We start from the raw sequence: 56,096 nt of genomic DNA on the forward strand, positions 1-56,096 counted from the left end.
GCGGCCGACCACCCCTCCCCCGGACCGTTCGACGATCTGGCTCCAGGCGACCGGGAAGCCGGCCTCGGCCAGGGCGGTCACGATGCGCTCGCCACGGCCGAGCCGCTCGGTGCGCAGCCGCGCCCGCTCCGCAGCCAGCCCCGGGTGCTGCGGGTCGAACAGGTAGGCCAGCAGGTGGACGCTGATCGGCGGGGACCCGGCCGGGAACCAGCGACAGGACAGCTCCATGCCCGGGACGACGGTCAGCCCGGTGGGACGGGTGGTCTCCGCCTCGGCCCAGCCGCCGGTCGTGTCGTGGTCGGTGAGCGCGACGACGTCCAGGCCCGCGGCGGACGCGGTGGCGAGGAGCTCGGCGGGGCTCTCGGTGCCGTCGGAGACCGACGAGTGGGTGTGGAGGTCGATCCGCATCACCGGTCAGCCTGCCGCACCCGCCGCCCGGCCACCCGGCGGCGCGGCGGGCGCACCCGCGGGATGGGCTCGGTGTCGCGCCGTCCGTCGTCCGCGGTCCCGCGGGGGCGGCGCGGCGGGGGCGGGGAGGACGGCGGCTCGGGATCTCCCTCGTCGTCGCCGGAGGACGCCGCGCCGCCACCGCCGAAGAGCAGGCCGCTGACCTTGCGGTACAGCTGGTCGGCGTGCGGCAGGTAGGTGATCTCCGCGAGCGCCTGCTGCTGGCCGGCCGACTCGAAGCGGAACGTGCCATAGCCCAGCACCTGGCCGAACAGCGTCTCCTTGTACGTGAGGTCGGTGATCCGCCGCAGCGGCAGCAGGGCGACCGTGCGGACGATGATCCCGCTGGTCAGCAGCACTCGTCGGTTGGTGACGATGAAGTGCCGCATCCACCACTCCCCGACGCGCAGGCCGAGGTAGACGAGCACGCCGACGAGGACGAGGAAGCCGGCGGTCGTGGCGAACCGGTTGTCGCGGTCGCGGAAGGCGGTGCCGATGTTCCCGGAGCCGAACAGCAGCAGCCAGCCGCCGACGACCAGCACGGGCAGCGCCTTGAGGACCGGCACGATCAGCACCGCCCAGTGCCGCCGGGTGGCGACCACCGGCGGCTGCTCGTGCGGCAGCAGGTACTTGTCGGCGTCCTTGCTCCACCGCGGCCGGCGGCCGTTGGCGGGCCGCGGCGCCGGGCCGGTCATCCGGCGGCTAGACCAGCGACCCGACGAAGTCCGCGAGGGAGGACGCCGCGTTGCCGAGGGCGGTGCCGGCGCTCCGCACGATCTCCGCGGAGCTCTCGGGGGCCTGGATGACGTAGAAGACGACGAAGGCGACGACCAGCCAGGTGAGGACCTTCTTGAGGTTCACCGTCACCTCCGCGGGTGCTGTGTGGGGCGCGGGGACGGGGGTGTCCCGGCGGCGAGCACCATGCGTAACACACGCCCCACGACCCCCTCCGGGGACACGCCGCCGGGGTTGTGGACCGATCCGGTCCGGTCCGTCACGGCCCCGGCAGCAGGTGCTCGCTCGGCGGGCCCAGGGGCAGGTCGGGGTAGAGCCGCTCGCGCAGGTCCAGCAGTTCCAGCTGCTCGGCCAGCAGCCAGGCCGCCGACATCGGCCACATGACCAGCCACAACCAAACGCCGAAGGCCTCCCCGACGAAGGCCGCGCGGTCGTCGGAGGTGGGCACGGCCCACAGCGGGGCGTGCTGGCCGGCGGCCTTGACGTCGGCCGAGGAGGGTCCGGAGATCACGTCACCGGGGTCGGGCCCGGGCAGCCCCGCGTAGCCGCAGCCCACCCCGGTGCCCGGTTCCTCGGCGATGAGCACCAGCTCGGCCGAGCCGCCCAGCGGAGCCGGGCCGGCGCAGTCGACGACGATCGCCCGCGCTCCCGGCTCCCCGCCCCACGCCAGACCCGTCACCGTCCAGCCCGGCGGCATCGGGTCGGGCACCCACGCCGGAACCCGGGCGTCGGCCGTCACCGCGGCGATCGCGTCGTGCGCGACCAGCAGCGTGTGGTGCAGCGGCGTCACCGCGCCGTGCACGTGGCACCAGGCCTGAGCCGAGTTCCCCGGGCGGACGACGAGTCGTTCGCCGCAGCGGGGACAGACCGTCGTGGCAGTCATCGGGCATCACCGTCCTGTGACCGGAGGGGTTCGTCAAGCGCTGGCACCGGCGGCGCTGCGTACCGTGCGGAGCGTGTCCCGCCCCCCCGCCCCCGCACCGCGCGTGGTCGCCTGTGTCGGGGCCGTGGTGCACGACGCCCGCGGCCGGCTGCTGCTGATCCGCCGGGGGCACGAGCCCAGCCGGGGGCTGTGGTCGGTGCCCGGCGGCCGGGTCGAGCCCGGGGAGACACCGGAGGCGGCCGTGGAGCGCGAGGTGCTCGAGGAGACCGGCCTGGCCGTGCGGGCCGGCGCGCCGGTGGGCCGGCTGCAGATCCCGGGCGCGGACGTCGTCTACGACGTCGTCGACTACACCTGCGTCCTGGTCGACCCCGACGCCGTCCCCGTGGCCGGGGACGACGCGGACGCGGTCACCTTCGCCGACGCCGCCGACCTCGAGCGGCTGCGCTGCACGCCGCGGCTGGTCGAGACGCTGCGCGGCTGGGGCGTGCTCCCCTCCTGACCGCTGGCCGCTCAGTCGCGGGCGGCGGGCTCCGGGCGGCCGGGCTGCTCGCCACCCCGGGCCTCCCCGTAGGAGCGCTTGGGCACCATGACCTTGCGCCGGAAGGTGCAGACGACGGTCCCGTCCTGCTTGTAGCCGATCGTCTCGACGTGCACGACGCCCCGGTCGTCCTTGGACCTCGACTCGGCCTTGTCCAGGACGCGCGTCTCGCCGTAGATCGTGTCGCCGTGGAAGGTCGGCGCCACGTGCCGCAGCGACTCGACCTCCAGGTTCGCGATGGCCTTGCCCGAGACGTCGGGGACGCTCATGCCGAGCAGCAGCGAGTAGACGTAGTTGCCCACCACGACGTTCCTGCCGAAGTCGGTGGTCTCCGCCGCGTAGTGGCTGTCCAGGTGCAGCGGGTGGTGGTTCATCGTGATCAGGCAGAACAGGTGGTCGTCGTACTCGGTGACGGTCTTGCCGGGCCAGTGCTTGTAGACGGCCCCGACCTCGAACTCCTCGTAGTACCGACCGAACTGCATGGACCGCGCTCCCGGGTGTCGACGCTGACGGCGGGGCACGGACGACGGGAGGGGCTCCCGCGACCGGGGGGCCAGTTGCCCACCACGCTGCGTCGGTGACCCATCTGGACGGGCGCCGATCCTACGATGCCCCGGTGCCTCCGGCTCCTCCCGTCCACGACTCCCGGGAGGCAGGCGTCCTGACGCTCTCCCCCACCGGCCGGCGGGCCCGGCTGGCGATCACCGTCGTCGTCCTGGCGCTCACACTGGCCGGCTCCCTGTGGGGCACCGACGCCTCGTTCCCCTTCGGGCCGTTCAAGATGTACTCGACCCGCGCCGACCCCGACCGGCCGGTCATCTCCACCCGCGTGGTCGGGATGACCGCGGACGGCGAGGAGGTTCGCCTCTCCGGTGGCGAGGTCGGGCTGCGCCGGGCGGAGTTCGAGGGGCAACTGCCCCGCCTCGTGGAGGAGCCGGAGCTGCTGGCCCTGCTGGCCGACACCTACGCGGCCCACCACCCCGGTGCCGAGCCGCTGGTGGAGGTCCGGGTCGTGCAGCGCCACTACCTGCTCGAGGGCGGTCGGCAGACCGGCGAGGTCACCGACAGCGTCCTCGTCGCCCAGGACCTGGGAGGCACCCCGTGAGCGCCACCCCCTCGGCCGGCCGCGGTCCGGCCGTGGCCACCGGCGAGGCAGGCGTGCGCCGGCACGGCTGGTGGTTCCGGCCCGTGCCGCTGGCCCGGATCGCGGTCTTCCGGACCATCGCCTACCTCTTCGTCCCCGTCGACGTCTTCCTCACCACGGCATGGGTGCGCGCCCACGCCGACGTCCCGACCGAGTACTACCAGCCGCTCACGATCGGGCAGCTCCTCCCGCTGCCGGTCCCCACCTCCACGGTCGTGCACGTCGTCCAGTGGGCCCTGGTGGTCGCGGCGTTGGCGGCTGCCACCGGGCGGGCGCCCCGCCTGCTGGGCACCGCGGTGTTCCTCCTCTACTTCGAGTGGATGGTCATCGCGATGAGCTACGGGAAGGTGGACCACGACCGGATCGCCTACCTCGTCGCCCTCGCCGTGCTGCCCACCATCGGGCGGGCCCGCTGGCGCGACCGCCGCTCCTCGGAGGCGGCCGGCTTCGCGATGGCCGCGGTCTTCGTCACCGTCATGCTCACCTACTTCCTGGCCGCCTGGGCGAAGATGCGCTTCGGCGGCTGGGACTGGGCCACCGGCTCGACGCTGGCCCGGGCGATCGTGCGCCGCGGCACGGTCCTGTCGGACTGGACCCTCGAGATCCCCGGCCTGCTGGTGGCCGCGCAGTGGGCGATGCTCGTCCTCGAGTTCCTCGCCCCGCTGATGCTGCTGGTCTGGTCCAACCGCGCGCGGGTGGCGCTGGTCGTCTTCCTGCTCGGCTTCCACGTCGCGGTCTTCGCCAGCGTGAGGATCATCTTCCTGCCGCACTGCGTGGCGATCCTCTCGATCCTCCCGTGGGAGCGGGTGCCCGACGCGGCTCGACAGCTGCGCAGCCGGATGCCCGGGAGGCGGCCGTCCCCGGCACCCGCGGGCGCCGCTCCCGCCGGCTGAGGACGGCGCCCCGGACCCTGGTCACAGCAGCGCACTGATCCGGGCGGCCACCTCCGCCTCGTGCTGCTGGTAGGAGACGGCCACGCTGTCGAGCAGGCCGCCCATGCCGGTCAGGGCGTCGCTGACGCCCTGCGCGCTGAGCCGCCACTGCTCGTAGAGCTCGCCGAAGCGCAGGGCGGCCTGGCTGTCGGTCCAGCCGTCGAGGACCGACGCGTTGACGCTGCTGGACAAGGTCGCGTGGCGCGCGGCGCTCTCCGCGGCCTCGGACCGGCACTGCCCGGCCATCGACTGCAGGGTGGCGATGTCGACCTTCACTGTTCCTCCTCGGCCCGGGCCGTTCCCGGTCGCAGCGGACGTTAGGGCCGCGGTCGCCTCGACCGGCTCCGCTCGTCCACAGGCCCGGCGCCCGTCCACAGACCCACCCGCTCGCCGGACGTCCGCGGAGCCGAGGGCGAGGGTCGACGCGTGCACTCCCGCCCTGAGCCCGGCCCGCCGGCCTCCCGTCATTGGTCCCTGGTCACGGCCGAGGACACCGTGGACGTCGAGGTCACCGCGGCCGACGAAGACCGCCTGGGCGCCGTGCTGCCCGCCCTCGCGGCCGCCGTGCGGCTGCCGGCCGCGGAGCTGTGGTCGGGGTCGGCACGGCTGGGAGACGACGTCCCGCTGACCTCTCCCGCGCTGGCGCACGGCGCGCTGCTCGGGCTCGGTCGACCCGGCCCGCGTTCACGCGACGCGGATCGGTCCAGCGCCCTGGAGCTGCACGTGGTGGGCGGTCCCGATGCGGGCACGACCCTGCCGCTGGCACGCGGTCGGCACGTCGTCGGCCGCGGCGGCGAGGCCACGATCGAACTGGCGGACCCCGACGTCTCCCGGCGGCACGTCCTCGTGGAGGTCGGCGCCGGCGACCTGGCGGTCACCGACCTGGGGTCCACCAACGGCAGCCGGCTCGGCGACGAGGCGCTGTGCGCCACGCCGCGGTCCTGGCCGGCCGGCACGGTGCTGCGCATCGGCGCCACCACGCTGGCGACCGTCACCCCCGCGAGCGCTCCCGCCGCCGTGCAGCCGGCTCCCGGCGGACGGCTCCGGCTGCGTCCGCAGCCCCGCCTGGACCCGCCTCGGCGACCGGTCGAGGTCCGCCTCCCCGCTCCGCCCGTGGGCTCGCCACGGCGGCCGCTCGCCTGGGTGGCCGTCCTCCTGCCGGTGGTCGCCGGGCTCGCCCTCGCCTGGGCCCTCTCCACCCCGCACTTCCTGCTGTTCACGCTGCTCGGTCCCGTCGCCGCGGTCGGCACCTGGCTCTCCGACCGGTGGACGGGGCGGCGCAGTGGGCGGCGGGCTGCGGCCGCGCACGCCGCGGACCTGCGGGACGCGGAGGAGCGGGTCGCCGAGGCGGTGCGTGCGGACGTGCTCGGGGCCTGCGCGGCCGCCCCGGACCTCGCCTCCTTGGCCACCGCGGCCCGCCGGCGCACCACAGGGCTCTGGCAACGGCCCGGCGGCGACGCCGATGCGCTCGTCGTCCGCGTCGGCACCGGACGGGGCGAGACCGCCGTGACCCGGGTGCTCGCCGACGGCACCCGGCAGCCGGTCACCGCTGACCACCTCCCCGTCGTCGTGGCACTGCCGGCGAGTGGAGGACTGGGCGTCACCGGGCCGAGGTCCCGCACCCTCGGCGTGCTCGCCGGCATCGTCGCGCAGGTGGCCACGCTGCACTCCCCCGGTGACGTGGGCCTGGCGGTGCTCACCTCCGGGGAACGCCTCCCCACCTGGGCGTGGATGCGCTGGCTCCCGCACCTCGGGGACGAGGACGTGCACGTCGGCACGCCGGGCCCCGGAGACGACGAGGCACCGTTCCGGTGGTTGGCCGCGGTGGTCGCGCGGGGACGTCCGCCGTCCCGCGCCACGACGGAGACGCGCGCCTCCACCGATGTGACCGGGTCCCGGTGGACGGTGGTCGTGGTCGACCGGCCCGTCGGTCCCCGTCTCGCGGCGGCACTCCGTGAGGCACGTGCGGCCGGGGTCGTCGTCCTGGCCGCCGGGCCGTCGCGGCAGCGGCTGCCCGTCGCGGTCGACGCCGTCCTCGAGCTCACCGGGGAGACCGGTACGAGCGCGGTCCTGCACAGGGCCGGGAGCGCCGGCCAGGCCGGGGTGACCGTCGACCACCTGCCGCAGCGGGTCGCCAGCACCCTCGCCCGCGACCTCGCCGCCCTCGCCCCCGTGGCTCCGGACGCCGCCCTCCCACGCCGCGTGTCCCTGATCGACCTGCCACGCGCGGGCCTGCAGGTCGAGCGGGACGGGCTCCTCGGCGGCGAGTGGTCCCGGGTTCGGGACCGCCTGGTGGCCACGCTGGGGCGCACGGCCGCCGGCGTCGCCGCGGTGGACCTGTGCCGGTCCGGCCCGCACGCCCTCGTGGCCGGGACGACGGGTGCGGGGAAGTCCGAGCTGCTGCAGACCCTCATCGGGAGCCTGGCTCTGGCCCATCCACCGGACCGCTGCTCGTTCCTGCTGATCGACTACAAGGGCGGTGCGGCGTTCGCCGACGCGGCGTCGCTGCCCCACACGGTCGGTCTGCTCACCGACCTCGACGGTGCGTCGACCGCCCGGGCCCTGCGGTCGCTGAGCGCCGAGCTGACCCGCCGCGAAGCCCTCCTGGCCGCGCACGGCGCGGTGGACCTCGCCGGCCTGCCGGACTCCGTCGCGCTGGCGCGCCTGGTCATCGTCGTCGACGAGTTCGCCGGGCTCACCGAGGAACTGCCCTCCTTCATGTCCGGGCTCGTCGGCATCGCGCAGCGCGGGCGCTCGCTCGGCGTCCACCTGGTGCTGGCGACCCAGCGGCCCGCCGGTGTCGTGTCCCCGGAGATCCGCGCCAACTGCTCACTGCGCATCTGCTTGCGGACGACCGACGAGTCCGACTCCCGGGACGTGCTGGGCAGCTCTGCCGCGGCCGGCCTGCCGGCCGACGTCCCGGGGCGGGGCCTGCTGCGCGCCGGGGGTGGCTCTCCGGTGCTGTTCCAGGCCGCGCGCGTCTGCGGACCGGCCGCGGGCACCCGGAGCCACGCGCCCCGGGTGCGGACCTCGCGGTGGCCGTCCTCGGATGCCGCACCGGACGAGGGGCCATCCGACGGCCTCTCCGGGTTGGCCCGGCTCGCCACGGCGCTCGCCCGGCACGCCCGGCAGGCAGGGATCCCACGTCCGCCGCGGCCGTGGTGTCCCACGCTGCCCGACGTCGTCCGCGCCGAGGACCTGCCGTCAGGCTCCTCCGGGGGGACCGACGAGGCGACCGGCCGGTCCAGCCTGCGGATCGGCCTCCTCGACCGTCCCGACCGCCAGCTGCAGGAACCACTCGAGCTGGACCTGTCCCGCGGCGGTGGCTGGTTGGCGATGGGCGGACCGCGCAGCGGCCGGACGACGTTCCTCCGGACGGTGCTCGTGGAGGCAGTCGCCGCGCACCCTCCCGACGAGCTGCACGTCCACGTCCTCGACCACGGCGGCGGGGCCCTGGCGGCCACGGCCACGGGCCTGCCGCACACGGGGACGGCGGTTGGCGGCGAGGACCCGCTGCGCACCGTCCGCCTCCTCGACCGGCTCGGCCAGGAGGTGACCGCCCGGCGCGCGCGGACCTCACCCGCGGCGCCGCCGCTCCTGCTGCTGCTCGTCGACGGCGCCGAGGCACTCAGCGCACAACTGGACGAGGCGGACCCCGGACACGGCGCCACCGCGCTGCTGCGGCTGGTCCGCGACGGCGCGGCGGTCGGGCTGACCTGCCTGCTCACCGCCGACCGCGCCGTCCCGGGGGGCCGGCTGGCGAGCGCGGTGGGCACCCGGCTGGTCCTGCCCCTGCCCGACCGCGCCGACTACGCCGTCGCCGGGATCCCCGCGCGCGCCGTCCCCGCGCACCGGCCGCCCGGTCGAGCGCTGCTCAACGAGGACGGCGTCGAGTGCCAGCTCGCGCTGCCTCGTCCCCTGCCTGCAGCGACGACGCAGCGGGGCACCCCGGGCGCCCGCCGCGCGCTGTCCGTTCCAGAGCTACCGGCCGACCCGGTGCTGCCGCCGCAGGCGGGACGAGGTCTGCTGCTGCCGCTGGGGCCCGGCGGGGACGAGGGTGCCGTGCTGGAGGTCGACCTGGCCGCCGCCGGTGGGCTGCTCGTCGCGGGCCCACCCGGCAGTGGCCGCAGCAGCGCGCTGGACGCGTTCGGCCGACGCCTCGCGACTGCCGGGGTCCCCGTGCTCCGTGTCGTCCGCGGCGGAGCGGCGCCCCCGCGGGACGAGGAGGCCGTGGGCACCTCGGTCGTCGCCTCGGACGTCGCGGGGTGGCGGTCCTGGCTGGCCTCGCTGGACGGTGCGCCGGGCGCGGTGGTGGTCGACGACCACGGCACCGTCGCCGAGTCCCCGGTCCTGACCGCGATCGGGCCCGACGCCGGAGTCGACGGGGTCGTGCTCCTCGCCGGCGGGACGGCGGTCGAGCTCGCTGCGGTGTACCGGGGCCCGATCCCGGCGCTGCGCCGCCGCCGCAGTGGCCTGCTGCTCTGCCCCGCTCCGGGGGACGGCGACCTGCTGGGGATCCGGCTCCCCCGGACGCCGGTCCCGCAACGACCGGGCTCGGGCTGGCTCGTCACGGCCGGCGCGCCGCAGCGGGTGCAGGTGGCCCGGTGCCGCCCACCCTCCCGGACGGTGCCGCCGGGCCTCGCGCCGGTCGGAGCGCCTCCGTGACCCGGGTCCTCCGAGCCCCGTCAGAGCAGCTCGAGGACGGCGCCGATCTCCTGGCTCGCGTACCAGGCCAGCTCGTGCCCCTCCGCCTGGTCCACGACGAACTGCGCGTCCTCGCTGCCCAGGTCGGCCTCGAGGACGACGTTGACCGCCGCACGCACGTCGTCCTCGGCGTCGGCCCCGTCGATGTGCGCGCTCGCGACGTCGCGGAGGGCGATGTCGCCGGTCACCCGGACCGCCCCGCGGTCGGCGTCGGGGTCCTCGATCTCGGACACCGCGTCGTCGGGCACGTCGACGGCGACCACGACACGACGCCGCGCCGCGGTGGGGTCGATGTCGATCAGCCGCAGGCTCGCCCGGGCGGCGCCGAGGAGGGCGGCGTACTCCAGCTCCTCCATGTCGGCCTCGGCTTCGCTGACCGCGTAGAACTCGCGCAGCCGCGGCGTGACCGCGAACGCGGTGTGCGGACCGGCCAGGCGGCCGTCCTCGACGAGGGTCGCGAGGACGGTCGTCGTCGCAGGCAGGTACACGCGCACCGGGATGGCTCCTCCTCGCTGGTGGACAGCGCGACGGTATCCCGCCGCGGCGGAGGGCCCTCCGCCCGAGGGTCAGCCCGCGGTCTCGACCAGCACGCCGATCTCCTGCTCGAGGAGGTCGGCGAGCACGTCGACGTCGCCGACGCTGTCCCGGTCGGCGTTCAAGCCGAAGAACAGGTGGCCGTCGTAGCTGGTGATGCCCACCGACAGCCCCTGGCCGGGGGCGAGCGGGATGACGGGGAAGACCTCGAGCATCCGGCCGCCGGCCGCGTAGAGCGGCACCTGCGGACCGGGCACGTTGGTGATCACCAGGTTGGACATCCGCCGGGTGAGGCCGCGGGCGGCGCGGGCGCCCAGGGCGTGCAGGGTCGGCGGGGCGAAGCCGGTGAGGGCGACCAGCGTCCCCGCGCCCACCGAGCGGCCGTGCTGGCTGACCCCGCGCATGGCGTAGCTGATCCGCGCGAGCCGGACCCGCGGGTTGGGCTCCCCGACGGGGAGGTCGACCAGGTAGCTGGAGACCCGGCTGCCCGGTGCCTCCTCCCCCTCGCTCTGCACCGAGACGGGGACCAGCGCGCGCACCGAGGTGGAGCCCACGACCGCCTGGCCGCGCGAGAGCAACCAGTCCCGCAGCGCTCCGGCGACGACCGCCAGCAGCACGTCGTTGACGGTGCCGCCATGGGCTTTGCGGACCTGCTTCACGTCGTCGAGCGCCGCCCGCGCCACCGCGACCCGGCGCTGACGGCCGCCGCCGGCGTTCAGCGGGCTGTGCGGCGCCGGGAAGATGGCCGATCGCGCCGTCCGCACCACGCCGCGGGCCGCACCGGTCAGGCGCATGCCGGTGGCCCGCACGTCGCCGACCGCCTGCCGGGCGGTGTCGACCACCGCCGTCGGCCGCTGCACGTACTCCGCGACGGCATCGCGGACCAGGTGCGCGACGCTCGGCAACCGCCGCGGCCGCCACGGCTCGGGCTCGGGCAGTTGAGCGTCCGGGGAGTCGTCCAGCAGCACCTGGCCGATGTCGACCGCGCCGAGCCCGTCGACCAGCGCCGGGTGGGTCTTGGTGATGACCGCGATCCGGCCGTCGGCCAGCCCCTCCACGAGGTAGACCTCCCACAGCGGGCGGGCACGGTCCAGCGGCCGCGCGGTCACGCGGGACACCAGGTCGAGCAGCTGCGCCTCGGTACCGGGGCGCGGCACGGCCGAGCGGCGCACGTGGTACTCGACGTCGAAGTCGGGGTCGTCGGCCCAGACGGGGTTGGCCAGGTGTCCGGGGACCTCCAGGACTCGCTGCCGGTATCGCGGCACCAGTGGGAGGCGCGCCTCGACGAGGGAGGCGATGGCCTCCACCCCGCCGTCCGGCGGCTCCAGCACGAGCACCCCGGCGACGTGCATGGGGCTGTCGGGCCTCTCCAGGTAGAGGAACGACGCGTCCAGGGTGGTCAGGCGCTCCACGATCGGTCTCCTCCTGGTCGGGAGCTCACGCTACGACGCGCTGCTGCGCGTCGGCCACCGGCGGAGCAGGTCCACCGTCCCTGCGCGACACCTCCCGGACCACCCCTCACGGCTGGCCCCCGGACACGTCAGCCCGCTCGCCGGCGGAGCCGGGACCGCCGCGCGTCCAGCGGCTGCCGCACACCGGTGACCGCCGCGGCGAGGGCACGCAGCTCTCCCCGCAGGGGCGACCCGGGAGCGACCTCGGCCAGCGTCCGACCGGTTGCCAGCGCCGCGTCGGTGGCCTTCCGGTCGGCCGGCAGGAAGTACGCCACCTCGTGCCCGGCGAAGCGCTCGAGGGAGTCCGCGATCTCCCGGCGCGGGTCCCCCGGCACCGGTCCCCGCCGGACCTGGTTGACCACGACCACGGGGGCGACGTCGGGCAGGACGTCGCGCAGCTCGCTGAGCGCCCGGATGCTGCGCTGCAGGGCGACGGGGTCGGCCCCGCTGACGCACAGGACGGTGTCCGCTGCCTCGAGCACGGTCAGTGTCACGCCGTTGCGGCGGGGCGCCGCGGTGTCGAAGGAGAGCTCCTCGTCCTCCTCCAGGCTGAACGCGCAGTCCACGACGGTGAGGTCGGCCGTCCGGCGGGCCTCCTCGAGCACCATCGCGACGCCGTGGGGGCGTAGTTCCGGCCAGCGGTCGGCGCGGGCCAGACCCGTGAGGACGCTGAGCCGCGGGCGCACCGCCCAGGCCAGGCGTGCGAGAGCGGCCTCGTCGAGGGTGCCCGCGACCGCGTGGCGCGCCGCGCCGGCGAGGCCGGGTGACTCGTCGAGCAGTCCCAGCACCTGGGCCACCACGCCGCCGTACACGTCGGCGTCGACCAGCAGCGTCTGCACGTCCAGCCGCGACGCCTCGTCGGCGAGGCCCACGGCGACGGTGGTCCGGCCCGGCGCGCCGGTGGGACCCCACACGGCGACCACGCGCCCTCGGCCCCCGGTCCGGCCTGCAGGTGCGTCGGGTGCAACCGTCGCGGGCAGTGCGGCACGGGGGTCGGCGATGTCCCGGCCGGCCGGGAGGCCTCCCGCCACCGCCTCGCGGAGGGCCCGGGCGATGCCGTCCGGCTCGGTGTCGGCAGGGAGCACGTGGGCGACGCCGAGCGCCCGCAGCCGGTCGACCGCCCGGTCGTCGCCGGGCTCGACCAGTCCCACCACGGCGACACCGGCCGCGGCCAGCCGGGCCACCGTGTCGGCGTCCAGTCGCCGCAGGTCCGCCGAGAGCAGGGCGGCCTGGCCCGTGCCGGTGGCCGCTGCGGCCAGCAACTCGGAGACGTCGACGCAGCGACGGACGACGGTGACGCCGTGGTCGGTGCGGTCCAGGGCGCCGACCAGCGACGACTCCCAGCCGGCACCGGTGACGGCGGTGAAGACCTGCAGGGCCATCAGCGCGTCGGCTTCGAGGCGCTGCCGGAACGGGACGCGGGCGCGGCCTCGCTGCGCTGCGGGGTGCTGCTGGTCGCCGCACCGCTCCGCGACGGCGAGGCCGACGACGACCGCGACGGCGAGGCCGAGGACGCCCGGGACCCCGGGGCCGGGGTGGGGGCGGCCGCGTCCCGGGCGCCGGTCGGCGCGGACCCCTGGCCGGTCGACGCCGCGCCCGGCTGGTCCGCCGCTGCGGCCGCCGCGCCCCCGGCCTCCGGCGACTCGTGGACGACGACCACCAGCGGGCGCCCACCGATCACCTCGAGCACCTCCGGCGCCTCCTTCGGGGGGACCGACACCACGACCTGCACCGTGGTGGTCGCCGTCGACAGCACGCCCTCGCTGCGGCCGGACACCGCCTGCACCGGAGCCGCTGCGACGACCTGGGACACACCGGCGCCGTCGCCCCGTGCCCCGGCGACCGGGTCGCTCACCGCGTAGACGTCGACCACCTGACCGCGCACCAGGCCCGGCGGCACGTAGCCCGCCTGCACGGGCAGCGCGAGCTGCACCAACTCGGCCGGCTCCTCCAGCGCCGAGCGCGGCAGCAGCTCGCCGCTGCGGACGGCTCGGGCGAGGGTCCGCCCCTCCGGGCGGGTGGTCGTGGCCAGGTAGGCGCCGGCCGCCTCGTCGAGCCGGACGTCGACCGGGACGAGGTCGGCCTCGGCGAGCACCGTGCCCGCCGCGAGGTCACCCGCGGCCGACCAGACCGGCACCGTGGCGTCCGCGGCGGACACGACGCGGGCGCCCAGCAGGACCGACCCGAGCACGAGCAGCACGCCCAGCACCAACCGCAGGTCCAGCCACCGCGGGGGGCGGACCCGTCGCGGCACCGGCCCCGGGACGGGATCGACTGCCGACGGCGCGGGAGGGGTGGTGCGCGCAGCGGTCACGGCCAGCAGTTCCTCCGATCTGCGACGACCCGTGGACGAGCCCGGTGGACCACGGTCGGACGCAGATGATGCGATATGGACGCTGATCCGTGCAGTCGCCGTCCACACGTTCGGGTGTGGACGGCGCGCATGCCACCCGGACGGGGCTGCCAGACTGTGCGCGACCGGACGGAGACCTCGATGCCCACACCGCGCTTCCTGACCCTCGACGACGTCGCCGAGATCCTCAACGTCTCGTGGTCGCAGGCCTATGCGCTGGTCCGGCGCAAGGAGCTCATCGCCATCCAGATCGGCGGTCGCGGTCAGTGGCGGGTCGAGGTCGACGAGCTCGAGCGCTTCATCCAGCAGAAGTACGCCGAGGCCCGGGCGGGCACCGTCCCGGCAGCACCCGCGCCCGAGGAGGACGCCGACGTGCCCCAGGACGCCGAGGGCAGCGCACCGACCACCGGAGGTCGCCGCCGGCGCTGAGCCGGCTCAGTCCAGACCCGGGGAGAGGGTCCGCACCACCGCGACCGCCGGCAGCGCGACGGCCCGCACCCCGCGCACCGCCGCGGCACGGCGTGGCTCGTCGGCTGCGTGCTCGGCCAGCTCCACGAAGTCGGCACCCACGGCGTCCACCGTCCCGACGTGGGTGGACCCGTCGTCGAGGACCACCTGGACGACGCTGCGGTCGCGAGCCAGTCCGCGCAGCGCCCGGCGCAGGTCGAACCGCGCGCGCACCGCTCCCCCGGGGGCCACCGGCGCTGTCGCCCGCACCAGACCGGTCACCGTACGCACCACCGAGAGCGCGACGAGGACGTCACGACGCCGGTCGTCCACCAGCAGCAGCCAGTCGCTGCCGACGTCGGCGAGCGCGCCGCTCACGTCTCCTGCGCCCCGGCACCGGAGGACCACCTGCAGCCCGCGTGCACCGGCGAGCCGGTCGGCCAGCCGGATCGCCCCCGTCTCCGCGCGCCGGCGCGAGCCGTCCTCGGCGCGTTCGGCGGCCGCCTCGGCCTCGTCGAACTCCGCCTGCAGATCGGCGAACAGCTGCTGCCAGCGCATCCGGCACCTCCTCCAGACAGCCTAGTCCGGCGCAAGAGCTTGCGTTTGGATGCATTTGCATGATTTCGTCAGGCCTCGCCGAGCGAGTCGAGGAGGAGACATGTCGATCCGGCGCCTGATGGGGACGGCCGCGGTGATGGCGGCGGCAGCCGCGGTCCTGCGCGCGCTGACCCCCGACCTCTCCTCGCTGATCGGGACCGACCTGGACGTGCAGCAGGTCGTGGACGCGCGTGGCCCGGAGTCCCTGCTGCTGTGCGGGGTCGCGGCGCTGGCGTGGGTCATCTGGGCGTGGGGCGTGCTGGGCCTGCTGCTGACGGCGCTCTCCGCCCTGCCCGGGATGGCCGGCGCGGCGGCCCGGGTCCTGGCGCGGGGACTGCTGCCGGCCGGCGCGCGCCGGGCCGCCGCCCTCGCACTGGGCGTGGGGTTGGTGACCGGTGGTCCGCTGCTCGCCGGCTGCACCGCCGGACCGGCCCAGCCGGGTGCCACGGTGGTCACCCTGGCCGCTGCCACGGAGGACGCGGTGCCGGAGCGCCCGGCCGACGACCGAGCACGGGTGACGACGTCCGCGGGACCGGTGGCCGACTGGCCGGACGCCGCCCCCACGCCGGCTCCGTCCACGCCGGCCCCGTCCACGCCGGCCCCGTCCGCGCCGGCCCCGTCCGCGTCACCCTCCTCCGCGCCGGACCCCTCCGTACCCAGCCCGTCGGCACCGGCCGCACCCGACCCTGCCCCCGACTGGCCCCTGCCGGCGCCGGGTGACCACGTCGTCCTCCGCGGCGAGTGCCTGTGGGACATCGCCGCAGGCCGCCTGCGGAGCGACTCCGGGCGGGAGCCGACCGCCGCCGAGGTCGTCCCCGCGGTGCACGCCTGGTGGCAGGCCAACGCCGCCGTGATCGGCCCCGACCCCGACCTGCTGCTGCCCGGCCAGGTCCTGCACCCACCCGCGCGATGACCGACCCGACCCACGTCCCACCCGCGAACCCCGGAGCACCGTGATGACCGCCCCCTCCCCCGCCGACGCCCAGCGGCAGACCCTCAGCGCCGCGACCCTGCGACTGGTCGTCGTGCCGACGCCGCAGCCGCCGCTGGAGGAGGGGCCGGCGGCCCGGCTGGTCCTCCCCGGCGTGCCCGTGCCTCGCCCGGCGCACCGGCCCGGTCCCCGACCGCGCCCCGAGGCCACGCCCGACGGCTACCCGGCGGGGTTCGGGCCGACCTGGTCCGGGCGCGCCGACCTCCCCGACCCACGCCTCGCCGGGCGACGACTGCTCACCCTGACCCTGGAGGCGCTGGCCGGACGGCGACCGCTCACCCAGGTGCAGCCGCTGACCTCGGTCGGTGTCTTCGCCGCGCTGAGCAGCGGCCGCCGTCCCCGCTGGTGCTCCGGCGGCACCGCGCCCCTGCTGCTCGGGCAGGTGCACGTCTGCGAGCCGGTGGACGGGGTCGCGGAGATCAGCGCCGTGGCGCGCCGCTCCGGCCGGGCGCACGCGGTCGCCGCCCGGCTGGAGGGCATCGACGGGCGCTGGCGGTGCACCGCCCTGCAGATCGGCTGAGACGGGACCCGCCTTCCCCACGGCTCGCGTGTCCGCGGTGAGGAGGGCGGGTCCGCCCGGACGACGAGGCCCCCGCCGGCGAACCGGCGGGGGCCTCGTGGGTCCTCGGTCAGGAGCGGGACGGCGCTCCGTGGCAGACCTTGTACTTCTTGCCCGAACCGCACGGGCAGGGCGCGTTGCGCGCCGGCTCCTTGGTGCCGGTCACCGTGGCCGACTTCGCGGCCTTGGCCCGGCCGGCGTCCTTGGCCGACGCGTCCAGGCTCGGCGCGGAGTACGTGAGGTTCTCGGCGCTCCGCCTCGGCTCGTCGAGCCCCTTGACCGCCAGCTCGGGACCCGTCCCCGCGGGCTCGGCCTCCGCGACCTCCGGGGCCGCCGCCGCGGCCGACCGGGCCTTCTGCGCCGCCGCGGACCGGCGGGCGGCAGGAGCCGCAGCGGGAGCCGCAGCAGGAGGCGGGGCCGCGGCAGGTCCCGGAGCCGGCGCCGCGGTGGAGGGCGCGGCCGGGGCGGGGGCGGCCGCAGCCGCCGGGGCCGCAGGCCCGGTCCCGTCGCCGTCCGCGACGACCGGAGCGGACGCCGGGGCCGCCGGGGTGGCGGGAGCCGGTGCCGGGGTGGCGGGAGCCGGTGCCGGGGTGGCGGGAGCCGGTGCCGGGGTGGCGGGAGCCGGTGCCGGGGCCGCCGCGGCCGCCGCCCGGCGGGCCAGCACCTTCGCCGTCCCCGCCTGGGCGGCCGCCAGCGCCCGCGCCTCGGCCTCGGCCTGCTTGGCCGCCGCCTCGGCCGCCTGCTGCTCCTTGGTCTTGACCTCCAGGTTGAACAGGAAGCCGACCGACTCCTCCTTGATGCCGTCGAGCATCACGGTGAACATGTCGTAGCCCTCGCGCTGGTACTCCACGACCGGGTCGCGGTTGGCCATCGCGCGCAGGTGGATGCCGGCCCGCAGGTAGTCCATCTCGTAGAGGTGCTCACGCCACTTGCGGTCGAGCACGCTGAGCAGCACCCGCCGCTCCAGCTCGCGCATGACCTCCGCGCCGAGGGCGGCCTCCCGCTCCTCGTAGGCGCGGTGGACGTCGTCGGTCAGCCGCTCCTTGAGGACGTCGGCGGACAGCGCCGCCTGCTCCCCGTCGGCGACCTCGTCGAGCAGCTCCTGCACCGAGAAGCCCACCGGGTAGAGCGCCTTGAGGCCGCTCCACAGCTGGTCGAGGTCCCAGTCCTCGGCGTAGCCGGTCTCGGTCGCGCCGTCGACGTAGGCGCCGATGACGTCGTCGACCATGGCCCGGACCTGCTCGTGCAGGTCCTCGCCGTGCAGGATCTTGCGCCGCTCGTCGTAGATGACGGTGCGCTGCCGGTTCAGGACCTCGTCGTACTTGAGGACGTCCTTGCGGACCTCGAAGTTCTGCTGCTCGACCTGGGTCTGCGCCGAGCGGATGGCCCGGGTGACCATCTTCGACTCGATCGGCTGGTCGTCGGGGACGCGCAGCGTGGTCATCATCGACTCGAGCATCGGGCCGTTGAACCGGCGCATCAGGTCGTCGCCGAGGGACAGGTAGAACCGCGACTCGCCGGGGTCGCCCTGCCGGCCCGACCGGCCGCGCAGCTGGTTGTCGATCCGGCGGCTCTCGTGCCGCTCCGTGCCCAGCACGTACAGCCCGCCGGCGGCGGTCACCTGCTCGTGCTCGGCCTTGACCTGCTCCTTGGCCTTCTCCAGCGCGCCGTCCCAGGCCGCCTCGTACTCCTCCGGCGTCTCCGACGGCGACAGGCCGCGGGCGCGGAGGTCCTCGTCGGCGATGAACTCGGGGTTGCCGCCCAGCTGGATGTCGGTGCCGCGGCCGGCCATGTTGGTGGCCACGGTGACCGCGCCCAGCCGCCCGGCCTGGGCGACGATGTGCGCCTCCCGGGCGTGGTTCTTCGCGTTGAGGACCTCGTGCGGGATGCCGCGGCGCAGCAGCAGCTTGGAGAGGACCTCGGACTTCTCCACGCTGGCCGTGCCGACCAGGATCGGCTGGCCGGCCTCGTTGCGCTCGGCGATGTCGTCGATGACGGCGTCGAACTTGGCCTTCTCCGTCTTGTAGATGACGTCGGAGCGGTCCTCGCGGACCATCGGCCGGTTCGTCGGGATCGGGACGACGCCCAGCTTGTAGGTCTGGGAGAGCTCGGCCGCCTCGGTCTGGGCGGTGCCGGTCATCCCCGAGAGCTTCTCGTAGAGCCGGAAGTAGTTCTGCAGCGTGATCGTGGCGAGGGTCTGGTTCTCGTCCTTGATCTGCACCTTCTCCTTGGCCTCGATGGCCTGGTGCATGCCCTCGTTGTAGCGCCGCCCGGCCAGCACGCGGCCGGTGAACTCGTCGACGATGAGCACCTCGCCGTTGCTGACGATGTACTGCTGGTCGCGGTGGTAGAGCTCCTTGGCCTTGAGCGCGTTGTTCAGGTAGCTGATCAGCGGCGAGTTGACCGCCTCGTAGAGGTTCTCGATGCCGAGCTGGTCCTCGACGAACTCCACACCCTCCTCGGTGACGGCGACCGTGCGCTTGGCCTCCTCCACCTCGTAGTGGACGTCGCGCTTCATCAGCGGCACGATCCGCGCGAACTCGACGTACCACTTGCCGGCCGACTCGGCCGGACCGCTGATGATCAGCGGGGTGCGGGCCTCGTCGATGAGGATGGAGTCGACCTCGTCGACGATCGCGTAGTGGTGCCCGCGCTGCACCAGGTCGGCCTTGTTCCAGGCCATGTTGTCGCGCAGGTAGTCGAAGCCGAACTCGTTGTTCGTGCCGTAGGTGATGTCGCAGGCGTACTGCTCGCGGCGGTGCGCCGGCCGCTCGCCGGAGAGGATCGTGCCCACGGAGAGGCCGAGGAAGCGGTGCACCCGGCCCATCCACTCGGCGTCGCGCTTGGCCAGGTAGTCGTTGACCGTGACGACGTGCACGCCCTGGCCGGTCAGCGCGTTGAGGTAGGCCGGGAGGACGCCGGTCAGCGTCTTGCCCTCACCGGTCTTCATCTCGGCGATGTTGCCCAGGTGCAGCGCGGCACCGCCCATGATCTGGACGCGGAAGTGCCGCTGGCCGAGGGTGCGGGTGGCGGCCTCCCGGACGACGGCGAAGGCCTCGGGCAGGAGCTCGTCGAGGGTCTGCCCCTCCTCCAGGCGCTCCTTGAACTCGTCGGTCTTGGCCCGCAGCTCTGCGTCGGTGAGGTCGGCCACGTCGTCCGCCAGCGACTCGACCGCATCGGCGATCTTGTTCAGTCGCCGGAGGATCTTGCCCTCACCGGCACGGAGGATCTTCGAGAACACCACGGACACCAGCGTAGGCGGCCCGCGCGCCAGACCCCGGCCAATGCCCCACAATCCCCCGGTGGCGCACGACCTGGACGACCTGGGCCCCGGCCTCCTCACCTTCCTCACCGAGCGGCACCTCGCCACGCTGGCCACCCTGCGCCCGGACGGCACCCCGCACGTCGTCCCGGTCGGGGTGACCTACGACCCGGCCAGCCGCACCGCCCGGGTCATCACCTCCGGCACCTCGGCCAAGGCCCGGCACGTGCGTGCCGGCCGGTCGCGGGTGGCGGTCTGCCAGGTCGACGGCCGGCGGTGGGTGACCCTCGAGGGGACGGCGGTGGTGCGCGACGACCCCGCCTCGGTGTCCGACGCCGAGGAGCGCTACGCCCGCCGCTACCGCCAGCCCCGGGAGAACCCGGCGCGGGTGGTGCTCGAGATCTCGGTCGACCGCGTGCTCGGCAACGCGTGATCATCGCTGCATGCCTTCGACTCCACGGCCTCGGCCAGAGGCTCGCCGCGAGCGTGCGAGCGGTGAGGACGCCGGGGTCCTCTCGCTCTTCGGCATCGACCTGACCACGGAGGTGGTGCGCACCGGGCGTCTGGTGCTGCGCCCGCACCGCGCCGAGGACGAGGACGCCGTCCTGACCGCCTGCCAGGACCCCGGCATCCAGCGCTGGATCACCGCGATCCCCGTCCCCTACACGCGGGCTGACGCCCGCGGCTGGGTGAGCGAGGTCGCGCCACGGGAGCGGGCGGAGCGCCGGGGCCTGCCGGTGGCGGTCGAGGCCGACGGCGAGTTCGTGGGCTCGGCCGGGCTGCACCTGCGCGACGGCCGGTTCGGCCCCGAGGTGGGCTACTGGATCGCGCCGTGGGCCCGCGGGCGGGGATACGCCGCCGAGACCGCGCACGCCCTCGCCGAGTGGGCGCTGGGGCTCGGGGCGCCGCGGGTGCACCTGGTCGCCGACGTGGACAACACCGCCTCGCAGTCGGTGGCGGTGCGGGCCGGCTTCCAGCGGGAGGGCGTGGTGCGCTCGTGCCTCGACCGCCGCGACGGCACCCGCGGGGACGCGGTCCTCTTCGGCCGGGTGGCCGGCGACTGAGCGAAGGCGGGGCGCTGCGCGCCCCGCCTCCGCGAGGGGCTACAGAGGGGCCGCCGCTGGCTCGGCGGGTTGCTGGACGGCCTTGCCGTCCAGGGGGGCGTCGACGAGCCGGATGAGGCCGTAGTCGTAGGCGTGCCGGCGGTAGACGACCGTCGGCTGGCCGGTGTCGGCGCACATGAACAGGTAGAAGTCGTGGCCGACGAGCTCCATCTCGTGCAGCGCCTGGTCGACGGTCATGGGTGTGGCGGGGTGGTGCTTCTCGCGGACGATCTGCCCGGGCAGGTGCTCGTCGAGGTCGGTGACGTGCGGCCCCTCGGCGAGCTGACGGTCGCGGTCCAGGGACTCCAGGACGCCGGCGTCGGGGTCGGTGCCCCCGCCGACCCGGACGGAGGCCGGGGTGCGCCGGCCGTGGTGCACGCGGCGACGGTCGGCCGCCTTGCGCAGCCGGTGGTCGAGCTTGCCGCAGGCGATGTCCAGCGCGGCGTAGAAGTCGGGGGCGCTGGCCTCGGCCCGGATGACGGGGCCCTTGCCCCGCAGGGTGATCTCCACACGCTGGCACTGTGCGGACTGGCGAGGGTTCTTCTCGTGGAAGAGCTCCACGTCGAGGCGGAGGATCTTGAGCTTGCCGTCGAATCGTTCGAGCTGGCCGACCTTGTCCTCCACGTGTGTTCGGTAGTGCTCGGGGACTTCGACGTTCCGGCCACGGACCACGATCTCCATGAGACCTCCCGGTAGTTCGGGCTGTGATCGGTTCCACGCTAGTCGCCGTTCCGAGGTCCCGACAGTCGACCTCCGGCCCCTCCGGCGCGCCGCTCCCCAGCAGTCGGGAGCGCGCGCCGGGGCGTCGCCGCCACCACCGCGGCGAGCACCGGCGGGCCGTCGGGAGCGGCTGTGGGCGCCAGCACGGCGGCCGCCTCGGTGAGCGTCGCGCCGCTCGTCACGACGTCGTCGACCACGACCAGGGCCGTGCCCGCGGGGAGCGGGGGGACGTCGTCGCGCAGGGCGAAGGTCCCGGCGAGGTTGGCCCGGCGCTGCGCCGCCGACAGCCCCGCGGAGTCCCGGGCCCGGCCGGTGCGGCGCAGCAGCCGCGCCTCGGCGGCGGGCAGGCCGGCCCCGCGCAGCTCGACGACGGCGCGCCGGGTCAGCTCGCGCACGTGGTCGCGCCCGCGCGTCCGCAGCGCCGCCCGCGAGCTGGGCACCGGGACCAGCCGGGCGGCCGCGGGGACGACCGGCAGGCCGGCCAGCACGCCGGCGACGGCCAGCGCCAGGGCGGCGCCCAGCGGGGCGGCCAGCTCGGCCCGGCCGCGCTCCTTGAAGGCGTTGACCGCCGGGCGCACCGGACCGGTGTAGGCCCCGGCGGCCACCGTGGGCGGGAACCCGGCCGGGAAGCGGCGCGGCTGGGCCAGGTGCGGCACCGCGAGCAGCGCGGCGCAGCGGCCGCACAGCTCCGCCCCGGGCAGCTCGCAGCCCGCGCAGGTGCGCGGCAGGAGCAGGTCGGCCAGCGCCGCGAGCACCCCGCCGTCCACTCCCCCAGCGTCGCCCCCGGTCCGCCGGCAGCCCAGGGGGGCGGGCGATCTGTGGACGGCCTCCCTACAGCGGGTAGAACGGCTCGTCACCGGGCAGGGGCTGGGCGCCGCGGACGAGGGTCACCCAGGTCCCGCCGGCCACCTGCCACTGCCAGATGGTGCCGCCGGCACTCACCAGCGGAGCCCGGCCCGGCGCGGCGGCCACGCGGGTCGGCTGGCTGGGCAGGCCCGCGGTCGGCACCTCGCTCAGGCCCCAGCCGTCCACGCCGACCACGTAGGGGTCGATGCGGTCCTCGCCGGCGTCCCCGGCGAGGACGAGCAGGCTGCCCGCCGTCCGCCAGGCCACGTCCACCACGGAGGACAGCGTCGGGGCCACCTCACGCAGGTCCCGCAGCGCCACCGGGCCCTCGTCGGAGCGCACCACCGTCCCGACGTAGAGGCTCTCCCGCTGCCCGTTCTCCACGACCACGGCCGCCCGCACCCCGTCCGGGGACAGCTGCAGCACCGTGGCCCGCCCCAGGCCCGGCAGCGTGGGGGCGTTGACCGGCTGCGCCGTGCCGCCCGCCGGCACGCGCACCACCGCACCGCCGTCCCGGACGACCCAGAACTCCGCCCGGGTGGCGGCCACCGTCGGCACGCTGAGGGTGCCGCCGGAGAGGACCGGGGTCAGGTCGCCGCCGTAGGGCCCGGCGAGCAGGGTGGCCTGACCCTCGGCGTCGGTGACGCCGACCATCTCCCCGAGCTCGCCGGTGCGCGCGCTGGACACCGCCGCGCTGGTGAGCCGGTAGGCGCCGGTCCCGGCCGGGCCGGGCACCGGTGCGGCGTCCACGGTCCGCAGGGCGCCGCCGTCGATGTAGTGGCCGACGGCGTCCACCGGCACCGCGTCCGGGTCGAACGCCGCCCAGGTGTCCACCGTCTGCTCGACCGGGACGCCGTCCAGGCCCAGCGGCTCGCCGTCGACGAGGATCTCCACCGACCGGACGGTGAGCGGCTCCAGGGACCAGACCAGCTGCGCCGACAGCTGCGACAGCTGCGCCTCGGAGGCGTCGGTCAGCCCGGTCAGGTCGACGGTGAGCGTCTGGGCCGACGCGGTGACCGTGCTGCGGAGCGAGGCGCCGGCCAGCTGGTTGCCCACCCCGGCCGAGAGCATCGACGACGGCCCGTCGAGCAGCCGCTCGACCAGCACCGTCGGCTGCGCCTCGCCGCTGATCAGGTACCGGGGGTCGGGCACCACGCGCTGCCCGGTGGGGTCGACGAAGTAGAGGTCCCGCCGCTCGTACAGGCGCTCGAAGTCCGGTTCGAGGATGAGCAGGCCGTCCGGCGGGTTGGTGATCCGCCACTCGCCGTCCACCTGCGAGAGCGTGAACTCGCGGGTGTAGACCTCCTGCGGTGCCACGGTGAACACGCCGCGCTGGTCGATCGTGCCGAGCTGGTTGGCGGTGACCACGACCGTGCCGGCGTCGGTGGTCACCGTCGCGTAGTCCGGGCCGAGGACGGTGATGCCCGCCTCGTCCGACCACGACCCCGCCGCGTCCGGGGCGAGGTGCTCGCGGGCGACCGGGTGGCCGCGGACGGCGCTGGCCGCGGCCTCGACGAAGCCCCGGACGATCTCCTCCGGGGTCGCCCCCGGCTCCGGCGACAGCGGTTCGATGCCGACGTCCCCGTCGGGGCGGGTCGGCGCCTGGGTGATCTGCACCGTCGGCGAGCTCGTCGGCACCGTCGAGCACCCGGTCAGGGCGAGGACGACGGCGACCAGAGCACCTCCGCGGACCGCCGCGCGCCGCGTCACCCCGGACCCCGGGCGACCGCCGGCCGGAGCGGCAGCGGCGAGCTGGTGAGGTCCGCGCCCGCGGTCAGCGGCAGGGTCAGCCGGAACTGCGCGCCGGCACCGGGCTGGCCCCACACCTGCAGCCAGCCGCCGTGCAGCCGGGCGTCCTCGAGGCTGATCGACAGGCCCAGGCCGCTGCCGCCCACGGTGCGCACCCGCGAGGGGTCGGCCCGCCAGAACCGGTCGAACACGTGCTGGGCCTCCGCCGAGGAGAGCCCCACCCCGTGGTCCCGGACGGTGACCGCGGCCGCCGTCCGGTTGGCCGCCCAGGTGATCTCCACCGGCTTGCCGGCGCCGTGCTCGATCGCGTTGCCGACCAGGTTGCGCAGGATCCGCTCCACCCGCCGGGCGTCGACCTCGGCGATGACCTCCTGGTCGGGGCCGGTGACCGACAGCGCGCAGGCGTGCCGCTCGGCGAGCGCCGACATCCCGGCCGCCACGCGGCGCACCAGGGCACCGAGGTCGGTGGGCGCCGCGTCGAGGACGGCGGCTCCGGCGTCGTAGCGGCTGATCTCCAGCAGGTCGGTCAGGAGGGCCTCGAACCGGTCCAGCTCGGTGTGCAGCAGCTCCGCCGACCGGGCCACCGACGCCGAGAAGTCCCCCCGCGACTCGTAGAGGATCTCGGCGGCCATCTGCACCGTGGTCAGCGGCGTCCGCAGCTCGTGGGACACGTCGGAGGTGAACCGCTGCTGCAGCTGGGAGAGGCCCTCCAGCTGGGTGATCTGCCGCTGCAGGCTGTCGGCCATCGCGTTGAAGCTGGTGGCCAGCCGGGCGAGGTCGTCCTCGCCGCGCACCGCCATCCGTTCCTCCAGCTGCCCCTCGGCCAGCCGCTGCGCGGTGCCGGCCGCCTGGCGCACCGGGTCGACGACCAGCCGGGTCACCAGCAGGGCGATGCCGACGACGAACAGGGTGAGGGCGATGCCGCTGATCGCCACGGTGCTGCGGAACAGCGACAGGCTCTCCTCCTCCTGGTCGAGGGGGAAGGCGTAGTAGAGCTCGATGCGCTCGACCGACGAGGCGTCCGTGGGCACGGGGGCGCCGATCAGGAGCGTCGGCCGCGGCTCCCCCGTGGCGTCGGGGACCATGGCGTACTGGGAGAACTGGCCGCCGGAGGCGACGTCGGAGCGCAGGTCGGCCGGGATCGCCGGGTAGACGTAGCGGCGGCTGGTCGCCGTGCGCTCGGTGTCCCCGCTGCGGTGCACCATGACGACGTCGAAGTCACCGGCCGGCCCCCCGCGTTCCAGGAGGCTCTTGACGGTCCGGTCGAGCGTGGAGCGCACGCTCGCGGCGTCCCCGGTGGCGATGCCGGCGACCTCGGTCTGCGCGTACAACACCCCGGCCTGCGCCTGGTCGATGGCCGCCTGCCGCTTCACCGACAGCAGCTGGTCGCGGATCTGGCTGAACAGCACCATGCTGACGATCACCACGACCGTGCCGGCGACGACCATCGTGATCGCGCCGATGCGCACGTGCAGCGACGAGCGCCAGGCGTGCAGCGCCCGGGCCCCCAGCCGCCGGGTGACCCGCTGGGCGCGGCCCGCCCGGCCGCGCAGCTGTCGCCGGAACGACTCCAGGTCGCCCGACAACCGCCGGCGTGGCTCGGTCGCCGGCGCCACCACCCCGGCCGAGGACGACGACACCGCGGCCCGCTCGGCCGGTGGCGCGTCGGCGTCGGTCCCCGCGGGGACCGACGGGGACTCCGACCGGGTCGTGCTCACGGTCGGACCGGGCGGCCCACCACCGGGCCGGTCCCGGCGCCCTCCGGTCCACGACCGCCCGGCAGGACGGCAGAGCCGGTCACGGGGGCCCGGCCTTGTAGCCCACACCGCGCACGGTGAGCACGATCTCCGGCTTCTCCGGGTCGCGCTCGATCTTGGCACGCAGCCGCTGGACGTGGACGTTGACCAGCCGGGTGTCGGCCGCGTGCCGGTAGCCCCACACCTGCTCGAGCAGCAGCTCGCGGGTGAACACCTGCCGCGGCTTGCGGGCCAGTGCGACCAGCAGGTCGAACTCCAGCGGGGTGAGCGCGATCGGGACGCCGTCCCGGGTGACCTGGTGGGCCGGGACGTCGATCTGCACGTCGCCGATGGAGAGGTTCTCGGCCTGCCCGGTCTCGCCGCGGCGCAGCTGCGCACGCACCCGCGCGACCAGTTCGACGGGCTTGAACGGCTTGGTGACGTAGTCGTCCGCGCCGGCCTCGAGGCCCTGGACGACGTCGATCGTGTCGCCCTTCGCGGTGAGCATGACGATCGGGACCGTCGACTGGGTGCGGATGTCCTGGCAGATCTGCAGGCCGTTGCGGCCGGGCAGCATCAGGTCGAGCAGCACGATGTCGGGGCGGGTCTGCTGGAACACGCCCACCGCCCGGTTCCCGTCGGAGACGAACGCCGGTTCGTACCCCTCGCGCCGGAGCACGATGCCGAGCATCTCGGCGAGGGCGGCGTCGTCGTCGACGACCAGGACTCGGCCGCGGCTGGACCCGTTCTGGGGAGCGGTGGGTGGCACGGCGACCATTCTGCGCTGACCGCACGCAAAAGCGGGGACACCCGCCCGGAGGTGCTCCGGACGGGTGTCCCACGGGTGTCCCCCGTCGCAGTGGTCCTGCCCAGGCGACGTACTGGAACGGCTCCCTGCAGGGCCCCGCCGCGAGCGTGCGAGCGGTGGGGGGCAGGGGCGGCCTCCCTGCAGGGCCCCGCCGCGAGCGTGCGAGCGGTGGGGGGCAGGGGCGGCCTCCCTGCAGGGCCCCGCCGCGAGCGTGCGAGCGGTGGGGGGCAGGGAGGTCCTTCTAGTACCTGTAGTGGTCGCTCTTGAACGGGCCCTCGACCGGCACGCCGATGTAGTCGGCCTGCACCTTGGTCAGCTCGGTCAGCTTCACGCCGAGCGCGTCCAGGTGCAGCCGGGCCACGTGCTCGTCGAGCTTCTTCGGCAGCACGGTGACCGTGGGGGCCTGGCCCTCGTAGGCGGCGCGGTTGGTCCACAGCTCGATCTGCGCGAGCACCTGGTTGGAGAAGGACGCGCTCATCACGAAGCTGGGGTGGCCGGTGGCGTTGCCCAGGTTCAGCAGCCGGCCCTCGGAGAGCACGATGATCGTGTGGCCGTCGGCGAACCGCCACTCATCGACCTGCGGCTTGATCGTCGTCCGCTCGATGCCCGGCGTCCGGGCCAGCCCGGCGATGTCGATCTCGTTGTCGAAGTGGCCGATGTTGCCCACGATCGCCTGGTGCTTGGTCCGGCCGAGCTGCTCGGCGGTGATGATGTCCTTGTTGCCCGTGGCCGTGATGATGATGTCGGCCTTGCCGATCACCTCGTCGAGCGTGGTCACCTCGTAGCCGTGCATCGCCGCCTGCAGCGCGCAGATCGGGTCGATCTCGGTGACGATCACCCGGGCGCCCTGGCCGCGCAGCGACTCCGCGCAGCCCTTGCCGACGTCGCCGTAGCCGCAGACCACGGCCACCTTGCCGCCGATCATGACGTCGGTGGCGCGGTTGATGCCGTCGATGAGCGAGTGCCGGCAGCCGTAGAGGTTGTCGAACTTGCTCTTGGTGACCGAGTCGTTGACGTTGATCGCGGGGAACAGCAGCCGGCCCTCGCGGGCGAGCTCGTACAGGCGCATGACGCCGGTGGTGGTCTCCTCGGTGACGCCCTTGATCCCCTGGCCGATCCGGGTCCAGTAGCCGCCGTCCTGCGCGAGGGTGCCGCGCAGCGCCTCGAGGATGACGCCGTACTCCTCGGAGTCGGCCTCGGTGGTGTCGGGGACGGCGCCGTCGGCCTCGAAGCGGGTGCCCAGGTGCACCAACAGGGTGGCGTCGCCGCCGTCGTCGAGGAGCATGTTGGGCCCGACGACGTCGCCGCTCTCGTCGCGGAACTCGAACAGCCGCTGGGTGCACCACCAGTACTCCTCCAGCGTCTCGCCCTTCCAGGCGAACACCGGGACGCCGGTGGGCTCCTCCGGGGTGCCGTCGCCGACGACGATCGCCGCGGCGGCGTGGTCCTGGGTGGAGAAGATGTTGCAGCTCACCCAGCGGACGTCGGCGCCCAGGGCCCGCAGCGTCTCGATGAGGACGGCGGTCTGCACGGTCATGTGCAGGGAGCCGGCGATGCGCGCACCGGCCAGGGGCTGCTGGTCGCCGTACTCGGCGCGCAGCGCCATGAGGCCGGGCATCTCGTGCTCGGCGAGGGTGATCTCCTTGCGGCCGAAGCCGGCGAGGGAGAGGTCGGCGACCTTGAAGTCGCCGTCGGTCAGTACACGGGTGCCAGTGCTGGCGGTCATGTCGCTCCTGCATCCGCGGCCGCCGCGACGGGCCGCGGACGGATCTCGGGGTCGGGGTTCGAAGCGAGCATGCCGAGGCCTCGGCGGGGCTCGTACCGCTGGCCAGTCTACGGCAGGCCCGCCGCGGCCTCCCGGACCACGGCGGCTCCCCCGCCGGGGACGGGACGGGACCGGCTCAGGTCGCGGTCGAGACGAGCGTGACGCCGGCGACGATCAGGACCAGCCCGAGCAGCAGGCGGGGGGTCATCGGCTCGTGCAGCACCAGCCACGCCAGCAGGGTGCTGAAGGCGATCGTCACCCCGACCGCGATCGGATAGGCGACCGAGAGCGGCACCCGGGCGAGCACGACCAGCCAGAGCAGGAAGCTGGCGGCGTAGCTGACCGCGCCGAGCCCGGCCAGCAGCACCGGGCCGCGGGCGATCTCGCCGGCGCGCACGAGCGCCCCTGCGCTGGCGAGGTTGGCGCGCAGCAGCACCAGTCCCACGACACCGAGCACGACGTACCCGGCGAAGGCGCCCAGGACCCCGGCCGACAGCCGCTGGACCAGCACCCTCAGGCCCCCGACGGGACGGCGACGGCGAACAGGCTGACGCCCCGCCGGCGGCCGACCGGCAGCAGCCGCTCCAGGGCGACGACGGCACGCAGGCCGGCGTTGACCACGGCGGGCACCTCCTCGAGGTCGCTGCCCGAACTCCTGCTGCGCCGCAGGACGGCCACGGGCCGCAGCAGGACGTTCCACGACCACAGGCGCTGCACCTCGAACCCGGCGCCGGCGAGGAGGTCGCGCAGGCTCTCGGCGGTGTACCGGCGCAGGTGCCCGACGGCGTCGTCGTGGGCCGACCACAGTGCGGGATCGGCGGGCACGGCGACGACGAGGACGCCGTCCGGGCGCAGCACACGGCGCAGCTCGCGGGCGGCCCGGTCGTCGTCCTCGAGGTGCTCGAGGACGTCGAGGGCGGTGACGACACTCATCGACCCGTCCCGCAGCGGCAGGCCGTGGGCGTCGGCCCGGCTGACCTGCAGGCCGCGGGAGCGGGCCAGCTCGGCCCCGGTCTGGGAGTACTCGAAGGCCAGCGTGCGCCAGCCGAGCGACTCGAGCACCCGGGTGTTGCCGCCCGCGGCCGCGCCGATGTCGGCGGCCCAGCCGCCGGTGCGCCGGTCCTGCAGGATCCTGCGCAGGACGGTCCGCCGCTCCGCGTACCACCAGTGGCGGTCCTCGAGCCGGGCGAGCTTGTCGATCTCAGCGGCGTCCACGGAACTCCTCGTCGTCGTCGAGGACGTCGGCACGCGCCTCCTGGTGCACCCGGTACAACGGCCGACGCTGCACCTCCTCGTAGATCCGGCCCACATAGGCGCCCAGCACACCCAGGCACAGCAGCTGCACGGCCGCCAGGAACAGCACCGCCACCGACACCGAGGCCCAGCCGGGCACCGTCCGCCCGAGGACGAACGAGACGATGACGGCGACCGCGCCGAGCAGCGCGAGCACGGCGGCCGAGGCGCCCACGGTGGTGGCCAGCTGCAGCGGCGAGGTCGTGAACGACGACAGGCCGCTCCAGGCGAGGCTCACCATCTTGCGCAGCGAGTACTTGGTCCGGCCGGCGGCGCGGGCCTCGCGCGGGTGCTCGACCACGGCGCTGGAGAAGCCGAGCCACGGGATGAGCAGCCGGTAGACCCGGTGGCGCTCCGGCAGCATGCGCAGCGCCAGCACCACCCGCCGGGACAGCAGCCGGAAGTCGCCGACGTTGTCGGGGAGGCTGACGCCCGCGCTGCGGCGCATGAGGTCGTAGTACGCCGCCGCCGTCCAGCGCTTGAAGCGGGAGTCGCTGCTGCGGTCCGACCGCCGCGCGTAGACGACGTCGACGCCCTCGGTGACGGCCCGGTCGAGCATCACCGGGATGAGCTCGGGCGGGTCCTGCAGGTCGGCGTCCATCGTGACGACGTAGTTGCCGCAGGCGTGGTCCAGCCCGGCGGTGAGCGCCATCTGGTGCCCGACGTTGCGCGCGAGCAGCAGCGGGCGCAGCTGCGGCCACGTCCGGGCGATCGTGCGCAGGACCTCCGCGGTGCCGTCCCGCGAGCCGTCGTCGACCATGACGACCTCGTAGGTCTCGCCCAGCCCGTCGAGCACCGGGCGGAGACGGCCCACGAGCAGTGGCAGGACCTCGGACTCGTCGTAGCAGGGGACGACCACGGTCAGGCACGGCCTCGACGCCGGCGGTTCGGTCATGCTGCGCCCGGGCCGACGACGGTGCCGGGGCCGGCCCACTCACCGGTGCCGAGCACGCGGTGGTGCGACTCCATGATCGGACTATAACGGCGGGCACCGGATCCCTCCGTCACCCGAGCGGTGGGCTCGTCGCCCGCCACGGGGGTCACCGCGCGGTAACTTGCCGTGGGGTCGGCGCTCCGGGCGTCCAGCAGCGGACAGCGGTCCCGCCGGCCGGCCGACGGCCCACCGGCGCCACCCACCACCGACTGCAGAGGACGCATGCGCACTCCCCCACCGCCCCTGCGGGACACCGAGCCGGCTCCCCGCGGCGTGGTGGAGCGGCCGCGCCCGCCGGCCCGGCCGAGGACCTGGCCGGCGGTCGTGCTGTCGTCGGTGGTGGTGGCGGGGCTGTTCACGGTGCTGTTCCTGCGCAACCACCGGTTCGCCTTCATCGACGACCGGCAGGCCGACGGCGTCGCCAAGCTCGTCGACATGGGCCGGATCCTGCAGTCCGGCGAGTGGCCGTGGCTGAGCACGGACGTCGTCAACAGCGGCGGCTACGCGGTCGAGTACCAGAACGGCGTCTTCAACCCGGTCAACATCGCCTTCGGGGTGCTCATGGGGCACCTCGACGACGCTGCCCTCGGCTCCTTCCTGCAGCTCCTGGCCCACCTCGTGCTGCTCGCCGCCGCGGCCGCGTGGCTGGGGCGACTGGTCGGCCTGTCCACGCCCTGGGCGGTGGCCTTCGCCGTCTCGGTCGGCTTCGGTCCGTACACCGTGTTCTGGGGGGCGAACTGGTACCAGGCGATCATCTCGTTCTCGTGGTTCGTGCCGGCCGTCGCCGCGGCCGTGGCGCTGCACCTGAGGGGCCGGCAGCGTCACGGGTGGGTGCTCCTGGTGGCGACGTACATGTGCCACCAGAGCGGCTGGCCCCTGGCCATCCCGGTCCTGGGGGCGTTCGTCGCCGTCCTGGTCGGGGCCCGCCTGCTCACCGGTCACCCCCGCGGGCGGACGGCGTGGATCGCCGCCTGGTACGGGGGCGGCGCGCTCACGTCGCTCATCGGGCTGTACCCCCTGGTCACCTCCTTCGAGTTCGCCTCCCGCAGCTCCTCGATCAGCAACGAGCGGAACTTCAACGTCGCGCCGCTCGAGGGCCTGCTGCACGCCGGTGACCCGTCCTACTGGGGCTGGTTCGTGAACTTCGACGGCTACCGGCTGCAGGACCTCCCGCACTTCTACGTGGCCTGGTTCGTCGTGCCGGTCCTCCTCTTCTGGCGGCCGGGCCCGGCGATGCGGCTGCCGAGGGTCCGCGCCCTCCTGATCGCGACCGGCGTCCTGCTGCTGCTGACGGTGCTCGGCACGCTGGGGCCCGAGCGGCTCTCGGTCTTCCGCTTCCCGACCCGCTTCCTGCAGTACGAGGGGTTCTTCCTGCTGCTCCTGGTCGCGCTGCTGGTGGCCCACGGCAGCTTCGCCCTCACGCGGCGGAGGCTCGCGGCGCTGGGCGGCGTCCTCGCCCTGGTCACGGTCAACGCGCTGCAGGCCGACCCGGACGGCGTCGGCCGCGTCCTCGGGATGAACGCCCTGGTCGCGGCGCTCTGCCTCGCCCTGGTCGGCGTCCGCGTCGCCCGCTCGGCAGGTGGCCGACCGCGGCTGCTCGGGCGGGCCGTGCCGGGCCGCTCCGCGGGTGTCACCGCGGCCGCGGGCACGGTCGTGGTCATGGTGGTCGTGGCCCTCGCCAACCCGATGGCACGGGGCGCCGACTGGGGTTTCCCGCACGACCTGTCGTCGCTCGACTCCCTGAGCCAGCGCGACTACACGCTCTGGTACGGCTCCTACCCGCTGCTCGAGGAGGACCCCACCGAGCTGCCCTCGCCCGTCGACGAGGTGGCCGACTTCTACGCCGAGTACCGCCCCTCCTCCACGGGCCTGCTCACCGGCGACCGGCAGGTGAACGGGTACAGCCCGCTGGCCCACCGCTACCTGCGCGAGCACGTGCCGCTGGACGACCAGGGCAACTTCGACGACGAGGAGGACGCCGAGGCGTTCACGGCCGTGGACCCGGAGACCGGTCTGACCTGGCTCGAGCTGCTGCGCGTCGACCAGGTCATCGCCGTGTTCGGGCCGGCCGACGTGCTGCTCGCGGGCGAGCTGGACGACTCCTGGCGGCGCGTCGGCGAGGGGGAGCACACCTCGATCTACCGCCGGGCTCCCTACGACCTGCCGGGGCTGGTGTCCTACGCCGCGCCCGGGGTGGACGTGGCAGCCGGGGAGTCCTGCCGGCTCCAGCACTCCCGGGAGTGCGTGGGCGTCACCGTCGCCGGTGACGACCCGGGTCGGGTCGTGTTCGCCAGGCTGTGGTTCCCCGGCTACTCCGCCACGCTCGACGGGGAGCCGGTCGACGTCGTCCGGCACGACGGCACGCTGGTCGCTGTCGACCTGCCCCCTGGCACCGACGGGGAGCTCGTCCTCTCCTACCGCTCGCCCGGGTTCGTCCCGCTCGCGGGCCTGGCGGTGGCCGTGGTCGTCGGTCTGGCCGTCGCCCAGGTGGTCGCCTCCCGCCGGCGGCGGTTCCCCACCGCAGGGGCCGCGACCCGGGCCGCCGCCGGGACCGCTCCGCGGTCGGAGGACGGCTCCGAGAGCGCCCGGCCGGCCGCGGCGGAGCCACCGGCGGCGAGCTAGGAGGACTCCCGGGTGGGCCCGGTCAGGACTCGCAGCCGACGCCGTCCCCGTCGCCGTCGAAGGTGTCCCGCCAGCCCGGCTCGCCGCGGCGGATCGGCGCGGCCCCGGCCGCCCGGACCGCCGCACAGTCGGGGTAGGACACCTCCCCGGCCGGCACCGACCCCGGAGCTGCCGGTCCGCCGTCGCCGGGCAGCCGCTGGTCGGGGCAGCCCGAGAGCACGGTGGCGGCGGCGTTGCGCTCGGCGCGGGTCATCCACAGCCCGTAGCTCACCTTCACCGCCACCTGCCGGGCGACGTAGGCGCACCGGTAGGCGGTGTTCGGCGGCAGCCAGGTGGCCGCGTCGCCGTCGCCCTTCTGCATGTTGAGCGGGCCGTCGACGGCGAGCAGGTTGAGCGGGTCGTTGGCGAAGGCGGTGCGCCGCGCGGTGTCCCAGCCCTGGGCGCCCTTCTGCCACGCGTCGGACAGGGCGACCACGTGGTCGATCTGGACCTCGTCGCTGGTCTCCTCCCCGCGACGGAACGCGATGGTGTCCCCCGAGTACGGGTCCTCGAGCGTGCCGCTGAGGACGACGCAGTCGTTGGTGCCCGGCCGGAACGTCTCCTCCTCGAGGTCTCGGGCGAGGACGTCGTTGCGGGTGTCGCAGCCGTTCCGGTCGGTGTCCACCCAGCCGTCGCCGAACCGCTCCCGCTCGTAGCCGGTCCGGGGTGCCCGGCCCTTGACGTCGATCTCGCCGAGGGCGGCCAGCGCGGTGCCGGGCGGCGCGGTGGCGACGGCCTCGTCGGCAGCCTCGTCGGAGAGGACGCCGGTGAGCGGTCCGCCGTCCGCCCCGCCGGTGCCCGTGAGCAGCTCGCAGCCGGTCAGCCCCCCGGCGAGGGCGAGCGCGACCGCACCGGCGGCGAGCCGGCGCAGCGGCGAGCGGGCGGGGACGGACACGACACCCCGACGCTAGGCCGGGATGACCGGGAGCGCGCCGGCGACACGCCCGCGCCTCAGCCGGCCGGCGGCGCCCCGGGGACGGTCACGCGGACGACGACCTGCTCGTTGTTGGAGGTGTAGGCCTCGTACCGGGCCTCGGCTCCCGTCCGGGCGAGCCACTCCTGCCAGGCACGGAACTCGTGGTCCTCCCAGCCGGGGAAGTTGAAGAACTCGTCGAAGACGAGCACCGCCCCGGCGGACAGCCGCGGGCCGACCAGGTCGAGGACCGTGACCGCCGAGGAGTACAGGTCGCCGTCCACGTGCACGAAGTCGACCACGCCGGGGTGGGTGGCCAGGAAGCCGGGCAGGGTGTCCTCGAACCAGCCGACCACCAGCTCGGCCCCCGCCACGTCCGGGAGCTCGCTGACGGAGAAGGCGCCCGCCCGGACGTGCGGCCGGTAGTCCTCGGGCAGGCCCTGGAAGGAGTCGAAGCCGTAGACACCGCGGCGCTCCCGGTGCTCGGCGACGACCTCCAGCGACCGCCCCTCGAAGACGCCGAACTCCAGGGCCAGGCCGCCCCGGGGGGCGATGCGCAGTCCGTGCTCGAGGGTGCCGCGCGGGTCGTGGAACGCGCGGGCCGTCGGCATCTCCCGCGCGGCGAACCGGGCCGACGCCCGGGCGGCGTCGCGCTCCCCCGCGGCCAGCAGGTCCCGCCGCGCGCGGAACTCCACGCCGTGGACGGCGTCGATGGCCCGGTCCACCTCGGTCTCGACGACCTCCCGGACCACCTCGCGGACGACCTCTCGGACGATCTGCGCCAACCGCGCCTCGAGCCGGTCCGACAGCCTGCGCCGCACCGCCACCCCGAGCCGGGCAGGCCGGCGTCCCCACGCTCCTCCGGACACGCGCGTGTCCCCCTCCGCGGTCAGCCCTCGCGCCACGCTCCCACCCCGGGACTGCCCTCCACGGGGAGGCGGTACACGACCGGACCGGCCCGTCGCGGCCGCGCCGGCTCGGGGCCCTCGGTCGGGGCAGGAGGTGACCGGCCGGGTCAGGCGAGGTTGGTGGTCGTCCGGTACAGGACGGCCGGCCCGCGGGCGGTCACCGGCTCCCCCGCCGGGACGAAGGCCGACATCCCCTTCGCCAGGACGAGCTCGCCGTCACCGTCGCCCAGCACGGCCCGCCCCTCGGTGCACAGCAGCACCTGCGGGCCGCGCGTGGTGAGCGAGCCCGGGTCGGTGCCCAGCTGGACGCGGGTGAGGTCGAAGTCCTCGACCGGCACGGGGTAGCGCAGGCCGCAGGGTCCGAGCACCGGGTGGATGACCGGCACCTTGCCGTCGCTGAAGTCGAGCACCTCGATCAGCGCCGCCAGGTCGACGTGCTTGCTGGTCAGCCCGCCCCGCAGCACGTTGTCGGAGCAGGCCATGACCTCGACGCCGGCTCCGTACAGGTAGGCGTGCAGGTTGCCGGCGGGCAGGAACACCGCCTCCCCGGGCGCGAGCTTCAGGTGGTTGCACATCAGCGAGATGACCACGCCGGGGTCGCCGGGATACGCCTCCGCGAGCGTCGCGGCCCACCGGTAGGTGTTGATGAACTCCGGGTCGTGGGCGGCCACGAACCGGGCGGCGGCCCGTGCGACGGCCTCGACCAGCGAGACCCGGCGCCGGCCGGACAGCGCCAGCAGCTGCGGGATCGCCGCCCGCAGGCCGCCTCGGGCCAGCGCGGCGATGGTCGGCTTGAGCTCGGGCAGCTGCAGCTTGGCCAGGCAGTGCAGCGACTCCTCGACCGGCCGGAAGCCGCACAGAGCCTCGAACGTGGTCAGCGCCAGCAGCAGCTCGGGTTTGTGCCACGGGTCCTTGAAGGTCCGCGTGGGGTCGTCGTGCGGGACGCCCGCGGACTCCTCGGCGGCGTACCCGGCGGCGGCCTGTTCCGTGGTCGGGTGGGCCTGCAGCGACAGCGGCCGGTCGGCGGCGAGCACCTTCATGAGGAAGGGCAGCCGCTCCCCGAAGCGGTCGACGACCCGCGTCCCGAGCAGCCGTTCGGGCTCCTCGGCGATGGCCTTGTCCAGGGGACGGCCGTCGGCCAGCAGGCTCGGCTCGTCGGGGTGCGCGCCGATCCAGAGCTCCGCGTGCGGCCGGTCCGCAGGGCTGGGCCGACCGAGCAGCTCGGGGATCACCGTGCGGCTGCCCCATGGGTAGAAGCGGACCCCGCTGGTGAGCTGCCACATCACGGACGAGGCTACGGGTGGGTGGAGCGCACCGGTCATGTCGGAACCCCTCACGTGCCACTGGAGCCGCCGCCGGGGGTCTCCCCTCGAGGATCGGCTCCCGGTCCTCAGACGGCGGAGCGTACGTCCGCGGCACCCAGTCGCGCGGCGTCTGCGGTGCGGTCGTCGGGCATCCGCTGCGACTCCCGCTCGGCCGCCACCCGGGCCGCGTAGTGCGCGACCTCCCGTTCGGTGCGCTCCCGGTCCCACCCCAGCGGCCCGGCCATCAGCTCGGCGACGGCCGACGCGGTCTCCGTCCCCCGGTGCGGGGTCGTGATGGAGATCCGCGTGCGCCTGGTGAGGACGTCGTCCAGGTGCAGCGCGCCCTCCACCTGCACCGCGTGCACGACCTCGGCGGCCAGGTGCGCCGGCGCCCCGGGCAGCGGCCGACCCAGCGCCGGGTCGGCACGCACCAGGTCGAGCACCTGCTGCACCTCGTCGCCGTGCCGGTGCAGCAGCCGGTCGACGGCGTCGCCGGGCAGGCCGGTGGCGGCGGCCAGCTCGGGTCCGGTGCCGCGGACGGCGTCCCAGCGGTGCGCGCCGACCAGCGGCAGGTGCGCGGTCCGCGAGGCCGGCACGCCCGGGAGCGCGGCGGTGGCGGCGTCCACGGCGTCGGCGGCCATCACGCGGTAGGTCGTGTACTTGCCGCCGGCCACCAGGACCAGCCCCGGGACGGGCGTGACCACGGCGTGCTCGCGGGAGAGCCGGCTGGTCTGGTCGGCCTCGCCCGCCAGCAGCGGGCGCAGGCCGGCGTAGACGCCGACGATCTGGTCGGTGGTGACCGGCTTGGACAGCACCCGGTTGACCTGGTCGAGCAGGTAGCCGATGTCGGCGCTGCTGGCCGCGGGGTGGTCGCGGTCGAGCTTCCACGGGGTGTCGGTGGTGCCGATGATCCACTGGTCGCCCCACGGGATGACGAACAGCACGCTGGTCGGCGTCCGCAGGATCAGCCCGGCCCGCGCGTCGTCCGGGACGTCCCCGGCGTCGATCGCCGAGCGCGGCACCACGAGGTGCACCCCCTTGGAGGCGCGCACCCGCAGGCTGGGCGCGCTGGTGCCGAGCATCGCGCCGACGTCGTCGCTCCAGACCCCGGTGGCGGCCACGACGCTGCGGGCCCGGACGGTGAACGTGGACCCGTCGGTGAGGTCGGTCGCCCGCACGCCGACCACCGGCGCCCCGCTGCCCTCCCCGTCCCGGAGCAGCCCGGTCACGCGGGCGCTGGAGAGCACCCGGGCTCCGTAGCCGGCCGCCGTGCGGACGACCGCGAGGGTGTGCCGGGCGTCGTCGACCTGGGCGTCCCAGTAGCGGATGGCCCCGACCACGGCGTCGGTCCGCAGCGCGGGGAACGCGGCGAGGGTCGCCCGGCGGGACAGGTGGCGGTGCGCCGGCAGGGCCCGGTCGGCGTCGAGCGCGGCGCCGAGGACGTCGTAGAGGGCCACCCCGGCGCCGTAGTAGGCCCGCTGCCAGGCCGGCGCGGTCAGCGGCAGCAGGAACGGCAACGGCCGGACCAGGTGCGGCGCGATCGTCTGCAGCAGCCGGGTCCGCTCGTGCAGGGCCTCGCGGACCAGCGGGAACGCGAGCTGTTCCAGGTAGCGCAGGCCGCCGTGGATGAGCTTGCTCGAGCGGCTCGAGGTGCCGGCGGCCCAGTCCCGGGCCTCCAGCAGCCCGACCGACAGACCCCGGCTGGCCGCGTCCAGCGCGGTCCCCGCTCCGGTGACCCCGCCGCCGACGACCAGCACGTCGACGACCTCGTCGGCCAACCGGGCTCGGTCGGCCCGGCGGCGCGCCGGCGACAGGTGCGTGCGGTCCATGGCTCCACTCTCCCCCGACACGGGGACCGGCCGCGGCAGGCGGGGCACACCGGCGGGCCGGAGGCCGCGAGGCGTGGGGAAGGACAGCCCCGTCCCGGGTCCCACCCCGAGCCGGCGAGGGGTGGGGACGGGGTCCTCTCAGTGGGAGTCGGTCCCGCTCGCGGCCCGGGCCTTGCGCCGGTGGAGGGTGACGCTCAGGACGGCCACGACCACCGCGCCGACGACGAGGCCCAGGGCCGCGCTGGCCAGTGTGTTGACCAGCCAGCCCACGACCCCGCCGAGTGCCCCGGTCGCCTCGTGCGCCGCCTCCTCCCAGTGGTGCACGGTCTCGTACAGGACGTGCAGGCCCAGTTCGTCGGTGCCCACCAGCAGGATGTGACCGCCCACCCACAGCATCGCCGCGGTGCCGACGACGGTGATCACGGCGAGCAGGCGCGGCATCGCCTTGACCATCCCGTGGCCGAGCGAGGCCACGGCCTTCCCGGGCTGCTCCGACAGGCGCAGCCCGGCGTCGTCCATCTTCACGATGAGACCGACGACGCCGTACACGAGGACGGTGATCGCGATCGCGACGACCGCGAGGATGACCGCGCGGGACAGGAACGGCTGGTCGACCACCTCGTTCAGCGAGATCACCATGATCTCGGCGGACAGGATGAAGTCGGTGCGCACGGCGCCGGAGACGATGGTGTCCTCGTCCGGGAGTGCCGCCTCGTCCTCGCCGTGGGCGTCGTCGTGGCCGCGGATCTTGTGCCAGACCTTCTCCGCTCCCTCGTAGCAGAGGTAGGCGCCGCCGATCATGAGGATCGGGGTGAGCAGCCAGGGCAGGAACTGGCTGAGCAGCAGCACCGCCGGGAGCAGGATCAGCAGCTTGTTGCGCAGCGAGCCCTTGGCGATGCGCTTGATGATCGGGATCTCGCGCTCGGCGGCCAGGCCGTGCACGTACTGCGGCGTGACGGCGGTGTCGTCGACGACCACGCCGGCGGCCTTCGCGCTGGCCCGCCCAGCAGCGGCACCGATGTCGTCGACGGAGGCGGCCGCGGCCTTCGCCAGCGTCGCCACGTCGTCGAACAGGGCTACGAGTCCACCCGCCACGGGACGTCCTTCCGGTCGGTCAGCACCCGGGTGCTGTCTGGCTGATCGTGGTCTGTCCGGCCGTACGGTGCGCCGTTCCCCGCCCGACCCTCCGGGCGGGAGTACCCGGCCGCGCACGTCGAACCACCGCCTGGAGCGGCCCGGGCGTCGCCCGACGCGGGACGACCCCGGTCGGCTGCGAGCCCGATGGGCCGGTGGACGACCCCGGCCGCGGGCTCACGGGTGGGCAGCCCGCTCGGAGTCCAGCGCGAGCGCCAGGTAGACGGCGGTGAAGTCGGCCACGGCCAGCTGGCGGGCCAGCCGCGGCATCCGGCCGTAGCGCTCGGGGTCGCCGTGCTCGGCCAGCCCACTCACCGGCACGTTGGCCGACGCCGCCGTCCGCAGGGTCTCCTGCAGCGCCTCGCGGGCCGAGCGCGGCTCCCGCTCCCCGGCACCGTCGTGCTCACCGGCGTGGGTGTCGCGGACGGTGAGCAGCCGGAGCCGACGGCCGGTGTCCTCGGCGCGGTCCCGGAAGAAGTCGTCCTCGCCACCCTGCGGGGCCAGCGGTCCGCCGAGCACCGCGCAGGCGGCGACCCGCTGGTCGGGCATGCGGAAGGTGGTGACCGGCAGACCGGCGAGGGTCGCCAGCTGGTCGGCGATCCGGGTGGCCGCGGCGCCGGCCAGGGGCCCCTCGGCGGCGATGACCGGCAGGGCGTCGAGTAGTTCCAGCGCGAGGGTCTTGGCCGGGTTGACGAACGACTCCTGCGCCGGTCCGCACTCGCCGGCGACCTCGTCGAGCGCGTCGGCCACCGCCGCCAGGTCGGCCGTGGCGGGTGAGACCAGCTCCAGGTCGGTGGCCAGCTTGAGCAGCGGCGTGAGCAGCGACCACAGCGTCGTGTGCCGCACGCGCGAGCGCGGGAGCGGGACGTAGGGCGCCCGGGCGGTGGAGCAGGCCGCGCGCAGGGGCGCGTCCTCCGCCCCGATGCCCAGGAGCGTCACGCCCCGGCGGGCGGCCTCGTAGGCCGGCGTGACGGCGTACCGGCCGGCACCGGTCCGGGTGGCGACGACGGCGATGTCGCTCGGCCCGGTCCACACCGGCAGGTCGGGGCCGGGGACGACGTCCACGGTGACCGGGCTGGAGGGCCCGAGCAGCGCCCGGAGCACCTGGGCGGCGACCGCGCCCTCGCGCCGGGCCACGATGACCAGCCCGCGCGGCCGGCCGCCGGCGGTGACCCGCTCCAGGCCCGCCTCCTCGGTCAGCCGGGCGGTCTCGCGCACCTGCGCCCCGGCACCAGCGACCGCCGGGAGCAGGCCACGCGGGTCCCGGGCGCGCAGCACGTCGAGGTCGTCGAGGACCTCCTCGGCGAGCTCGGGCGAGGTCATGGGGTGGACCCGCCACCCCGGTGCCGCGCCTCGTCCAGCAGCAGCACGGGGATGCCGTCGCGCACCGGGAAGGCCCGGTCGCACGTCGTGCACAGCAGCTCGCCGGCCGCCTCGTCCACCGTCAGCGGGCTGTGGTGGGTGTCGGGGCAGGCGAGGATCTCCAGCAGCGCCGGGTCCAGCCCCAGCGGCCCACTCGGGGCCGTCATGCCGGGGCGCCCGCGGAGACGGGGAGCGACGGCGGAGCGTCCTCGTGGGGTCGGGTCATGCGCGCACCATCTCCAGCACTCGGTCCCGCAGCTCGGCCATCCGGGCTGCGTCTGGGGCCTCCACGTTCAGCCGCAGCAGCGGCTCGGTGTTGCTCACCCGGAGGTTGAACCAGGACCCGTCGGAGAGGTCGACGGTCAGCCCGTCGAGCTCGTCGACGGTCACGCCGTCCTCACCCTCGAACGCCTCGCGGACGGCCTTCACCCGGCCGGCGCCGTCGTCCACGGTCGAGTTGATCTCGCCGGAGGCGGCGTAGCGGCTGTAGCCGGCGGTCAGCTCCGACAGGGGCCGGCTCTGCTCCCCCAGCGCGGCGAGGACGTGCATGGCGGCGAGCATGCCCGTGTCGGCGCGCCAGAAGTCCCGGAAGTAGTAGTGGGCGGAGTGCTCGCCGCCGAAGACGGCGTCCGTGCGGGCCATCTCCGCCTTGACGAACGAGTGACCGACCCGGGTGCGCACCGGCTCGCCGCCGTGCTCCCGGACGATCTCGGGGACCGCCCGGGAGGTGATCAGGTTGTGGATGATCGTCGTCCCGTGCCCCTTGGCCAGCTCCCGGACGGCGACCAGCGCGGTGATCGCGGAGGGGCTGACCGGCTCTCCCCGCTCGTCCACGACGAACACCCGGTCGGCGTCGCCGTCGAAGGCCAGGCCGATGTCGGCGCCGGTGCGGCGGACCTCGGCCTGGAGGTCGACGAGGTTGGCCGGGTCCAACGGGTTGGCCTCGTGGTGGGGGAAGGACCCGTCGAGCTCGAAGTACAGCGGCACGACCTCCACCGGCAGGTCGGCGAGGACCACCGGCACGGTGTGACCGCCCATCCCGTTGCCGGCGTCCACGACGACCCGCAACGGCCGGATGCCCGACAGGTCGACCAGCGAGCGCAGGTACGCGGCGTACTCGGCGAGGACGTCGCGCTGGGCGATGGAGGCCGTCCGGTCGGGGACGCGGTCGTAGGCGTCCCGCTCGGCCCACTGGCGGATGGTGCCCAGCCCCGACTCCTGACCCACGGGGACGGCGCCGGCACGGCAGAGCTTGATGCCGTTGTACCGGGCCGGGTTGTGGCTGGCGGTGAACATCGCGCCGGGGACGCCGAGCGAGCCGGCGGCGAAGTACAGCATGTCGGTGGACCCGAGCCCGGCCTCCAGCACGTCGACGCCCCGGCGCAGCGCCCCCTCGGCGAAGGCCCGCGACAGCGGCACCGACGAGTCGCGCATGTCGTGCGCGGTGACGATGGCCGTCGCGCCGCTCTCCAGGGCCACGAACTCGGCGAAGGCGGCACCGATCCGCCGGGCGACGTCCTCGTCCCACTCGTCGGGTACGACGCCCCGGACGTCGTACGCCTTGATGATCGAGGAGAGGTCCGCCACGCGAGCGACCTTAACGACGCGCCCGCCGGCCGGCGCAGCGTGGCCCGCTCCCCGGCCCCGCCGTGTCCCGTCCCGAGCGTGCGCGGGGGGGGGTGGGGAGGACGGGGGTCCCCTCTCAGGTGATGTCGGGGAGCACCCGCAGGTGGCCGCGGCGGGTGCCGCTGCCGTCGTCGGCCGGGTTGCGCGGGGGCTCGGGCCGGGCCGCCTCGCGGACGGCGTCGGCCAGGGCCAGCAGGTCGTCGCCGGTCGGGCCGGAGTCCTCGAGATCGATCTCGTGGCGTACGACCTCCCAGCCGCGGGGCACGGTCAGCCGCTCCGCGTGGAACTCGCACAGGTCGTAGCTGTGCGGCTCCGAGAACGTCGCCAACGGGCCGACGACAGCGGTCGACTCCGCGTACACGTAGGTCAAGGTCGCTGCCGCCGGTTGCGCGCAGCCGCTGCGCGAGCAGCGACGTGACTGCCTCACCACCGGTTCCTCACGAACCGCACAGTAGACGCGTAGCCGGTCGGTTGGCATCAGGCGCACCGGGTTTCTCGGGTGCCGGCGGAGCAGGAGCCACATCCTGCACGACGGTCACGGCGGCCCCGGCAGGCGCCGTCGGCGGGGGCTCCCCGGTGGGACCGGGAACGCTCCCGGGGAGGGCGCGCCGGCGTGCCCGGCCGTACGCTCGCACTCGCCATGAGCCGACCCGCCCGTTCCCGCCGCGACCGGCACGGTCGCGGACTGCGCGGGCGCCTGGTCCCCGACGGCGTCCCGCTGGCCCGCAGCCGCGCCGAGCAGTTCGACGACCTCGTCCTCGACGCGGTGGAGGACCTCGAGCGCCGGTGGGAGAAGGAGCTGGCCGGCGTGGAGTTCGCCGTCGAGGACGTCCCGTGGGTGGAGCACACCAGCCCCGACGAGGTCGTCCTGGACGCCGACGTGCTCGACGACGGCAGCGTCCCGCTGGCGCGCGTGCTGCCCGCCCACCGCGAGAACGGCCGCGAGGTGGCCCCGCGCATCGTGGTCTACCGGCGGCCGCTGGAGCTGCGGGCGCACGACCGCGACGACCTCGCCGACCTGGTGCGCGACGTCGTCGTCGACCAGGTCGCCGTGCTGCTCGGCCGGGACCCCGAGGAGATCGACCCCACCGGCTGAGCAAGGACCCCCTGCCCCGCTCGCGAGCTCGCGGCGGGCCCCCGCAGGGGGCCGCTCCGCTCCATCACGTCGCCACCGGGCTGCCGAGCTCGGTGGCGATGCCCCGCGCGTCGGCCAGTCGCGCCCGGCAGAACGCGAGGTCCAGCCCGTCACCGCGGTCGGACCGGGTGATCCGCCCGACCAGCTGCTCGAGGGCGACCGCGTGCCACAGCAGCCCCACGTCGGGCTCCTCCCACCCCGCGGTCCGGTCGAGGACCACCCGGGCGATCCGCGCCCGGTCCTCGTCACCCACGGTGCTCGCCCACAGGGTCAGCAGGTCCCGGTGCCGCGGGCCCGGGCGCACGCCGGTCCACTCGAGCACCACCATCCGCCCCTGGTCGTCGAGGACGGCGTTGGCGGCCCGGTAGTCCCCGTGCGAGACCTCCGACAACGGCAGCTGGGCGGCCGCGGCCCGCACCGTGCGCAGCTCCCCGAGCCGGATCCCGCCCCGCACCAGCCGCCCGGCATCGCCGACCGTGGCCCGGGCCCGGCGCAGCGCGGGGCGGGCCGGCGGCTGCCACGGGCTGCCCGACGGCCCGGGCAGCGGCGCGATGCGGACGGCGGCGTCGACCGCGGCCTCGGTCCACCGCGGTCCACCGGTCGGCACGGGGTGGACCCGCCCCGAGAGCAGCCACCGGCCGTCGTCCGCGGCGGCCACGACCTCGGGGACGCCGATCTGCCGCTCCTCCGCCCAGCGGCGGCCCCGCAGCTCCGCCCGCAGCCGCCGACGCCCGCTCTCGGTGACCGCGAGGTCGACCACCCGGTCGGCCAGCACGCCCCGCACCACGCCCAGCGAGGCGGAGAGGTCGGTGGCGCCGATGAGCGGCTGGTCGACCCCCAGCTCGGCGAGCAGCGCGCTCACCCTCTCCCGCGCCGCACCGTCGGCCGTCGCCCCGCTGCTGCTGCTCATCGGAGGGATCGTCCCAGCCCCTCCCCCGCCGCGCACGGGGGTGCGCGGGCCCGGCCGGTCGGCATCCCGGGGGGTCCGCGGGCCCCTGCGATGCTTGCCGGGATGGACTCCTCCGCGCCGGCCGCCGTGCCCTGGTTCGTGCTGGGCGCGGCGCTGCTCGCGCTGGCGGGACTCGTCGCGGTGGAGCTGCGCGGCCGCCGCGGCCGGGCGCCGGCGCCGTCCACCCCGGTTGCGGAGCCGCCGCCTCCCGGGCGTCCGCAGAGCCGCTACCCCCACGACGACCTGCCCGGCTTCCTGGACGCGCCACCCGGCACGCCGGCGGCTCCGGGGCCCGCGCCGCCGCCCTCGCCCGTGGCGCCTCCCCCGACGCGGGACGCGACCGGCGCCGGGCGGGCCGTGTCCGGGATGGCCGCCGGAGCGCTGGTGCTCGTCGCCACCCTGGCGCTGCTGGCCGGCGTCGTGCGCGGGGACCCCGACCGGCCGGACCCCGTGCCCTCCCCCGCGCCGGTGCCCTCGCCGACCGCCGCCCCGACGACGGCCGAGCCCCTGCCGGAGCTGCCCGGCGTCCCGTCGGACCCGCTGCCCGGGGAGAGCGGCGCGGGCGCGCTGGCCAGCCGGTCGATCCCCCTCGGGGACGACGGCGTGACCGCGACGCTGGCCTTCGGGGGCATCGTCGTCGAGGAGCACGCCGTCGGCGTGACCGTGGCCCACCCCTCGGTGAGCGTGACGGCCGCCGGCGCCGGAGGGGAGGCCGTGGCGCTGGCGCACGTGCGGCTGCCGACGTGGAACTGCATGACCGACGAGGCGCCGGCCGACCCGCAGGCCGCCGGCTGCGTGCGGTCACGGACGGAGTACGCCGACCTGCCCTCACCGGCGCTGACCGTGACCCGCGACGGCGACGACGTGCGGCTGACCGGCCGGTTCCCGACCTACACCCGCCCGATCGGCACCGCGCCCACCTACACCGGGCGGGTCTACGAGCTGACCGTGACCGTCTCCCCCGCGGAGCCGGTGCGCGACGGCCGCGCGGCCGCCGAGGGCACCCTCTTCCTCGGCACCGACCGGGCGGCGACGGTCGACGAGCCGGGGCTCAACGTCGTCGGCTACGGCGGCTGAGCCGCTCGGTCAACCGCCCGCCGTCGAGGGTCACGGTCACCAGCGGCGCGCCCATCTCCCGCCGGAGCCCGCCGACGTCGGAGAAGCCCCACCACGGACGGCGCTCGAGGCCGTCGTCGAGGGTGAGCAGCCCCGCCCGCAGCCGGTCGCCATCGGCGAACACCGCGACCTCCAGCTGCCCTATCGCGGCGTGCAGCCGGGCCGCCGCCCGCAGGAGGAGCCGGGCCCGGGGGTCGGGCTCGCGGGCCAGCAGCTGCGGCAGCCACCGCTCGACCTCGCGCGGGTCGCGGCTGCGGCACACCGGGCCCACCTCGGACAGGGCGTCGACGAGGGCGGCGCTGCGGGTGGTGGCGAACGCGGTCTCGGGTCGCAGCCGGCGCAGCGCGCGTGTCGTGGGGTCGCCGAGCGGCAGGCCGGTCAGGCGGAGGGTCCACGGCCGGCGCAGGCGCGCGAGCAGGTCCAGGACGCCGGCGGCCAGTTCCGCCGCGGCTGCGTCGTCCGCCACGGGCAGGCGGGCCGGAGCCGCCCCTGGTGGCACGGGGGTCGCGCCGGCCCCGAGCAGCGTGACCTCCACGCGGGGGCCGCGGCCGCGCAGGACGAGCGCGGCCAGGGCCGCCGTCTCCCCCGCCGCGCCGGCGCCGGGCCGTTCCACGACGACGGCCACCGGCCGCACACCGGCCCAGCGCTGCGGGGCCTGCACGTTGAGCACGGCGGTCAGCCAGGGCGGGCGGGCGGGGACGGGCGCGCGGACCCGGGCCAGCAGGGGTCCGGCCGCGCGGAGCTCCCGGACGACCTCGGCCCGTCCGGCGGCCACCCGCGTGCTCGTCCCCCGTGCCGTCACGCCCCGAATAGCACCACAGCCGCCGACGGTGATCCGTCGGCGGCTGTGGGACAGCCCTGGGCTGGTGTCACACCGCGCTGTGTGCGTGGCCCCGTCGCGGGTCCCGCCCCGGGTCCGCGAGCGGGTGGGGAGGACGGGGTCGTCCGTCAGACCGCCCGGCGGCGCAGGCGCCGGCGCTCACGCTCGGAGAGCCCGCCCCAGATGCCGAAGCGCTCGTCGTTGGCCAGGGCGTACTCGAGGCACTCGGCCTTGACCTCGCAGCCGGTGCAGATCTTCTTGGCCTCGCGGGTGGAACCACCCTTCTCCGGGAAGAACGCCTCGGGGTCGGTCTCGGCGCACAGCGCGCGCTCCTGCCACGACTGCGCATCGGCTTCCAGCCCCATGCTCCACAGGCCGGCGAAGACCTGGCCGCCCGCGCCCGTCCCCCCGTCGGCGTTGCGCTCCGACGCGCTGACGTAGTCGCTCAGCCACGAGATCTCTGCCATGACGATGCGTCCCCTCTCGCTGTCGTCCCGAAGTGCGCTCCGCGGGACGTTCCCGGGCCGCTCAGCACTCGATGACACCGCGGGAATTACACGCGTGTCGTTGCGTAGTCGTCAACTTCGCTCGGTGTAAGCGGCTCGCCACACCAGCCCCATCCGTCACGGGGTGTTCGTCACTTCTCGTCCCACCCTTCGACACGCCCGCCAAACAGTCGACAACTGCCCATCGGGCACGATGACTTTCGTGCAGATCGTCGTGCTCGCCGGAGGGGTCGGCGGGGCCCGGTTCCTCGCCGGTGTCCGGGCCGCCGTCCCCGGCGCCCGCATCACCGCCGTCGTCAACACCGGGGACGACGTGACGATGCACGGCCTGCGGATCTGTCCGGACCTGGACACGGTGATGTACACCCTCGGCGGGGGCATCGACCCCGAGCGCGGCTGGGGTCGTGCCGGGGAGTCCTGGACGGTGAAGGAGGAGCTGGCCGCCTACGGCGCCGAGCCGACCTGGTTCGGCCTCGGCGACCGGGACCTCGCCACCCACCTGGTCCGCACCCGCATGCTCGACGCCGGCTACCCGCTGTCCCAGGTGACCGCGGCGCTGAGCGACCGCTGGCAGCCCGGCGTGGAGCTGCTGCCGATGAGCGACCAGCGGGTGGAGACCCACGTCGTCGTGACCGACCCGGACAGCGGCCGGCAGCAGGCCATCCACTTCCAGGAGTGGTGGGTGCGCCACCGGGCCGCGCTCGAGGCCTCGGCGTTCGTCCAGGTCGGCGTGGACGCCGCCCGACCGGCGCCCGGGGTGGCCGAGGCGTTCGCGGCGGCCGACGCGGTGCTGCTCGCGCCGTCCAACCCGGTCGTGTCGATCGGCACCGTCCTCGGCGTCCCCGGGCTGCGGGCGGCGCTGCTGGCCACCCCGGGCCGCGTGGTCGGGGTCTCGCCGATCGTGTCCGGCGCGGCGGTCCGCGGGATGGCCGACCGGTGCCTGCCGGTCGTCGGCGTGGAGGTCAGCGCCGAGGGCGTCGGGCGGCACTACGGGGCCCGGGCCGACGGCGGTCTGCTCGACGCGTGGCTCGTGCACACCGGCGACGTCGCCGAGGTGCCCGGGGTCGACGTCCGCAGCGTGCCGCTGCTCATGACCGAGCCGGAGGCAACGACCGCGCTCGCCCGCGCCGCACTGGACGCGGCCCTGGGAGGATCCCCCGGCCCCCCGCCACTCGCGAGCTCGCAGCGGGACCCTGCCGGGGGGCCGGGTGCGTGAGCCCCGGGACGGCCTGACGGTCCTGCCCGTCCGCGGGCTGCCCGAGTTCTCGCCCGGCGACGACCTGGCCGCGGCGGTGGCCGGCGCGGCGCCGTGGCTGGCCGACGGCGACGTCGTCGTCGTGACCTCCAAGGTCGTCTCCAAGGTGGAGGGGCGGCTGGTGCGGGTCGAGCCCGGCGCCGACCGGGAGGCCGCCCGGCAGCGGGCCATCGACGCCGAGACGGTGCGGGTGGTGGCCCGCCGGGGACCGCTGAAGATCGTCGAGACGCCGCAGGGCTGGGTGGTGGCCGCGGCGGGCATCGACGCCTCGAACGTGCCCGGTGACGCCCTCGTCCTCCTCCCCGAGGACGCCGACGCCTCGGCGCGGGCCCTCCGCGGCCGGCTGCGGGAGCTGCTGGGGGTCGAGGTGGCGGTCATCGTCAGTGACACCTTCGGCCGGACCTGGCGGGAGGGGCTCACCGACGTGGCGGTGGGCTCGGCCGGGATCTCCGCGCTCACCGACCACCGCGGGGACGTCGACGCGCACGGCAACCGGCTGGAGACCACGCAGGTCGCGGTCGTCGACGAGCTGGCCTCCGCCGCGGACCTGGTCAAGGGCAAGCTCGGGGGCATCCCGGTCGCCGTCGTCCGCGGGCTGCGGTTCCAGCCCCCGGAGGACGACGCCGGCACCCGCCCGCTGGTCCGGCTCGGCCCCGGCGACCTCTTCCCGTACGGGAGCCGGGACCTGGTGCCCAGCCGCGCCCCGGGCGAGGACCTGGTGCCGCGCCCGGGAGACCTCGACGCGGTCAGGGAGGCGTTCCGGGTCGCGGTCGCCGCGCTGCCGGAGTTCCCCGTGGTCCTGCGCTACGGCGGGGAGGACGACGGCGTGGTCGACGTCCACCTGCCGGACCGGGCCACCACGACCAGCGCACTGAACGTGGGCGCGCTCGTCGGCGCGGTCATCGTGCAACTGCACGCCGAGGGTTGGACGACCCGCTGGGAGCCGGTCGGCACGCCCGGGGGGACCTCACTCGTCGGGAGGTTGTGGCTCGGTTCGCCGGCGTCGTGACCGCGGCCCGCCGGTAGCGTTCGCAATCATGCGGGGGATCATCCTGGCCGGGGGCACCGGCAGCCGCCTGTTCCCGATCACCCAGGCGGTCAGCAAGCAGCTGATGCCGGTCTACGACAAGCCGATGGTGTACTACCCGCTCTCGACGCTGATGATGGCCGGCGTCCGGGAGGTGCTGGTGATCACCACGCCCGGCGACCAGGAGGCCTTCCGGCACCTGCTCGGCGACGGCAGCCGGCTGGGGATGCGCATCGAGTACGCCGTCCAGCCCCGGCCCGAGGGGCTGGCCCAGGCCTTCCTCATCGGCGCGGAGTTCATCGGCGGCGAGTCGGTGGCCCTGGTGCTGGGTGACAACATCTTCTACGGCGCGGGGCTGGGCACGGCGCTGGGCCGACTGCCGGAGCCCGAGGGCGGGCACGTCTTCGCCTACCACGTGGCCAACCCGCAGGACTACGGCGTCGTGGAGTTCGACGCCGAGGGCCGGGTCCTGTCCATCGAGGAGAAGCCGGCCCGGCCCAAGAGCTCCTACGCCGTGCCGGGGCTGTACTTCTACGCCGGTGACGTCGTCGAGGTCGCGAGGGGCATCACCCCCAGCGCCCGGGGCGAGCTGGAGATCACCGCCGTCAACGAGCACTACCTGCGTGCGGGGAAGCTCACCGTCACCGCGCTCGACCGCGGCACCGCCTGGCTCGACACCGGCACCTTCACCTCGCTGCGGCAGGCCACCGAGTTCGTCTCCGTGGTCGAGGAGCGGCAGGGGCTCAAGATCGGGTGCATCGAGGAGGTCGCCTGGCGGCAGGGCTGGCTGGACGACGACGGCCTGCGCCGCGCCGCGGAACCGCTCGGCAAGAGCGGCTACGGCGACTACCTGCTGCGGCTGCTGGACGACCCGCTGACCTAGTCCGGCCGGTCCCTGCAGGGCCCCGCCGGGAGCCTGCGAGTGGGGAGCGGGGTCCTCCTCGGAGTCCTTCTCGGCGTCCTTGTCGGCGTCCTCGTCAGATGCGGCGGTGGTCGGTCGGGGCGTTGCGCGGACCGAACCGCGGCGCCCGCGCCGCTCCCCCGGCCAGCAGCAGCCGCACCACCCGCTGCCGCTGCCCGCGCCACGGCTCCAGCAGCGCCATCATCCCGTCGTCGTCGGTCCGGGCCGCGCCGGTCAGCGCGAACCCCACCTGGTTCTTCAGGTGGTAGTCGCCGTAGCTGACCGTGTCCGGACAGCCGAACACCCGCTGCACCACCTCGGCCGCCGTCCAGACGCCGATGCCCGGCACGGTGCGCATCTTGCGCTGCAGGGTCGGTGAGTCCGGGGCGTGATCGGGCTCCAGGCGCGAGGCGACGCCGGCGACCGCACGCAGCGCCCGGCGACGGGCGCCGTCCAGGCCGCACCGGTGCCACTCCCAGTCGGTGACGTCCAGCAGCCGCCGCGGTGTGGGGATCACCCGCATCCCCTCCGGCGCGGGGCCGGGGGCCGGCTCGCCGGCCAGCCGCAGCAGCGCCCGCCAGACGCGGTGCGCCTCGACGACGGTGACCTTCTGCTCGAGGACGGCGGGAACCAGCGCGTCCCAGGTGCGGCCGGTGCTGCCCAGCCGGAGCCAGGGCGTGGTCCGGTGCAGCCGGGACAGCAGCGGGTGGCCGCCGGGGTCGAACTCGTCGGGCCGGTCGTCGGCGCCCAGCCACGACGGGACCGCCGTCCCGGCCCGCTCCGCCCCCGGCCCCCAGGCGGCGACCCGGACCTCGCCGGCGCAGACGGAGATGCGCACGGTGGCCGCCCCGTCGGGCGTGCTGACCGTGCGCCAGGTGGCGCCGTCGGTGTGCCGCAGGGTCGGGTCGCTCGCGCTGCGCTGGTGCGGGAAGAGGGCCCGGCGGACGTCCAGCGGCCAGTCCGGCCGCCAGACGTCCTCGAAGACCGGGACGTCGAGGGTGGTGGTGCTCAGGTGGTGCTCCCCGGGGAAGAGGGACTCAGCGGGGCGCCATCCGGAGTGCGCCGTCCATCCGGATGACCTCGCCGTTCAGGTAGCCGTGCTCGACGATGTCCAGGGCCAGCTCGGCGAAGTCCGAGGGTCGCCCCAGGCGCTTCGGGAAGGGTATGCCCGCCGACAGGCTGTGGCGCGCCTCCTCGGGCAGGCTGCCCAGCAGCGGGGTGTCCACCAGCCCCGGGGCGATGGTGCACACGCGCACCCCGACGCCGGCCAGGTCGCGCGCCGCGGGCAGGGTCATGCCGACGATGCCGCCCTTGGATGCGGAGTAGGCGATCTGCCCGATCTGCCCGTCGTAGGCGGCGATCGAGGCGGTGTTGACGACCACGCCGCGCTCACCGTCCTCCCCCGGCTCGGTGGCGGCCATCGCGGCCGCGGCCAGCCGCAGCACGTTGAAGGTGCCGACCAGGTTGACCATCACGGTGCGGACGAACGGGTCGAAGTCGTGGGGCACGTTGCCCTTGCCCACCGTGCGCTGCGCCCAGCCGATGCCGGCGCAGTTGACCGCGATCCGCAGCGGCCGGTCCTTGCCGGTGGCCTCGGCGACCGCCGCCTCCACCGATGCGGGGTCGGTGACGTCGGTCCGGACGAAGGTGGTGTGCCCGCCGAGCTCGGCAGCGAGCTTCTCGCCCTTGTCCTCCTGCAGGTCGAGGATGGTCACGGCCGCGCCCCGCGCGGTCAGGGCCCGCACCGTGGCCTCCCCGAGGCCGGAGGCCCCTCCGGAGACGACAGCGGCGACGTCGAAGTCCTTCATGACCGGCAGGCTAGCCAGGGCTTCAGCTGAACCGGGACCCGTGTCGCTCCTCCACCACCGCCAGGAGCTCCTTGACCCGCTCGGCGTCGGCCACCGGGCAGACCATCGTGGCGTCGGCGGTGTGGACGACGACGCTGTCGCGCACCCCGACGAGGGCGACCAGGTGGTCGGGGTCGTCGCTGACGACGATGTTGCCCGCGCTGTCGAGGGCCACGGCCAGCCCGCGGACCGCGTTCTCCCCCACCCTCTCGAGCGTGGCGGCCAGCGCCGGCCACGAGCCGAGGTCGAGCCAGTCGACGTCGAGGTCGGCGACCAGCACCCGGCCGGGCTCGGTGGCCGCCGGCTCCAGGACGGCGTAGTCGACGCTGGTCCTCGGCAGCGTGGGGAACACCTCGGCCAGGACGGCGTCCCGCGGCGCCCCGGCGGGGACGGCGAGGACGCGGGCGAGCCCGTCGGCGGTCTCGGGCAGGTGCTCGGCGAGGGCGTCGAGCACCGTCCGCGCCCGCCAGACGAACATGCCCGAGTTCCACAGGTACCGCCCCGAGGACAGGTACTCCTCGGCGGTGGCGCGGTCGGGCTTCTCGCGGAACGCCGCGGCCTCGGCGACCCCGGGGACGTCGGTGGCCGCGCCCTTCTGGACCCACCCGAACCCGGTCGCCGGCGCGGTGGGCCGGATGCCGAGGGTGACCAGCGCGTGGGGCCGGGCGGCCAGGGCGGCGTAGGCGGTCTCCAGCGCCGCGGCGAACCGCGCGACCGGCCGGATGACGTGGTCGGCGCTGACGACGGCGAGCTCGGCGTCGGGGTCGACCTCGGCGACCAGCGCCGCGGCCAGGCCGACGGCGTTGGCGGTGTCGCGGGCGACCGGCTCGAGCACCAGCCGGTCCGGGCGCAGCCGCGGGAGTGCGGCGCGCACCTGGTCGCCGTACCGGGCGGCGGTGCAGACCCAGATGCGCTCGGCCGGCAGCACCGCCTCCAGCCGGCCGAACGCCTCGGCGAGCAGGCTGTGCGTCGACCCGTCCTCCCCGGCGACGACGTCGAGCAACTGCTTGGGCCGCCCGGCACGGGACAGCGGCCACAGCCGGGTGCCCGAGCCCCCGGCCATGACGACCGCGTGCCTCACCGGCGCTCCGCCCGGCCGGGCAACTCCGGGGGGTCCAGCCGGCGCACGAAGGTCGCCCCGCTGGCGATCCGGCCGTTGACGTGCGAGAGGAGCAGCCGCGCCGACAGCCCGGCCCGCAGCAGGAGCCGCAGGGGCGCGTACCGCCAGCCCGGGTACTGCCGGGACATGTAGCGCAGCGCGCTCTCGTGGTGCACCCGCAGCATCCGCCCGGGTTCCCGCCGGGTGCTGTGCCCGCCCTCGTGCACGACGACGGCCGACGGCGCGTAGACGTGCAGCCATCCCCGCCGGCCCATCCGCTCGGCGAGGTCGACGTCCTCGAAGTACATGAAGTAGCCGGGGTCGAAGCCCCCGACCGACCAGAACGCCTCGAGGTCCACGAGCAGGCACGACCCGGACAGCCACCCGGCCGGTCGCTCCTGCGGCGCCTCGCGTTCGCGGCGGTAGCTCGCCGTCCAGGGGTTGCCGGGCCAGACCCAGCCGAGCAGCGCGTGCCCGGCGCCGGTGGACAGCCGCGGCAGGTCCCGCGCCGACGGGTAGAGGTCGCCGGCCGGGGTGAGGATCGCCGGCCCGACCGTGCCGGCCCGGGGCCAGCGCGCGGCGACCGCGAGCAGCTCGTCGATCGCGCCGCGGGCGAACCGGACGTCGGGGTTGGCCACGATCGCGTGGCCCTCGGTCAGGCCGGCCAGGGCCACGTTGACCGCCGCGCCGTAGCCGACGTTGCCCCCCGTGCGCAGCAGCCGGACCCCCGGGTGGCGCTCCACCGCCCGCTCCGGGGCCCCGTCGGTGGAGCCGTTGTCGGCCAGCACCACCTCGAGCGGCCGCGTCGTCGCCTCCGCCAGGGAGTCGAGGAAGCCCTCGAGGGCCTCTCCGGGCGAGTAGGTCACCACGACCACCCGCAGGGTCTCGGCTCCCGAGCGTGGACTCACGTCGAGCACCCTAGAGTCCCCTCCCCCGGGCCCGTGGCAGCACGGGGACGCGGCCGCCGGGGGCGAGGTCCCCGGACGCGCGGGACGGTCGGGACGGCGGCGGACGCGTCCGTCGCACGGGCCCCGCTGACCCCCGCCGCGGGCCGGTCGGCGCACCGTCCGCCGGTACAGTCGCGAGGCGTGACTTCACCCAGTCCTGATCTCGTCGTCGTCGGCTCCGGGTTCTTCGGCCTCACGGTCGCCGAGCGGGTGGCCAGCCAGCTGGACAAGCGGGTCCTCGTCCTCGACCGGCGCGACCACATCGGGGGCAACGCCTACTCCGCGCCGGAGCCGGAGACCGGGATCGAGGTGCACGTCTACGGCGCCCACCTGTTCCACACCTCCAACCAGCGGGTGTGGGAGTACGTGAACCAGTTCACCGAGTTCACGAACTACCAGCACCGGGTGTTCAGCATCTACGACGGGAAGACCTACTCGCTGCCGATCAACCTGGCCACGATCTGCCAGTACTTCGGCCGCAGCTTCTCCCCCGAGGAGGCCCGGGCCCTCGTCGCCGAGCAGTCCGGCGAGATCGACACCGCCGAGGCCGCCAACCTGGAGGAGAAGGCGATCTCGCTGATCGGCCGCCCCCTCTACGAGGCCTTCATCCGCGGGTACACCAAGAAGCAGTGGCAGACCGACCCGACCGAGCTGCCGGCCGCGGTCATCGCCCGCCTCCCGGTCCGGTACACCTTCGACAACCGGTACTTCAACGACACCTACGAGGGCCTGCCGGCCGACGGCTACACCGCCTGGCTGACCCGGATGGCCGACCACCCGAACATCGAGGTGCGGCTGTCCACCGACTACTTCGACGTCCGGGACGACCTGCCCCAGGACGTCCCGACGGTCTTCACCGGGCCGATCGACAAGTACTTCGGCTACGAGGCCGGCGAGCTCGGCTGGCGGACGCTGGACTTCGAGACCGAGGTCCTGCCGATCGGCGACTTCCAGGGGACGTCGGTCATGAACTACGCCGACGAGGACGTGCCCTACACCCGGATCCACGAGTTCCGGCACTTCCACCCGGAGCGCGACTACCCCACGGACAAGACCGTGGTCGTCCGCGAGTACTCGCGGTTCGCGCAGACCGGCGACGAGCCCTACTACCCGATCAACACCCCCGAGGACCGCGCCAAGCTGGACCGCTACCGCGAGCTGGCGAAGAAGGAGGCCGCGGAGAAGCACGTCCTGTTCGGGGGCCGGCTGGGGACCTACAAGTACCTGGACATGCACATGGCCATCGGCTCCGCGCTGACCATGTTCGACAACCGGATCCGCCCCTACTTCGACCGCGGGGGTTCGCTCGACGGCCGCCTGGAGGACTGAGGAAGGGCCTCTGCGGGGGCCGCGACCCCGCGCCGACCGTGTCGGTGCGGGGTCCGGGGCCTCAGGCGGCGGGGGTGAAACGCTCCCGCCGGCCGGCGCGCACCAGCCGCAGCCACTCGCGCCACCCTGCCGGGTCCCGTCGCGTGACCAGGAAGAACCAGGTGAAGCGGACCAGCTCCAGGGGGAACAGCCAGCGCATCCCCGGCTGGCGCATCAGGTAGCCGCGGTTGCGGTAGGTGTAGAACCGCTTCCAGGCGGACTCGGGGTACTGCGCCGAGAGCCGGCCACCGAGGATCGGCTGGAACTCGTCCCGGCCGTTGGGGTGCAGGTAGACCGCGCGCAGCGCGGTGCCGAAGGGCAGTCCCGCGCGCACGAGGCGGCGGTGGATCTCGGTCTCGTCGCCGCGGGCGAACAGCCGCAGGTCCGGGACGCCGACCCGGCTCAGCGTGCCGGCGGCGAACAGCGCGCCGTTGAACAGCGACGCGTAGCCCGGCAGGAAGTCCTCCTCGCCGAGGCCGGACCGCTCCCCCTTCCACCGCAGCCCGGTCCGCACGGGGAAGGCGAAGCTCTCCGGCGCGTCGATGTCCGCGACCGCCGGCGACACCTCGGCCAGGCCCCGCTCCCGCGCGACGGCGAGCAGGGTGGCCAGGACGTGCTCGTCCGCGGGGCGGCCGTCGTCGTCGGCGCACCAGACCCAGTCGGCACCCTCGGCGAGGGCGGTGAGCATGCCGAGGGCGAAGCCGCCCGCCCCGCCGAGGTTGGCCTGCGAGAGCAGGTAGGTGTGCGGAAGCTCGCTGGCCCGGACGACCTCCTCGGCCGGCTGGTCGGGCCCGTTGTCGACGACGACCACGGAGTCGACCGGCCGGGTCTGGACGGCGAGGGCCTTCAGCGCCTCCG

The 56,096-nt window shown here is 75.3% G+C and carries 55 protein-coding genes (2 of these 55 only partly in view); 16 read left to right on the top strand and 39 right to left on the bottom strand.

Going from position 1 to position 56,096, the window contains the following annotated elements; translation table 11 throughout:
* The 4 genes from ACI79I_RS07680 to ACI79I_RS07695 all read right to left on the bottom strand — a co-directional run.
* On the bottom strand, positions 1-408 hold the start of the coding sequence (locus ACI79I_RS07680; RefSeq protein WP_456991717.1) for a PHP domain-containing protein. It extends 450 nt beyond the left edge of the window; only the first 408 of its 858 coding nucleotides appear in the window; the start codon lies at positions 406-408; its stop codon lies off the left edge, out of view.
* The gene (locus tag ACI79I_RS07685) at positions 408-1,142 is read right to left on the bottom strand and encodes a PH domain-containing protein (protein WP_456991718.1); all 735 of its coding nucleotides are present in this window, start codon (positions 1,140-1,142) and stop codon (positions 408-410) included. The genes ACI79I_RS07680 and ACI79I_RS07685 overlap by 1 nt, the downstream gene beginning before the upstream one ends.
* A 7-nt stretch (positions 1,143-1,149) precedes the next feature.
* Complete coding sequence (locus ACI79I_RS07690) at positions 1,150-1,308, bottom strand: hypothetical protein (protein WP_456946936.1); 159 nt, start codon at positions 1,306-1,308, stop codon at positions 1,150-1,152.
* 133 nt (positions 1,309-1,441) lie between these two features.
* Positions 1,442-2,065, bottom strand: a complete 624-nt coding sequence (locus ACI79I_RS07695) for a DUF6758 family protein (protein ID WP_456946935.1) — start codon at positions 2,063-2,065, stop codon at positions 1,442-1,444.
* Positions 2,066-2,138: 73 nt separating this feature from the next.
* Here ACI79I_RS07695 and ACI79I_RS07700 point away from each other — a divergent pair, with 73 nt between their 5' ends.
* Complete coding sequence (locus ACI79I_RS07700; protein WP_456991719.1) at positions 2,139-2,564, top strand: NUDIX domain-containing protein; 426 nt, start codon at positions 2,139-2,141, stop codon at positions 2,562-2,564.
* 11 nt (positions 2,565-2,575) lie between these two features.
* Here ACI79I_RS07700 and ACI79I_RS07705 read toward each other — a convergent pair whose 3' ends face one another.
* Positions 2,576-3,085: a MaoC family dehydratase gene (locus tag ACI79I_RS07705; RefSeq protein WP_456991720.1), complete on the bottom strand. Its 510-nt coding sequence runs from the start codon at positions 3,083-3,085 to the stop codon at positions 2,576-2,578.
* Between the two features lie 134 nt (positions 3,086-3,219).
* On the opposite strand from ACI79I_RS07705, the gene ACI79I_RS07710 reads away from it, so the two are divergent.
* Complete coding sequence (locus ACI79I_RS07710; RefSeq protein WP_456991721.1) at positions 3,220-3,708, top strand: hypothetical protein; 489 nt, start codon at positions 3,220-3,222, stop codon at positions 3,706-3,708.
* Positions 3,705-4,640 (top strand): MFS transporter permease, encoded by a 936-nt coding sequence (locus ACI79I_RS07715; protein ID WP_456991722.1) that lies wholly within the window; start codon positions 3,705-3,707, stop codon positions 4,638-4,640. Before ACI79I_RS07710 ends, ACI79I_RS07715 begins: the two co-directional genes overlap by 4 nt.
* A 21-nt stretch (positions 4,641-4,661) precedes the next feature.
* Here the strand turns inward: ACI79I_RS07715 and ACI79I_RS07720 are convergent, their stop codons facing one another.
* Positions 4,662-4,955, bottom strand: a complete 294-nt coding sequence (locus tag ACI79I_RS07720; RefSeq protein ID WP_456991723.1) for a WXG100 family type VII secretion target — start codon at positions 4,953-4,955, stop codon at positions 4,662-4,664.
* 150 nt (positions 4,956-5,105) lie between these two features.
* On the opposite strand from ACI79I_RS07720, the gene ACI79I_RS07725 reads away from it, so the two are divergent.
* Entirely contained in the window at positions 5,106-9,344 is a 4,239-nt protein-coding gene (locus ACI79I_RS07725) for an FtsK/SpoIIIE domain-containing protein (RefSeq protein WP_456991724.1), read from the top strand.
* A gap of 20 nt (positions 9,345-9,364) precedes the next feature.
* On the opposite strand, the gene ACI79I_RS07730 is transcribed toward ACI79I_RS07725, so the two are convergent.
* From ACI79I_RS07730 to ACI79I_RS07745, 4 genes are all read right to left on the bottom strand, one after another.
* Entirely contained in the window at positions 9,365-9,877 is a 513-nt protein-coding gene (locus tag ACI79I_RS07730; RefSeq protein ID WP_456991725.1) for a DUF6912 family protein, read from the bottom strand.
* 72 nt (positions 9,878-9,949) lie between these two features.
* Positions 9,950-11,329: a WS/DGAT/MGAT family O-acyltransferase gene (locus tag ACI79I_RS07735; RefSeq protein WP_456991726.1), complete on the bottom strand. Its 1,380-nt coding sequence runs from the start codon at positions 11,327-11,329 to the stop codon at positions 9,950-9,952.
* A 128-nt stretch (positions 11,330-11,457) separates the two neighbouring features.
* On the bottom strand, positions 11,458-12,750 hold the full coding sequence (locus ACI79I_RS07740) for an AAA family ATPase (RefSeq protein WP_456991727.1): 1,293 nt from the start codon (positions 12,748-12,750) through the stop codon (positions 11,458-11,460).
* Complete coding sequence (locus ACI79I_RS07745) at positions 12,750-13,622, bottom strand: SAF domain-containing protein (protein WP_456991729.1); 873 nt, start codon at positions 13,620-13,622, stop codon at positions 12,750-12,752. Before ACI79I_RS07745 ends, ACI79I_RS07740 begins: the two co-directional genes overlap by 1 nt.
* 240 nt (positions 13,623-13,862) lie before the next feature.
* Here ACI79I_RS07745 and ACI79I_RS07750 point away from each other — a divergent pair, with 240 nt between their 5' ends.
* Positions 13,863-14,150, top strand: coding sequence for a helix-turn-helix domain-containing protein (locus ACI79I_RS07750; protein ID WP_456991730.1), 288 nt, complete (start codon positions 13,863-13,865; stop codon positions 14,148-14,150).
* Between the two features lie 6 nt (positions 14,151-14,156).
* Here ACI79I_RS07750 and ACI79I_RS07755 read toward each other — a convergent pair whose 3' ends face one another.
* Entirely contained in the window at positions 14,157-14,726 is a 570-nt protein-coding gene (locus tag ACI79I_RS07755; RefSeq protein WP_456991731.1) for a hypothetical protein, read from the bottom strand.
* A gap of 100 nt (positions 14,727-14,826) precedes the next feature.
* Between ACI79I_RS07755 and ACI79I_RS07760 the strand changes: the two genes are divergently transcribed.
* Positions 14,827-15,678, top strand: coding sequence for a hypothetical protein (locus ACI79I_RS07760; protein WP_456991733.1), 852 nt, complete (start codon positions 14,827-14,829; stop codon positions 15,676-15,678).
* A gap of 43 nt (positions 15,679-15,721) precedes the next feature.
* On the top strand, positions 15,722-16,276 hold the full coding sequence (locus tag ACI79I_RS07765) for an Rv3235 family protein (protein ID WP_456991734.1): 555 nt from the start codon (positions 15,722-15,724) through the stop codon (positions 16,274-16,276).
* Positions 16,277-16,385: 109 nt separating this feature from the next.
* Here the strand turns inward: ACI79I_RS07765 and secA are convergent, their stop codons facing one another.
* Complete coding sequence (secA, locus tag ACI79I_RS07770; RefSeq protein WP_456991735.1) at positions 16,386-19,559, bottom strand: preprotein translocase subunit SecA; 3,174 nt, start codon at positions 19,557-19,559, stop codon at positions 16,386-16,388.
* Between the two features lie 58 nt (positions 19,560-19,617).
* On the opposite strand from secA, the gene ACI79I_RS07775 reads away from it, so the two are divergent.
* Positions 19,618-20,010, top strand: a complete 393-nt coding sequence (locus ACI79I_RS07775) for a pyridoxamine 5'-phosphate oxidase family protein (protein ID WP_456991736.1) — start codon at positions 19,618-19,620, stop codon at positions 20,008-20,010.
* Between the two features lie 10 nt (positions 20,011-20,020).
* Entirely contained in the window at positions 20,021-20,641 is a 621-nt protein-coding gene (locus tag ACI79I_RS07780) for a GNAT family N-acetyltransferase (protein ID WP_456991737.1), read from the top strand.
* Positions 20,642-20,680: 39 nt separating this feature from the next.
* Here the strand turns inward: ACI79I_RS07780 and hpf are convergent, their stop codons facing one another.
* The 10 genes from hpf to ACI79I_RS07830 form a co-directional block, all read right to left on the bottom strand.
* Positions 20,681-21,361, bottom strand: coding sequence for a ribosome hibernation-promoting factor, HPF/YfiA family (hpf, locus tag ACI79I_RS07785; RefSeq protein ID WP_456991738.1), 681 nt, complete (start codon positions 21,359-21,361; stop codon positions 20,681-20,683).
* 38 nt (positions 21,362-21,399) lie between these two features.
* A complete protein-coding gene (locus ACI79I_RS07790; protein ID WP_456991739.1) occupies positions 21,400-22,167 on the bottom strand; it encodes a ComF family protein in 768 nt (255 codons plus the stop codon).
* 64 nt (positions 22,168-22,231) lie between these two features.
* On the bottom strand, positions 22,232-23,956 hold the full coding sequence (locus tag ACI79I_RS07795; protein WP_456991740.1) for an LpqB family beta-propeller domain-containing protein: 1,725 nt from the start codon (positions 23,954-23,956) through the stop codon (positions 22,232-22,234).
* Entirely contained in the window at positions 23,953-25,713 is a 1,761-nt protein-coding gene (gene mtrB / locus ACI79I_RS07800) for an MtrAB system histidine kinase MtrB (protein ID WP_456991741.1), read from the bottom strand. The genes ACI79I_RS07795 and mtrB overlap by 4 nt, the downstream gene beginning before the upstream one ends.
* A gap of 79 nt (positions 25,714-25,792) precedes the next feature.
* Positions 25,793-26,509 (bottom strand): MtrAB system response regulator MtrA, encoded by a 717-nt coding sequence (gene mtrA, locus ACI79I_RS07805; protein ID WP_456946913.1) that lies wholly within the window; start codon positions 26,507-26,509, stop codon positions 25,793-25,795.
* A gap of 271 nt (positions 26,510-26,780) precedes the next feature.
* Entirely contained in the window at positions 26,781-28,265 is a 1,485-nt protein-coding gene (gene ahcY / locus ACI79I_RS07810) for an adenosylhomocysteinase (protein WP_456991742.1), read from the bottom strand.
* 175 nt (positions 28,266-28,440) lie between these two features.
* Positions 28,441-28,815 (bottom strand): DMT family transporter, encoded by a 375-nt coding sequence (locus ACI79I_RS07815; RefSeq protein ID WP_456991743.1) that lies wholly within the window; start codon positions 28,813-28,815, stop codon positions 28,441-28,443.
* Between the two features lie 2 nt (positions 28,816-28,817).
* A complete protein-coding gene (locus tag ACI79I_RS07820) occupies positions 28,818-29,519 on the bottom strand; it encodes a class I SAM-dependent methyltransferase (RefSeq protein ID WP_456991744.1) in 702 nt (233 codons plus the stop codon).
* Positions 29,506-30,492, bottom strand: coding sequence for a glycosyltransferase (locus ACI79I_RS07825; RefSeq protein WP_456991745.1), 987 nt, complete (start codon positions 30,490-30,492; stop codon positions 29,506-29,508). The genes ACI79I_RS07820 and ACI79I_RS07825 overlap by 14 nt, the downstream gene beginning before the upstream one ends.
* Positions 30,489-30,755, bottom strand: coding sequence for a hypothetical protein (locus ACI79I_RS07830; protein WP_456991746.1), 267 nt, complete (start codon positions 30,753-30,755; stop codon positions 30,489-30,491). The genes ACI79I_RS07825 and ACI79I_RS07830 overlap by 4 nt, the downstream gene beginning before the upstream one ends.
* On the opposite strand from ACI79I_RS07830, the gene ACI79I_RS07835 reads away from it, so the two are divergent.
* Positions 30,754-33,153, top strand: coding sequence for a hypothetical protein (locus ACI79I_RS07835; protein ID WP_456991747.1), 2,400 nt, complete (start codon positions 30,754-30,756; stop codon positions 33,151-33,153). The two genes, ACI79I_RS07830 and ACI79I_RS07835, sit on opposite strands and share 2 nt — an antisense overlap.
* Positions 33,154-33,175: 22 nt before the next feature.
* Here ACI79I_RS07835 and ACI79I_RS07840 read toward each other — a convergent pair whose 3' ends face one another.
* The 9 genes from ACI79I_RS07840 to ACI79I_RS07880 form a co-directional block, all read right to left on the bottom strand.
* On the bottom strand, positions 33,176-34,087 hold the full coding sequence (locus ACI79I_RS07840; RefSeq protein WP_456991748.1) for a GmrSD restriction endonuclease domain-containing protein: 912 nt from the start codon (positions 34,085-34,087) through the stop codon (positions 33,176-33,178).
* Positions 34,088-34,143: 56 nt separating this feature from the next.
* Positions 34,144-34,974, bottom strand: coding sequence for a class I SAM-dependent methyltransferase (locus ACI79I_RS07845; protein ID WP_456991749.1), 831 nt, complete (start codon positions 34,972-34,974; stop codon positions 34,144-34,146).
* Between the two features lie 146 nt (positions 34,975-35,120).
* Positions 35,121-36,296: a mannose-6-phosphate isomerase, class I gene (gene manA / locus ACI79I_RS07850; protein WP_456991750.1), complete on the bottom strand. Its 1,176-nt coding sequence runs from the start codon at positions 36,294-36,296 to the stop codon at positions 35,121-35,123.
* A 107-nt stretch (positions 36,297-36,403) separates the two neighbouring features.
* A complete protein-coding gene (locus ACI79I_RS07855; RefSeq protein ID WP_456991751.1) occupies positions 36,404-38,146 on the bottom strand; it encodes a glycerol-3-phosphate dehydrogenase/oxidase in 1,743 nt (580 codons plus the stop codon).
* A gap of 138 nt (positions 38,147-38,284) precedes the next feature.
* Entirely contained in the window at positions 38,285-39,241 is a 957-nt protein-coding gene (locus tag ACI79I_RS07860; RefSeq protein ID WP_456991752.1) for a DUF808 domain-containing protein, read from the bottom strand.
* Positions 39,242-39,457: 216 nt separating this feature from the next.
* Complete coding sequence (locus tag ACI79I_RS07865; RefSeq protein WP_456991753.1) at positions 39,458-40,603, bottom strand: SIS domain-containing protein; 1,146 nt, start codon at positions 40,601-40,603, stop codon at positions 39,458-39,460.
* Positions 40,600-40,809 (bottom strand): Trm112 family protein, encoded by a 210-nt coding sequence (locus tag ACI79I_RS07870; RefSeq protein WP_456946901.1) that lies wholly within the window; start codon positions 40,807-40,809, stop codon positions 40,600-40,602. The genes ACI79I_RS07865 and ACI79I_RS07870 overlap by 4 nt, the downstream gene beginning before the upstream one ends.
* A gap of 55 nt (positions 40,810-40,864) precedes the next feature.
* Complete coding sequence (locus ACI79I_RS07875; RefSeq protein ID WP_456991754.1) at positions 40,865-42,229, bottom strand: phosphomannomutase/phosphoglucomutase; 1,365 nt, start codon at positions 42,227-42,229, stop codon at positions 40,865-40,867.
* 115 nt (positions 42,230-42,344) lie between these two features.
* Entirely contained in the window at positions 42,345-42,746 is a 402-nt protein-coding gene (locus ACI79I_RS07880; protein WP_456991783.1) for a DUF3499 domain-containing protein, read from the bottom strand.
* Between the two features lie 162 nt (positions 42,747-42,908).
* Between ACI79I_RS07880 and ACI79I_RS07885 the strand changes: the two genes are divergently transcribed.
* On the top strand, positions 42,909-43,364 hold the full coding sequence (locus ACI79I_RS07885) for a metallopeptidase family protein (RefSeq protein WP_456908418.1): 456 nt from the start codon (positions 42,909-42,911) through the stop codon (positions 43,362-43,364).
* Between the two features lie 64 nt (positions 43,365-43,428).
* Here ACI79I_RS07885 and ACI79I_RS07890 read toward each other — a convergent pair whose 3' ends face one another.
* Positions 43,429-44,313 carry a phosphotransferase gene (locus ACI79I_RS07890; RefSeq protein WP_456991755.1) on the bottom strand — a complete coding sequence of 295 codons (885 nt, stop codon included), beginning with the start codon at positions 44,311-44,313 and terminating at the stop codon, positions 43,429-43,431.
* Between the two features lie 102 nt (positions 44,314-44,415).
* Between ACI79I_RS07890 and ACI79I_RS07895 the strand changes: the two genes are divergently transcribed.
* On the top strand, positions 44,416-45,429 hold the full coding sequence (locus ACI79I_RS07895; protein WP_456991756.1) for a hypothetical protein: 1,014 nt from the start codon (positions 44,416-44,418) through the stop codon (positions 45,427-45,429).
* Here the strand turns inward: ACI79I_RS07895 and ACI79I_RS07900 are convergent.
* Both ACI79I_RS07900 and ACI79I_RS07905 read right to left on the bottom strand, forming a co-directional pair.
* Positions 45,404-46,243, bottom strand: a complete 840-nt coding sequence (locus ACI79I_RS07900; protein ID WP_456991757.1) for a hypothetical protein — start codon at positions 46,241-46,243, stop codon at positions 45,404-45,406. The genes ACI79I_RS07895 and ACI79I_RS07900 overlap by 26 nt on opposite strands.
* A 173-nt stretch (positions 46,244-46,416) precedes the next feature.
* The gene (locus ACI79I_RS07905) at positions 46,417-46,653 is read right to left on the bottom strand and encodes a WhiB family transcriptional regulator (protein WP_456946961.1); all 237 of its coding nucleotides are present in this window, start codon (positions 46,651-46,653) and stop codon (positions 46,417-46,419) included.
* A gap of 343 nt (positions 46,654-46,996) precedes the next feature.
* On the opposite strand from ACI79I_RS07905, the gene cofD reads away from it, so the two are divergent.
* From cofD to rfbA, 3 genes are read left to right on the top strand one after another with little or no spacing between them, the layout of a single operon-like run.
* Positions 46,997-48,010: a 2-phospho-L-lactate transferase gene (cofD, locus tag ACI79I_RS07910; protein WP_456991758.1), complete on the top strand. Its 1,014-nt coding sequence runs from the start codon at positions 46,997-46,999 to the stop codon at positions 48,008-48,010.
* Positions 48,003-49,058, top strand: a complete 1,056-nt coding sequence (locus ACI79I_RS07915; protein ID WP_456991759.1) for a coenzyme F420-0:L-glutamate ligase — start codon at positions 48,003-48,005, stop codon at positions 49,056-49,058. The genes cofD and ACI79I_RS07915 overlap by 8 nt, the downstream gene beginning before the upstream one ends.
* Before the next feature lie 28 nt (positions 49,059-49,086).
* Positions 49,087-49,959, top strand: coding sequence for a glucose-1-phosphate thymidylyltransferase RfbA (gene rfbA / locus ACI79I_RS07920; protein ID WP_456991760.1), 873 nt, complete (start codon positions 49,087-49,089; stop codon positions 49,957-49,959).
* 94 nt (positions 49,960-50,053) lie between these two features.
* Here the strand turns inward: rfbA and ACI79I_RS07925 are convergent, their stop codons facing one another.
* From ACI79I_RS07925 to ACI79I_RS07940, 4 genes are all read right to left on the bottom strand, one after another.
* Positions 50,054-50,815 (bottom strand): DNA-3-methyladenine glycosylase family protein, encoded by a 762-nt coding sequence (locus ACI79I_RS07925; protein ID WP_456991761.1) that lies wholly within the window; start codon positions 50,813-50,815, stop codon positions 50,054-50,056.
* Between the two features lie 199 nt (positions 50,816-51,014).
* Entirely contained in the window at positions 51,015-51,785 is a 771-nt protein-coding gene (locus ACI79I_RS07930) for an SDR family NAD(P)-dependent oxidoreductase (protein ID WP_456991763.1), read from the bottom strand.
* A gap of 22 nt (positions 51,786-51,807) precedes the next feature.
* Entirely contained in the window at positions 51,808-52,905 is a 1,098-nt protein-coding gene (locus ACI79I_RS07935; RefSeq protein WP_456991765.1) for a mannose-1-phosphate guanylyltransferase, read from the bottom strand.
* Entirely contained in the window at positions 52,902-53,831 is a 930-nt protein-coding gene (locus ACI79I_RS07940) for a glycosyltransferase family 2 protein (RefSeq protein WP_456991766.1), read from the bottom strand. The genes ACI79I_RS07935 and ACI79I_RS07940 overlap by 4 nt, the downstream gene beginning before the upstream one ends.
* Before the next feature lie 180 nt (positions 53,832-54,011).
* Between ACI79I_RS07940 and glf the strand changes: the two genes are divergently transcribed.
* Complete coding sequence (gene glf / locus ACI79I_RS07945) at positions 54,012-55,199, top strand: UDP-galactopyranose mutase (protein WP_456991768.1); 1,188 nt, start codon at positions 54,012-54,014, stop codon at positions 55,197-55,199.
* Between the two features lie 61 nt (positions 55,200-55,260).
* Here the strand turns inward: glf and glfT1 are convergent, their stop codons facing one another.
* A protein-coding gene (glfT1, locus tag ACI79I_RS07950; RefSeq protein WP_456991770.1) for a galactofuranosyltransferase GlfT1 crosses the window boundary here: on the bottom strand, positions 55,261-56,096 show its 3' portion. Its footprint extends 40 nt past the window's final position; 836 of the gene's 876 nt are visible here — the last part of the coding sequence; its start codon lies off the right edge, out of view; its stop codon occupies positions 55,261-55,263.

The sequence above is a fragment of the Geodermatophilus sp. SYSU D01105 genome, from assembly GCF_054050095.1.

Bases quoted from the DNA above. Each gene is read 5' to 3' on its own strand.
- ACI79I_RS07685 (WP_456991718.1), bottom strand. From the start codon at position 1,142: ATGACCGGCCCGGCGCCGCGGCCCGCCAACGGCCGCCGGCCGCGGTGG.
- ACI79I_RS07695 (WP_456946935.1), bottom strand. From the start codon at position 2,065: ATGACTGCCACGACGGTCTGTCCCCGCTGCGGCGAACGACTCGTCGTC.
- ACI79I_RS07705 (WP_456991720.1), bottom strand. From the start codon at position 3,085: ATGCAGTTCGGTCGGTACTACGAGGAGTTCGAGGTCGGGGCCGTCTAC.
- ACI79I_RS07740 (WP_456991727.1), bottom strand. From the start codon at position 12,750: ATGGCCCTGCAGGTCTTCACCGCCGTCACCGGTGCCGGCTGGGAGTCG.
- ACI79I_RS07750 (WP_456991730.1), top strand. From the start codon at position 13,863: ATGCCCACACCGCGCTTCCTGACCCTCGACGACGTCGCCGAGATCCTC.
- ACI79I_RS07755 (WP_456991731.1), bottom strand. From the start codon at position 14,726: ATGCGCTGGCAGCAGCTGTTCGCCGATCTGCAGGCGGAGTTCGACGAG.
- ACI79I_RS07760 (WP_456991733.1), top strand. From the start codon at position 14,827: ATGTCGATCCGGCGCCTGATGGGGACGGCCGCGGTGATGGCGGCGGCA.
- ACI79I_RS07765 (WP_456991734.1), top strand. From the start codon at position 15,722: ATGACCGCCCCCTCCCCCGCCGACGCCCAGCGGCAGACCCTCAGCGCC.
- ACI79I_RS07780 (WP_456991737.1), top strand. From the start codon at position 20,021: ATGCCTTCGACTCCACGGCCTCGGCCAGAGGCTCGCCGCGAGCGTGCG.
- hpf (WP_456991738.1), bottom strand. From the start codon at position 21,361: ATGGAGATCGTGGTCCGTGGCCGGAACGTCGAAGTCCCCGAGCACTAC.
- mtrA (WP_456946913.1), bottom strand. From the start codon at position 26,509: ATGGTCGCCGTGCCACCCACCGCTCCCCAGAACGGGTCCAGCCGCGGC.
- ahcY (WP_456991742.1), bottom strand. From the start codon at position 28,265: ATGACCGCCAGCACTGGCACCCGTGTACTGACCGACGGCGACTTCAAG.
- ACI79I_RS07825 (WP_456991745.1), bottom strand. From the start codon at position 30,492: ATGACCGAACCGCCGGCGTCGAGGCCGTGCCTGACCGTGGTCGTCCCC.
- ACI79I_RS07835 (WP_456991747.1), top strand. From the start codon at position 30,754: ATGCGCACTCCCCCACCGCCCCTGCGGGACACCGAGCCGGCTCCCCGC.
- ACI79I_RS07830 (WP_456991746.1), bottom strand. From the start codon at position 30,755: ATGCGTCCTCTGCAGTCGGTGGTGGGTGGCGCCGGTGGGCCGTCGGCC.
- manA (WP_456991750.1), bottom strand. From the start codon at position 36,296: ATGTGGCAGCTCACCAGCGGGGTCCGCTTCTACCCATGGGGCAGCCGC.
- ACI79I_RS07855 (WP_456991751.1), bottom strand. From the start codon at position 38,146: ATGGACCGCACGCACCTGTCGCCGGCGCGCCGCCGGGCCGACCGAGCC.
- ACI79I_RS07865 (WP_456991753.1), bottom strand. From the start codon at position 40,603: ATGACCTCGCCCGAGCTCGCCGAGGAGGTCCTCGACGACCTCGACGTG.
- ACI79I_RS07870 (WP_456946901.1), bottom strand. From the start codon at position 40,809: ATGACGGCCCCGAGTGGGCCGCTGGGGCTGGACCCGGCGCTGCTGGAG.
- ACI79I_RS07880 (WP_456991783.1), bottom strand. From the start codon at position 42,746: ATGCCAACCGACCGGCTACGCGTCTACTGTGCGGTTCGTGAGGAACCG.
- ACI79I_RS07885 (WP_456908418.1), top strand. From the start codon at position 42,909: ATGAGCCGACCCGCCCGTTCCCGCCGCGACCGGCACGGTCGCGGACTG.
- ACI79I_RS07890 (WP_456991755.1), bottom strand. From the start codon at position 44,313: ATGAGCAGCAGCAGCGGGGCGACGGCCGACGGTGCGGCGCGGGAGAGG.
- ACI79I_RS07895 (WP_456991756.1), top strand. From the start codon at position 44,416: ATGGACTCCTCCGCGCCGGCCGCCGTGCCCTGGTTCGTGCTGGGCGCG.
- ACI79I_RS07905 (WP_456946961.1), bottom strand. From the start codon at position 46,653: ATGGGGCTGGAAGCCGATGCGCAGTCGTGGCAGGAGCGCGCGCTGTGC.
- rfbA (WP_456991760.1), top strand. From the start codon at position 49,087: ATGCGGGGGATCATCCTGGCCGGGGGCACCGGCAGCCGCCTGTTCCCG.
- ACI79I_RS07930 (WP_456991763.1), bottom strand. From the start codon at position 51,785: ATGAAGGACTTCGACGTCGCCGCTGTCGTCTCCGGAGGGGCCTCCGGC.